This is a genomic window from Nocardia exalbida NBRC 100660 (genome assembly GCF_000308575.1).
GTDB classification, from domain to species: Bacteria; Actinomycetota; Actinomycetes; order Mycobacteriales; family Mycobacteriaceae; genus Nocardia; species Nocardia exalbida.
Genome location: NZ_BAFZ01000002.1, coordinates 230,685 through 279,551, shown reverse-complemented (window position 1 = coordinate 279,551; position 48,867 = coordinate 230,685). Strand labels below are relative to the sequence as shown.

At 68.1% G+C, this 48,867-nt stretch carries 47 protein-coding genes and 1 tRNA gene (1 of these 48 cut by a window edge); 27 read left to right on the top strand and 21 right to left on the bottom strand.

The genetic code is table 11. The annotated features are described in order from the left end of the window. Positions 1 to 1,039, bottom strand: a 1,039-nt coding sequence (locus ON29_RS01740) for an alpha/beta hydrolase (protein ID WP_040864287.1), incomplete at its 3' end; no start/stop codon positions are given. Between the two features lie 612 nt (positions 1,040 to 1,651). Here ON29_RS01740 and ON29_RS01735 point away from each other — a divergent pair. Then, complete coding sequence (locus tag ON29_RS01735; protein ID WP_083863180.1) at positions 1,652 to 2,725, top strand: nitric oxide synthase oxygenase; 1,074 nt, start codon at positions 1,652 to 1,654, stop codon at positions 2,723 to 2,725. A 41-nt stretch (positions 2,726 to 2,766) separates the two neighbouring features. On the opposite strand, the gene ON29_RS01730 is transcribed toward ON29_RS01735, so the two are convergent. From ON29_RS01730 to ON29_RS01720, 3 genes are all read right to left on the bottom strand, one after another. Further along, positions 2,767 to 2,851 (bottom strand) — tRNA-Ser (locus tag ON29_RS01730). 24 nt (positions 2,852 to 2,875) lie between these two features. Then, entirely contained in the window at positions 2,876 to 3,286 is a 411-nt protein-coding gene (locus tag ON29_RS01725; protein ID WP_174371775.1) for a MarR family winged helix-turn-helix transcriptional regulator, read from the bottom strand. Positions 3,287 to 3,417: 131 nt separating this feature from the next. Beyond that, entirely contained in the window at positions 3,418 to 4,596 is a 1,179-nt protein-coding gene (locus ON29_RS01720) for an alpha-hydroxy-acid oxidizing protein (protein ID WP_040864347.1), read from the bottom strand. A gap of 135 nt (positions 4,597 to 4,731) precedes the next feature. Here ON29_RS01720 and ON29_RS01715 point away from each other — a divergent pair, with 135 nt between their 5' ends. Then, positions 4,732 to 5,736 (top strand): NAD(P)H-quinone oxidoreductase, encoded by a 1,005-nt coding sequence (locus ON29_RS01715; RefSeq protein WP_040864346.1) that lies wholly within the window; start codon positions 4,732 to 4,734, stop codon positions 5,734 to 5,736. Positions 5,737 to 5,743: 7 nt separating this feature from the next. On the opposite strand, the gene ON29_RS01710 is transcribed toward ON29_RS01715, so the two are convergent. Further along, complete coding sequence (locus ON29_RS01710; RefSeq protein WP_040864285.1) at positions 5,744 to 6,946, bottom strand: cysteine desulfurase-like protein; 1,203 nt, start codon at positions 6,944 to 6,946, stop codon at positions 5,744 to 5,746. Positions 6,947 to 7,197: 251 nt separating this feature from the next. On the opposite strand from ON29_RS01710, the gene ON29_RS01705 reads away from it, so the two are divergent. From ON29_RS01705 to ON29_RS01675, 7 genes are all read left to right on the top strand, one after another. Beyond that, positions 7,198 to 7,803: a bacterial proteasome activator family protein gene (locus ON29_RS01705; RefSeq protein WP_040864284.1), complete on the top strand. Its 606-nt coding sequence runs from the start codon at positions 7,198 to 7,200 to the stop codon at positions 7,801 to 7,803. Positions 7,804 to 8,004: 201 nt separating this feature from the next. Then, positions 8,005 to 8,886 carry a galactan export ABC transporter permease subunit Wzm/RfbD gene (gene wzm, locus ON29_RS01700; RefSeq protein ID WP_040864283.1) on the top strand — a complete coding sequence of 294 codons (882 nt, stop codon included), beginning with the start codon at positions 8,005 to 8,007 and terminating at the stop codon, positions 8,884 to 8,886. Positions 8,887 to 8,897: 11 nt separating this feature from the next. Continuing rightward, positions 8,898 to 9,734, top strand: coding sequence for a galactan export ABC transporter ATP-binding subunit Wzt/RfbE (wzt, locus tag ON29_RS01695; protein ID WP_040864282.1), 837 nt, complete (start codon positions 8,898 to 8,900; stop codon positions 9,732 to 9,734). A 70-nt stretch (positions 9,735 to 9,804) separates the two neighbouring features. Beyond that, the gene (gene glfT1 / locus ON29_RS01690; protein WP_245548788.1) at positions 9,805 to 10,824 is read left to right on the top strand and encodes a galactofuranosyltransferase GlfT1; all 1,020 of its coding nucleotides are present in this window, start codon (positions 9,805 to 9,807) and stop codon (positions 10,822 to 10,824) included. Positions 10,825 to 11,076: 252 nt separating this feature from the next. Continuing rightward, positions 11,077 to 12,123, top strand: coding sequence for a ribosome small subunit-dependent GTPase A (gene rsgA / locus ON29_RS01685; protein ID WP_040864281.1), 1,047 nt, complete (start codon positions 11,077 to 11,079; stop codon positions 12,121 to 12,123). Positions 12,124 to 12,180: 57 nt separating this feature from the next. Next, positions 12,181 to 12,888, top strand: coding sequence for a hypothetical protein (locus ON29_RS36830; protein WP_245548787.1), 708 nt, complete (start codon positions 12,181 to 12,183; stop codon positions 12,886 to 12,888). Positions 12,889 to 13,034: 146 nt separating this feature from the next. After that, entirely contained in the window at positions 13,035 to 13,886 is an 852-nt protein-coding gene (locus tag ON29_RS01675) for an SDR family oxidoreductase (protein ID WP_040864280.1), read from the top strand. Between the two features lie 105 nt (positions 13,887 to 13,991). Here ON29_RS01675 and ON29_RS01670 read toward each other — a convergent pair whose 3' ends face one another. Then, the gene (locus ON29_RS01670) at positions 13,992 to 15,908 is read right to left on the bottom strand and encodes a glycosyltransferase (RefSeq protein WP_040864343.1); all 1,917 of its coding nucleotides are present in this window, start codon (positions 15,906 to 15,908) and stop codon (positions 13,992 to 13,994) included. Between the two features lie 134 nt (positions 15,909 to 16,042). Further along, entirely contained in the window at positions 16,043 to 16,579 is a 537-nt protein-coding gene (locus ON29_RS01665) for a GtrA family protein (protein ID WP_085994808.1), read from the bottom strand. 147 nt (positions 16,580 to 16,726) lie between these two features. Here ON29_RS01665 and ON29_RS01660 point away from each other — a divergent pair, with 147 nt between their 5' ends. After that, complete coding sequence (locus ON29_RS01660; protein WP_040864279.1) at positions 16,727 to 17,719, top strand: glycosyltransferase; 993 nt, start codon at positions 16,727 to 16,729, stop codon at positions 17,717 to 17,719. Next, a complete protein-coding gene (locus ON29_RS01655; RefSeq protein ID WP_245548782.1) occupies positions 17,716 to 19,311 on the top strand; it encodes a DUF2142 domain-containing protein in 1,596 nt (531 codons plus the stop codon). The genes ON29_RS01660 and ON29_RS01655 overlap by 4 nt, the downstream gene beginning before the upstream one ends. A 50-nt stretch (positions 19,312 to 19,361) precedes the next feature. On the opposite strand, the gene rfbB is transcribed toward ON29_RS01655, so the two are convergent. Continuing rightward, positions 19,362 to 20,378 (bottom strand): dTDP-glucose 4,6-dehydratase, encoded by a 1,017-nt coding sequence (gene rfbB / locus ON29_RS01650; protein ID WP_040864278.1) that lies wholly within the window; start codon positions 20,376 to 20,378, stop codon positions 19,362 to 19,364. A gap of 306 nt (positions 20,379 to 20,684) precedes the next feature. Here rfbB and ON29_RS01645 point away from each other — a divergent pair, with 306 nt between their 5' ends. Then, a complete protein-coding gene (locus tag ON29_RS01645; protein WP_040864277.1) occupies positions 20,685 to 21,392 on the top strand; it encodes a DUF8020 domain-containing protein in 708 nt (235 codons plus the stop codon). 150 nt (positions 21,393 to 21,542) lie between these two features. On the opposite strand, the gene ON29_RS01640 is transcribed toward ON29_RS01645, so the two are convergent. Further along, positions 21,543 to 22,532, bottom strand: a complete 990-nt coding sequence (locus ON29_RS01640) for an alpha/beta hydrolase (RefSeq protein WP_051174766.1) — start codon at positions 22,530 to 22,532, stop codon at positions 21,543 to 21,545. A gap of 228 nt (positions 22,533 to 22,760) precedes the next feature. Here ON29_RS01640 and rfbA point away from each other — a divergent pair, with 228 nt between their 5' ends. Together rfbA and ON29_RS01630 are read left to right on the top strand one after the other, a co-directional pair. Next, positions 22,761 to 23,633: a glucose-1-phosphate thymidylyltransferase RfbA gene (gene rfbA / locus ON29_RS01635; RefSeq protein ID WP_040864276.1), complete on the top strand. Its 873-nt coding sequence runs from the start codon at positions 22,761 to 22,763 to the stop codon at positions 23,631 to 23,633. A 2-nt stretch (positions 23,634 to 23,635) separates the two neighbouring features. Next, the gene (locus tag ON29_RS01630; RefSeq protein WP_040864275.1) at positions 23,636 to 24,184 is read left to right on the top strand and encodes a dTDP-4-dehydrorhamnose 3,5-epimerase family protein; all 549 of its coding nucleotides are present in this window, start codon (positions 23,636 to 23,638) and stop codon (positions 24,182 to 24,184) included. 71 nt (positions 24,185 to 24,255) lie between these two features. On the opposite strand, the gene ON29_RS01625 is transcribed toward ON29_RS01630, so the two are convergent. Next, positions 24,256 to 25,722 (bottom strand): MFS transporter, encoded by a 1,467-nt coding sequence (locus tag ON29_RS01625; RefSeq protein ID WP_040864274.1) that lies wholly within the window; start codon positions 25,720 to 25,722, stop codon positions 24,256 to 24,258. An 85-nt stretch (positions 25,723 to 25,807) separates the two neighbouring features. Here ON29_RS01625 and ON29_RS01620 point away from each other — a divergent pair, with 85 nt between their 5' ends. Then, positions 25,808 to 26,236, top strand: a complete 429-nt coding sequence (locus tag ON29_RS01620; RefSeq protein WP_040864273.1) for a MarR family winged helix-turn-helix transcriptional regulator — start codon at positions 25,808 to 25,810, stop codon at positions 26,234 to 26,236. A 20-nt stretch (positions 26,237 to 26,256) separates the two neighbouring features. Here the strand turns inward: ON29_RS01620 and ON29_RS01615 are convergent, their stop codons facing one another. Then, on the bottom strand, positions 26,257 to 27,099 hold the full coding sequence (locus ON29_RS01615) for a helix-turn-helix domain-containing protein (protein WP_245548780.1): 843 nt from the start codon (positions 27,097 to 27,099) through the stop codon (positions 26,257 to 26,259). 241 nt (positions 27,100 to 27,340) lie between these two features. After that, complete coding sequence (locus ON29_RS01610; RefSeq protein WP_040864271.1) at positions 27,341 to 27,919, bottom strand: DUF4282 domain-containing protein; 579 nt, start codon at positions 27,917 to 27,919, stop codon at positions 27,341 to 27,343. A gap of 292 nt (positions 27,920 to 28,211) precedes the next feature. Here ON29_RS01610 and ON29_RS01605 point away from each other — a divergent pair, with 292 nt between their 5' ends. The 3 genes from ON29_RS01605 (at position 28,212) to ON29_RS01595 (ending at position 31,984) form a co-directional block, all read left to right on the top strand. After that, a complete protein-coding gene (locus ON29_RS01605) occupies positions 28,212 to 28,730 on the top strand; it encodes a hypothetical protein (protein WP_245548778.1) in 519 nt (172 codons plus the stop codon). Positions 28,731 to 28,933: 203 nt separating this feature from the next. Continuing rightward, positions 28,934 to 31,120, top strand: a complete 2,187-nt coding sequence (locus ON29_RS01600) for a molybdopterin-dependent oxidoreductase (RefSeq protein WP_040864270.1) — start codon at positions 28,934 to 28,936, stop codon at positions 31,118 to 31,120. 231 nt (positions 31,121 to 31,351) lie between these two features. After that, positions 31,352 to 31,984: a pyridoxamine 5'-phosphate oxidase family protein gene (locus ON29_RS01595; RefSeq protein WP_040864269.1), complete on the top strand. Its 633-nt coding sequence runs from the start codon at positions 31,352 to 31,354 to the stop codon at positions 31,982 to 31,984. Here the strand turns inward: ON29_RS01595 and ON29_RS01590 are convergent. From ON29_RS01590 to ON29_RS01580, 3 genes are read right to left on the bottom strand one after another with little or no spacing between them, the layout of a single operon-like run. Beyond that, positions 31,971 to 32,819, bottom strand: a complete 849-nt coding sequence (locus tag ON29_RS01590; RefSeq protein WP_051174765.1) for an SAM-dependent methyltransferase — start codon at positions 32,817 to 32,819, stop codon at positions 31,971 to 31,973. The genes ON29_RS01595 and ON29_RS01590 overlap by 14 nt on opposite strands. An 8-nt stretch (positions 32,820 to 32,827) precedes the next feature. Then, entirely contained in the window at positions 32,828 to 33,034 is a 207-nt protein-coding gene (locus ON29_RS36320) for a hypothetical protein (protein ID WP_040864268.1), read from the bottom strand. Then, positions 33,034 to 33,414: a hypothetical protein gene (locus ON29_RS01580; protein ID WP_245548776.1), complete on the bottom strand. Its 381-nt coding sequence runs from the start codon at positions 33,412 to 33,414 to the stop codon at positions 33,034 to 33,036. Before ON29_RS01580 ends, ON29_RS36320 begins: the two co-directional genes overlap by 1 nt. 436 nt (positions 33,415 to 33,850) lie before the next feature. Between ON29_RS01580 and ON29_RS01575 the strand changes: the two genes are divergently transcribed. Together ON29_RS01575 and ON29_RS01570 are read left to right on the top strand one after the other, a co-directional pair. After that, a complete protein-coding gene (locus ON29_RS01575; protein ID WP_040864267.1) occupies positions 33,851 to 34,744 on the top strand; it encodes a helix-turn-helix domain-containing protein in 894 nt (297 codons plus the stop codon). After that, positions 34,741 to 34,947 (top strand): DUF397 domain-containing protein, encoded by a 207-nt coding sequence (locus ON29_RS01570; RefSeq protein WP_040864266.1) that lies wholly within the window; start codon positions 34,741 to 34,743, stop codon positions 34,945 to 34,947. Before ON29_RS01575 ends, ON29_RS01570 begins: the two co-directional genes overlap by 4 nt. Before the next feature lie 340 nt (positions 34,948 to 35,287). On the opposite strand, the gene ON29_RS37420 is transcribed toward ON29_RS01570, so the two are convergent. Further along, positions 35,288 to 35,416, bottom strand: a complete 129-nt coding sequence (locus ON29_RS37420) for a hypothetical protein (protein WP_281032485.1) — start codon at positions 35,414 to 35,416, stop codon at positions 35,288 to 35,290. 29 nt (positions 35,417 to 35,445) lie between these two features. After that, a complete protein-coding gene (locus tag ON29_RS01565; protein ID WP_083863175.1) occupies positions 35,446 to 36,525 on the bottom strand; it encodes a Gfo/Idh/MocA family protein in 1,080 nt (359 codons plus the stop codon). Between the two features lie 106 nt (positions 36,526 to 36,631). Between ON29_RS01565 and ON29_RS01560 the strand changes: the two genes are divergently transcribed. Then, positions 36,632 to 37,219 carry a TetR/AcrR family transcriptional regulator gene (locus ON29_RS01560; RefSeq protein ID WP_040864265.1) on the top strand — a complete coding sequence of 196 codons (588 nt, stop codon included), beginning with the start codon at positions 36,632 to 36,634 and terminating at the stop codon, positions 37,217 to 37,219. A 668-nt stretch (positions 37,220 to 37,887) separates the two neighbouring features. Here the strand turns inward: ON29_RS01560 and ON29_RS01555 are convergent. The 3 genes from ON29_RS01555 to ON29_RS01545 form a co-directional block, all read right to left on the bottom strand. Beyond that, on the bottom strand, positions 37,888 to 39,000 hold the full coding sequence (locus ON29_RS01555; RefSeq protein WP_040864264.1) for a hypothetical protein: 1,113 nt from the start codon (positions 38,998 to 39,000) through the stop codon (positions 37,888 to 37,890). 148 nt (positions 39,001 to 39,148) lie between these two features. Beyond that, positions 39,149 to 39,484, bottom strand: coding sequence for a hypothetical protein (locus ON29_RS33545; RefSeq protein WP_157172626.1), 336 nt, complete (start codon positions 39,482 to 39,484; stop codon positions 39,149 to 39,151). Positions 39,485 to 39,606: 122 nt separating this feature from the next. Continuing rightward, entirely contained in the window at positions 39,607 to 40,584 is a 978-nt protein-coding gene (locus tag ON29_RS01545) for an AraC family transcriptional regulator (protein WP_051174762.1), read from the bottom strand. Between the two features lie 175 nt (positions 40,585 to 40,759). Here ON29_RS01545 and ON29_RS01540 point away from each other — a divergent pair, with 175 nt between their 5' ends. Next, a complete protein-coding gene (locus tag ON29_RS01540) occupies positions 40,760 to 41,587 on the top strand; it encodes an alpha/beta fold hydrolase (RefSeq protein ID WP_040864263.1) in 828 nt (275 codons plus the stop codon). Here the strand turns inward: ON29_RS01540 and ON29_RS01535 are convergent, their stop codons facing one another. Further along, entirely contained in the window at positions 41,588 to 42,043 is a 456-nt protein-coding gene (locus tag ON29_RS01535) for a GtrA family protein (RefSeq protein WP_245548774.1), read from the bottom strand. It abuts the gene before it with no gap. A 118-nt stretch (positions 42,044 to 42,161) separates the two neighbouring features. Here ON29_RS01535 and dprE1 point away from each other — a divergent pair, with 118 nt between their 5' ends. The 5 genes from dprE1 to ON29_RS01510 all read left to right on the top strand — a co-directional run. After that, positions 42,162 to 43,649, top strand: coding sequence for a decaprenylphosphoryl-beta-D-ribose oxidase (gene dprE1 / locus ON29_RS01530; protein ID WP_040864262.1), 1,488 nt, complete (start codon positions 42,162 to 42,164; stop codon positions 43,647 to 43,649). Continuing rightward, positions 43,646 to 44,407, top strand: coding sequence for a decaprenylphospho-beta-D-erythro-pentofuranosid-2-ulose 2-reductase (gene dprE2, locus ON29_RS01525; protein WP_040864261.1), 762 nt, complete (start codon positions 43,646 to 43,648; stop codon positions 44,405 to 44,407). The genes dprE1 and dprE2 overlap by 4 nt, the downstream gene beginning before the upstream one ends. A gap of 211 nt (positions 44,408 to 44,618) precedes the next feature. Further along, positions 44,619 to 46,574 (top strand): galactan 5-O-arabinofuranosyltransferase, encoded by a 1,956-nt coding sequence (locus ON29_RS01520; protein ID WP_040864260.1) that lies wholly within the window; start codon positions 44,619 to 44,621, stop codon positions 46,572 to 46,574. A gap of 177 nt (positions 46,575 to 46,751) precedes the next feature. Then, complete coding sequence (locus ON29_RS01515; RefSeq protein ID WP_040864332.1) at positions 46,752 to 48,539, top strand: DUF6541 family protein; 1,788 nt, start codon at positions 46,752 to 46,754, stop codon at positions 48,537 to 48,539. A 44-nt stretch (positions 48,540 to 48,583) separates the two neighbouring features. Further along, positions 48,584 to 48,867, top strand: partial view of an arabinosyltransferase domain-containing protein gene (locus ON29_RS01510; RefSeq protein WP_040864259.1) — the 5' portion only. The gene runs 3,064 nt beyond the window's last position; 284 of the gene's 3,348 nt are visible here — the first part of the coding sequence; the start codon lies at positions 48,584 to 48,586; its stop codon lies beyond the right edge, outside the window.

Here is a 48,867-nt window from a genome sequence, read left to right as displayed (position 1 = left end):
AGGAGAGGGCGAGTTCGTCCTCCCAGTACGGCCAGGAGTGCGTGCCGGTGGCACGGAAGTGCGCGGTGATCGGGATGCCGAGCGACCGCAGCCGGTCGGTGAGCCGCCGGGTGCAGGCGTTGGTCGCGGCCTCCAGCGGGCCGCCGAACGTGATGGCGCTGGGCAGGTCGACGTTCGGGGTGCCGGGCACGTCGTGCACGCCGGGCAGGCCGCTGCCGACGGACAGATAGATCGTCTTGCCGCGCAACGCGTCCGCGTGCAGGGTGACGTCGTGCGCCAGCCAGGCCGGGTCGTCCTGCTTGCCGAACATGTTGTCCGGCTCGCCCATGTAGGTGGCCACCACGGCGCGCGCCTGCGCCTGGCCGATATCGGTGCCCATCGAGAAGCAGCCGCTGTGCGCCGCGATCGCCTTGTAGAGCGTCGGCTGGCGGAACGCGAGCATCATCGCGGCCTCCGCGCCCATCGAGACCCCCATGACCGCGTTGGTGCCGTTGCCGTCGAACTTCGCGTCGATCAGCGGGGGCAGTTCCTTGGCGAGGAACGTCTCCCACTTGTTGGTGCCGAGCACCGGGTCGGCCTGCTGCCAGTCGGTGTAGAAGCTGGCCGGACCGCCGACGGTGAGCACGACGTTGACGTCCTTGTCCGCGTAGAAGCGGTCGGCGTGCCCGAGTTCGGTCCAGTTGTTGCTGTCGGGGCTCGCACTGCGCCCGTCCAGCATGTACACGGTGGGGCGCGGACGCGACTGATCGCGCGGCAGAAGGACCTGCACCTCGACCACCCGGCTCATCGCGGGCGAGGCGACGAAGACCCGCAGCCAGCGATCGTTGATCGGTTCGACGCGCTCGATCCGCGGCGTCGAGGGCTGTTTACTGGTCGGTTCGGCCGGACCCGGCCCGTCCGCGGACCCGGTGTTGACCGGCGGCGTGTTACCGGGCGCCGCCGTGACCTGGGGAGCACCGAACGACACCGCACCGGAGACGAGTGCGGCACTGACCAGGGCGCTGGAAAGCCAACGCCGCACCCGGCGGCGACAGAGCATGCGAACCATCCTGCCAGAGACGTCGAGGGTGGGCCGAGGGCCATCACCATGTCGAGGAACACACACCGCACTCAGCATGCGGCAGTGGCCTTTTGCCTGTGCCGAAGCGAACCGCCCAGCCTCGGAAAGGCAGACCCGGTCAACGGTACTCGGCATGTCGGATCCGGGTCCCCGTCCAGGAGCTCCAGCAAATCCAGCAAATCACGGCACACCATCAGCACACCCGCCGTACGCTGAGCGCCGAGCCTTTTCGGAATTCGAACCAGGACGGGCATGATCGCGTATCCACACCGCTGGCGCCGAGGTCATCGCCCTGCGTTTCGGCGGCGTATGCGGACCGGCCGCCCGGTTCGCATTCGCGAAAGCCCGTCCGGAATCGAAATGATGTTCGGGCGAGAGCTATTTCACGGCATCCGTCCTGCGCGCCTTCGCGGGCCGCCACGCGACTCCAGCGGTACCGCTGCGCTCACGCGCGAATTCTCCTGCTCGACTCGCCTGTTTCATCGCAGCACCTATGCCCGACCGGAGAAAACCGTGAATCCAATGTCACCCGTCTCCTCGATCGAGAACGAATCGGACACAGCGACTTTCCGCGCCGATCTGGAACGCCGGATGAGGGAGTGTGACGAGTTCTTCCGGCTGCCCGAATTGGCGCACCTGAGCGCCCAGCGCCGGCGCAGCGCGCTGGAGCAGCTCGAACAGACCGGCTCCTATCTCCAGACCGCCGAGGAGATCCTGATCGGAGCCAAACTCGCCTGGCGTAATCACGCCCGCTGTGTGGGCCGCAAACACTGGCGCTCGCTGAAATTGCTCGACGCCCGGCGGGTGCGCTCGGCACGCGATCTGGCCGAGATCTGCTGGCAGCATCTGCACATGGCCACCAACAACGGCGCCATCCAGTCGATGATCACCGTCGGGCCGCCACGGGAAGCGGACGGGCGCGAGTTCCGCATCGTCAGCCCGCAGATCATCCGGTACGCGGGCTATCGCAACGGGGACGGCACGGTCACCGGCGACGCCGCGAATGTCGAATTGACCGAATTCGCCATGAAGCTCGGGTGGCGTGGCGCTGGAACGCCTTTCGACATCCTTCCGCTGCTGATCAGCACGCCGGACGAGCCGATTCGCTGGTTCGACATCCCGCCCGAGCTCACACGCGAGGTGGAACTCGAGCATCCCGAGTTCGAGTGGTTCGCCGGTCTCGGCCTGCGCTGGCACGCGCTGCCCGCCGTGTCGAACATGAATCTCGAGATCGGCGGCATGACGTATCCGTTCGCGCCGTTCAACGGCTGGTATATGGGCGCCGAGATCGGCGCGCGCAATCTCAGCGACGCCAACCGCTACAACATGCTCCCGCTGATCGCGGAGATGATGTGCCTGGACACCAGGGCCGAGCGCAACCTCTGGCGCGATCAGGCCCTGGTCGAACTGAATCGCGCGGTGCTGTACAGCTTCCGCAAGGCGGGCGTGTACATCGTCGATCATCACACCGTCGCCAAGCAGTTCTGCGATCACGTCGAACGCGAGGAAGCCGCGGGCCGCGCCTGCCCCACCGACTGGTCCTGGATCAACCCGCCGATCTCGTCCGGGCTGACGCCGACCTTCCACCGCTACTACGACCCGCCCGATCTCGACATCCGGCCGAACTTCGTCCGCCGGGATTTCAGCGCGGACACCGCGGGATAACCGCTCATGACTCCATGAGCATGGGTCGGCGACGAGTGGAGCGGAGACGGAGGGATTTGAACCCCCGGTCGCTCTCGCGACGCTCGCTTTCAAGGCGAGTGCATTCGGCCGCTCTGCCACGTCTCCAGGGAACCGATCGTAGCCGACGGCTCAGCCGGAGTGCTTACCGATTTCCTCGTCCACGCGTTCGAAGACGTCGCCGATCACCTCGAGCTGGGCCGGGGCGAGCAGGTCGATGAAGTGGCGGCGGACGGCTTCGACGTGGCCGGGCGCGGCGGCTTGCAGGCGGCGCAGGCCCTCGTCGGTGAGTTCGGCGAGCACGCCGCGACCGTCCTCCAGGCAGGTGTTGCGGCGGACCATCTGCTGCGCCTCCAGCCGCCGGATCTGATGGGTGAGCTTGCTGCGCGATGACAGCACGCCGTCGGCCAGCTCGCTCATCCGCAGCGAGCGGTCGGGGGCCTCCGAGAGCAGGACCAGAATCCGGTATTCGGCGACGGACAGGTCGCTGTCGCGCTGCAACTGACGATTCAACGCCGTCATCAGGCGCTGGTGGCCGTCCATGTAGGCGCGCCAGGCGCGCTGCTGCGCCGGGGTGAGCCAGCGTGGCTCGGCCACGACGCGACCGCTCGGTTCGGGATGCACGGTGGCCATTCTATGCTCGGCTAACTGCGGAAATGGGCAACTATCGCAGGTCAGCGCACCGTGGACAGCAGGGCGCGGTTCACCGCGGCCGGGCTCGTGCACCCGGAGAGGCCCAGCGCGGAGTCGAAATCGGCGAGCAGAGCCCGCAACGCGTGCCGGGCCCCCGCCGCGCCCGCGAGACCGAGTCCGTAGGCCCACGGCCGTCCGTACAGCACCGCCTTCGCGCCCAAGGCCAAGGCGATGAGCACGTCGGAACCGGTGCGCGGACCGGAATCGAACAGCACGTCGGCGCGGTCGCCGATGGTGGCCACTACCGCGGGCAATGCGTCCAGTGCCGCGATCGAGCCGTCCACCTGGCGGCCGCCGTGATTGCTCACCACCACCGCGTCGGCGCCCGCGTCCACCACCTGGCGCGCGTCGTCGGGATGCAGGATGCCCTTCACCGCGATCGGGAGGTCGGTCCACTCGCGCAGACGTGCGAGGTCGGCGGGCCGCAGCGTGTGGTTGCCGAAGAGTCCGACCCAGGTGAGGATGGCCGTTCGCATCGCATCCTCGCTCTCCTCCGGCGGGGCGGGCAGCTTGGCCCGGAACACCGGGTCGGACAGGTAGTTGGCGATGCCCTTGCCGTGCAGGAACGGCAGGTGCGCCTGCTCCAGGTCGCGCGGCCGCCAGCCCAGCGTCGGGGTGTCCACGGTGACCACGATCGCCGAGGCCCCGGCACGCTCGGCGCGCCGGACGAACGAGCAGGCCAGTTCGTCGTCGGCGGGCCAGTACAGCTGATACCACCACGCTCCGGCCGCGGCGCCGACGTCCTCGATGGTCGAGGAGGCGGCGGTGGACAGCACCGTGCCGATGCCGAGTTCCTTGGTGACCTCGGCGACGATCACCTCGCCGCCCTCGTGCAGCAGTTCGAGGACGCCGATCGGCGCGGTGAGCACGGGCGCGGCCAGCTTCGTGCCGAGCACCTCGACGGACAGATCGCGGACGCCGGGCCCGGTGGAGCCGCGCAGCATTCGCGGCAGGATGCGATAGCGGTCGAAGGCCGACCGGTTGGCCGCGGCGGTGCGCTCCGCGGACGCGCTGCCCGCCACGTAGGCGAAGGCGGCCGGATCGAGCCGCTCCCGCGCGAGCGTCTCCAAACCCGCTGCGGTCATGGGCAGTTCGGGTGTCGAGCCACCCAGACCGCCCAGGTAGATCTCGTTCTGGAAATCGATGAAGCCGCCACTCACCACCGGAACGGTAGTCCGTGACGCCGGTCACCGCAGGCCGCTCGCGGGATTGCGTTTCCGCAGCACGTTTCCCTCCCGACTCCCCGCGCAGGGGGCAGCGTGCAACCGCCGCCGCGGGCGGAGCACTATGGCACGGTGCGCGCGATAGTTCTGAAAGGTTCCGGCGGTCCCGAGGTCATGTCCTTGTCGGAGGTGCCGGATCCGGAGCCCGGACACGGCGAAGTGCTGATCGAGGTGGACGCGGCGGGCGTCAACCGGGCCGATCTGTTGCAGCGTCAGGGCCACTACCCGCCCCCGCCGGGAGCCAGCCCGCTGCTCGGCCTCGAATGCTCCGGTGTGATCGCCGCACTCGGCGACGGAGTGCGGGAGTGGGTGGTCGGCGATCGAGTCTGCGCGCTGCTGTCCGGCGGCGGTTACGCCGAGCGGGTCGTGGTGCCCGCGACCCAGGTGCTTCCGGTTCCCGACGCCCTGGACCTGGGTGCGGCGGCCGGGCTGCCCGAAGTGGCGGCGACCGTGTGGTCGAACCTGGTGATGACCGCGCGGCTGCGGGCCGATCAGCTGGTGCTGGTGCACGGTGGCGGCAGCGGGATCGGCACGCATGCCATTCAGGTCGCCAAAGCTCTCGGCGCGCGTGTGGCGGTGACCGCGGGCTCGGCGGACAAGCTGGCGCGCTGCGCGGAGCTGGGGGCGGACGTACTGATCAATTACAAGGAGGACGATTTCGTCGCCGTCGTGCGCGCCCAGCGATCGAGCGCCGGCGGCATCGGCGCGGACGTCATCCTGGACAACATGGGCGCGGCCTACCTGGGACGGAACGTCGACGCGCTGGCCGAGCACGGCCGCCTCGTGGTCATCGGCATGCAGGGCGGCGTGTCCGCCGAGCTGAACCTGGGTGTCCTGTTGCGCAAGTGGGGCACCGTACACGCCAACAACGTGCGCGCGCGGCCCGCGACCGGCGTCGGCAGCAAAGCCGAGATCGTGGGCGAGGTACGCAGGCAGCTGTGGCCGCTGGTCGCCGACGGCACGGTGGCGCCGGTCATCGCCGCCGAACTGCCGCTCGAGGAGGCCGCCGAAGCGCACCGACTGCTGGACTCCGGCGAGGTGTTCGGCAAGGTGGTGCTGCGGGTACGGGAGCTGTGAGCGCCGCTCACTCCAGCGCCAGCAGGGCCCTGCCGAGCTGGTCGATCTCGAACTTGGTGGTGTAGGGCGCGAGGCCGATGGTCACCGCGCCGCCTTCGTCGTTGACGCCGAGCGCGTCCAGCAGCCTGCTGCCGCCGTGCACCCCGCTCACCGTGCCGATCCGGTTGTCGGCGAGCTTCGCCGCGACCTTCTCCGCCTGCATGCCGCCGAGCGTGAAGCTGACCGTGGGGATGCGGGTGGACGCGCGGCCGATCACGGTAAGACCGGGGATCGAGTCGAGCACGCTCATCAAGTGCTCGAACAGCTGGTCGTGGTAGTCCTGCAACGAGGTGATCGACATCTCCAGGCGCTCGCGCCGGGTGCCGCGCGCCCGCTCGTCCAGCCCGGCCAGGAAGTCGATGGAGGTGGTCAGGCCCGCCAGCAGCGCGTACTGGTGGCCGCCGACCTCGAGCCGCTCGGCGCCCTTGGCGTAGGGGTTCAAGGACATGGACGGAATCCGGTCCAGGAAGGCCGGGTCGCGGAAGACCAGCGCGCCGATCTGCGGACCGCCCCATGCCGGTGCGCTCAGCGCGACGACGTCGGCGTTCAGTTCGTCGATATCGATCAGCGCGTACGGCGCGGCGCCGAACGCGTCGGCCACCAGCAGGCCGCCCACTTCGTGCACCCGGTCCGCGGCCACCCGCACGGCGGGCGCGGAGCCGACGATCGGCGAGGCGGCGGTGAGCGCGACCAGCCGCGCTGTGGGCCCGATCAGTTCCTCGAACTGCCAGGACGGCATCTCGCAGGTCTCGATCTCCACCTCGGCCCAGCGCACGTGCGCGCCGTACCGGTTGGCGATGCGCAGCCACGGCGCGACGTTGGCCTCGTCGTCCAGCCGGGAGAGCACGATGCCGGTGCCGAGGCCGAGGCGAGAGCTCAGCGATTCGGCGAGCCAGGCCAGCAGGACCGCGCGGTCGGGGCCGAGTACGACACCCGCCGGGTCGCCGCCGACGAGGTCCGCCACGGCCTCGCGGGCCGCGTCCAGAATCGCCGCACTGCGCACCGCGGCGCCGTTGCGGCCGATATGTGAGAAGGAGGAGGTTCGGAAACCCGTTGACACGGCGCGGGATACCGCGTCCGGAACCAGCATGCCCGCTTGCGGGTCGAGGTGGATCCAGCCGTCGCCCAGGGACGGTATCAGGCCCCGAACCCTCGCGACGTCGTAAGTCATGCTGGCCACTCTAAGGGCAGCGGACGAGCCTGTGTAACCGCGTTCCCCTCCACATCGTGGCGGGAGCACAGCAACCTGGGACTCAGCATGGCGACCGACTTTCGACAAATCCGAACCACACGACCCGAACAGAATAGAACGCCGACCTCGCGCGGCGGCGTGGACCGGCGGCGCGCGCCGAACCATGCCGCGAGCGCGGCCCGGGAGCACCGGCTTAGCGCGTTCGGACCGAACACGACATGATAGGGACCATGACGTACTCGGACGAGGCACCGGACCACATCGTCGTTGTCGGACCCGACGGCAGGCCCCTGGCCATTCCGGCGGTAGCCGGATCGGAAGCGCCCTTCACCGCTCAGGTCGTGACCGACGACGATAATAAGGACAAGTCGGACGACCGGGACGACTCCGGCGAATCGCTCGCCGACATGGTCGAGCAGCCCGCGAAGGTCATGCGGATCGGCACCATGATCAAGCAACTGCTCGAGGAGGTGCGCGCGGCTCCGCTGGACGACGCCAGCCGCAATCGACTCAAGCAGATCCACAAGTCCTCGGTGCGGGAGCTGGAGCAGGGGCTCGCCCCCGAGCTGCGGGAGGAACTCGAGCGGCTCACACTGCCGTTCACCGAGGACGCCGTGCCGTCCGACGCCGAGCTGCGGATCGCGCAGGCTCAGCTTGTCGGCTGGCTGGAGGGCCTGTTCCACGGCATCCAGACCGCGCTGTTCGCCCAGCAGATGGCCGCGCGCGCCCAGCTCGAACAGATGCGGCAGGGCGCGTTGCCGCCCGGCATCCAGACCGTCGACCCGCGCGGCGGCCAGGCGAGTCACGTCACCGGCGGGTCCGGCCAGTACCTGTGAGCGTGTGCCACTCGGTGGCGCGAGGCCGCAAGGGTAGTCTCGTGCACCGTGCCCGCCGCTGCCGCTCGCTCCGACTCGGTCTCCGACCCGAGTGCGGTGCGTCCTGAAGAGAGCTCAGTTGGTTCCGATGACCAAGCGCGTTCAGATGACACCTCGCCCGAGCACACGGCGCCGTCCGGCGACGACTCGCAGGAGCGTCCGGTGAGCGCGGCCACCCCGGAGACGGAGACGTTGCACGCGGGAGCCACCGAGGCGAAGATCGTGCCGGACTCTCAGACGTTCCGGCGCGCGTTCCAGGATTTCGCGGGCGGGTTCGCGCAGCGCGAGCTGTGGCTGTCGCTGGGCTGGCAGGACATCAAGCAGCGCTACCGCCGCTCGGTGCTCGGCCCGTTCTGGATCACCATCGCCACCGGCTTGCAGGCCGTGGCGATGGGTGTGCTGTACGCGGCGCTGCTCGGCCAGCCGCTGCGCGAGTACCTGCCGTACGTGACGGTCGGGCTGATCATCTGGAACGTGATCAGCGCGAGCATCCTGGAGGGCTCGGAGGTCTTCATCGCCAACGAGGGCCTGATCAAGCAGCTTCCTTCCGCGCTCAGCGTGCACGTCTACCGGATGGTCTGGCGGCAGCTGCTGTTCTTCGCCCACAACATGGTCATCTACCTGGTGATGCTCGCCGCGTTCGGCGTCTGGCGACACCTCGGGGTGGCCAGCCTGATGGCGATCCCGGCGATCGCGCTGATCTTCCTGAATTCCATGTGGGTGTCGATCGTGTTCGGCATCTTCAGCACCCGCTACCGCGATATCGCGCCGATTCTCGGCAGCACCACGCTGATGCTGTTCGTGCTGACGCCGGTCATGTGGACGACCAAGACCCTGCAATCGCAGATCGGCACCGGCGACCGCGCGAAACTGGCCGAACTCGTGCCGACGTTCCACTATCTCGAAATCGTCCGGGCGCCGTTGCTCGGCGAGCCGCAGGAGCTGCGGCACTGGGTGATCGTCGGCACGATCACCCTGGTCGGCTGGATCGTGGCGATCTTCGCCATGAAGCAGTACCGTTCGCGCGTACCGTACTGGGTATAGGAGCGCCCCCGATGAGTCGTGTGAGTATCGAGACCCAGGAGGCGTGGGTCGAATTCCCGATCTTCGACGCCAAATCGCGGTCGTTGAAAAAAGCGTTCCTCGGTAAAGCGGGCGGCGCGATCGGGCGCAATCAGTCCGATGTCGTCGTGGTCGAAGCCCTCCGGGAGATCAATCTCTCGTTGAAGGAAGGCGACCGGGTCGGCCTGGTCGGGCACAACGGCGCGGGTAAGTCGACGCTGCTGCGCCTGCTTTCCGGTATCTACGAACCGTCGCGCGGCAGTGCGCGCATCCGCGGGCGGGTGGCGCCGGTGTTCGACCTCGGCGTCGGCATGGATCCGGAGATCTCCGGCTACGAGAACATCATCATCCGCGGCCTGTTCCTCGGGCAGACGCGTAAGCAGATGCTGGCGAAGATCGATGAGATCGCGGATTTCACCGAGCTCGGCGAATACCTGTCCATGCCGCTGCGCACCTATTCCACCGGTATGCGGGTGCGCCTGGCGATGGGCGTGGTCACCTCGATCGATCCGGAGATCCTGCTGCTGGACGAGGGTATCGGCGCCGTCGACGCGGAATTCATGAAGAAGGCCCGGCTGCGGTTGCAGTCCTTGGTAGCTCGTTCCGGCATCCTGGTTTTCGCCAGCCATTCCAACGAATTCCTCGCGCAGCTGTGCGATACGGCGCTGTGGATCGACCACGGCCAGATCCGCTTGCGCGGCGGCATCGAAGAAGTGGTGCGAGCCTATGAGGGCCCGGACGCGGGGAATCACGTCGCGACCGTGCTGCGCGAAATGGAAGCCGAACGGGCCGTGACTAACGAACGAGAATTGGAGCGGAACAAGGCATGAGCGGTCAGGCCCGGAGGCGGCAGCGAAGCGTAACCACGCAGGGCCCCGCTCCTGCCGGAAAGGCCGCAGCATGAGTGAGCCGACCGGGCAGGACACCCCGATCGACGAAGGGGCGCAGGCCCGGATCGGCTCCGCGCCGGAGGAGGCCGACGCCCCCGACGCCCCGCTCCCGGCGAAATCCGCTGCGGCGGGCTCGGATTCGCCGCAGCGCATCGTGGCGGTCGTGGTCACGCACAAGCGCCGTGAACTGCTCGCCGAGTCGCTGAAAGTCGTCGCGTCCCAGTCCCGGCCGGTGGATCACCTGATCGTGATCGACAACGGCAACGAGGCGGAGGTCGCCGATCTGGTGCGCGACCAGCCGGTGGAATCCACCTACCTGGGCTCGGCGCACAACCTCGGCGGCGCGGGCGGGTTCGCGCTCGGCATGCTGCACGCGCTGAGCATGGGCGCGGACTGGGTGTGGCTCGCCGACGACGACGGCAGGCCCGAAGGCCCGGATGTGCTGTCCACTCTGCTGGACTGCGCGAAGCGGCACGGCCTGGTCGAGGTCTCGCCCGTGGTCTGCGACATCGATGAGCCCGACCGTCTCGCCTTCCCGCTGCGCCGCGGCGTGGTCTGGCGCAGGCTGCGCTCGGAACTCGGCGACGAGGATTTCCTGCCCGGCATCGCCTCGCTGTTCAACGGCGCGCTGATCTCCGCGCAGGCGGTCGACGTGATCGGCGTGCCGGACCTGCGCCTGTTCGTGCGCGGCGACGAGGTCGAGGTGCATCGCAGGCTGGTGCGCTCCGGACTGCCGTTCGGCACCTGCCTGCAGACGGCGTATCTGCATCCCAACGGCGCGTCCGAGTTCAAGCCGATCCTCGGCGGCCGGATGCACACGCAGTACCCGGACGATCCGGTGAAGCGTTACTTCACCTACCGCAACCGCGGCTATCTGATGTCCCAGCCGGGTATGCGGAAACTGCTTCCCCAGGAATGGGTTCGCTTCTCCTGGTTCTTCCTGGTCACCCGCCGTGACCCCGCCGGCCTGCGCGAATGGTTCCACCTTCGCTCCCTCGGCCGCCACGAGCAGTTCGGCAAACCCGACTGATCCGCCGCGGGTCGCGCCGTCGGCGGTGCGTGACCCGGGGACGTCGGAAATTCGGTTGTGCCGGGCGGGGGCCGGGTGCGAGAGTGGGTCGACTGCGAGAGCGGAAGGAGGTGTGGACCGTGACGAGGAACGTGCGGATTGTCGTGTCCGGGCGAGCTGATCTCAGTCGCGCCGCCACACGAGACTCCACCTCATTCTCCGCTCGCTGAACCCTGGTCGGGTTCGGCGCCCGACGAAGGATTCCTTTCCATCATGGTCGACCACGACCTTCTCGTCCCTTACGGCTGGACCGAAGCCGTTTCCGCCCGATACTCCTCGATGATCGAGGACGATTGTGTGCCCGCGCGGGTGATCCGCATGGATCGCAGTGAATGCGATGTGGCCACACCGAACGGGCTCGCCCGCGCCCGCTGCCCGCGCTCGGATTCCGAGGTCAGCGGGCTGTGCACCGGTGATTGGGTGACCGTCGACGCCACGTCGGCCGTGCGGCGGTTGCTGCCGCGCCGATCGGCGATCGTGCGGTCGTCGGTTTCCGGCCGGTCGCAGGGCCAGGTGCTCGCCGCCAATGTCGACACCGTCCTGATCTGCACCGCCGCCGACGGCGATGTGGACCTCGGTCGCATCGAACGCATGCTCGCGCTGGCCTGGGAGAGCAACGCCCAGCCCATCGTGCTGCTCACCAAGGCCGACGCGGCCGACGACCTCCCGCTCGGCGAGGTGCGCGCCGTCGCGCCGGGCGCCGCTGTGCTCGAGGTGAGCGCGAACACGGGCTCGGGGCTCGATGTGCTCACCGCGATGCTCGACGGCACCGTCGCACTGCTCGGACCCTCCGGCGCTGGGAAGTCGACCCTCGCCAACGCGCTGCTCGGCGCGGAGATCTTCGCCACCAACACGGTCCGCGACGCGGACAAGAAAGGCAGGCACACCACGGTGCACCGGGAACTGCGCCCGCTGCCCGGCGGCGGCACCCTGATCGATACGCCGGGGCTGCGCGGCATCGGGCTGTGGGACGCCACCGAAGGCATCGAGAAGACCTTCAGTGACATCGAATCCTTCGCCGTCCGCTGCCGTTTCGGCGATTGCGCGCACCGCGGCGAACCGGGGTGCGCGGTGCGGGAGGCGATCGACAGCGGCGAGCTCACCCAGCGCAGGCTCGACAGCTACAACAAGCTGGCGCGAGAGAACGAGTGGATGCGGGCGCGCACCGACAAACGGCTGCAAGCCGAGCGCGAGCGGGCCTGGCGAGACATCACCAAGCAGCACCGCAAGATGTTCCGGGAGCGGAACTCGCGACGCTGACCGAGCGGGGGGCACGGTAGGGTGCCCCTCGCATCGTTCGCTATCTGGGAGGGATAGATGAGTCATCCCGGCGGGTATCCGCCACACGGCCAGCAGCCCGGTTCATGGCCTGGGCAGCCGGCGTTCGGTCAGCAACCGCCCGTCGGGCAGTACCCGCCGCAGGCGCCCGCGCAGTACGCGCCGCCTCCGGGGCAGCATCCGAGCCAACCGCATCTCGCCCAGCCGCAGGCCGGGCAGCCGCCGTACGGGCAACCGCAATTCGGCCAGCCCGCACCGCAATACGGTCAGCCACAGCCGTATGGGCAGCCGCAGCAGTTCGGGCAGCCGCAACCGTACGGGCAGCCGCAGCAGTTCGCACCGCAGCAGGGTTACGGCCAACCCGCCGACCCGCCGGGCATCACCATCGATGCCTCGTACTCGATCTGGACGTTCCTGCTCGCGCTGACCAAGCCGAAGATCCTGGTCAACGGCCAGCGGGTGCCCAACACCCGATGGGGCGCGAACCACATCCCGGTCGGGCCGGGCCAGTACCACGTCCGGGTCGCCACTCCGTGGTTGTTCGACATGGGTCCGGCGAATGTCACCGTGCCGATCGCGGAGGGACAGGCCGCGCGGTTCTACTACAAGCCGCCGGTTGTGATCTTCCTCAACGGCGCGATCGGACCGGTTCCGCAGAAGGCGCCGGGCATGCTGTTCCTCTACATCGTCTGGGCCCTGGTCGGACTGATGTTCCTGCTGAACATCGTGCTCATCGCCACGATCTGAGCCGTGGCCGGAGGGCGCCGGCACGCCGGCGCCCTCTCTTCGCACACCCTATGCAACTGGTTGCATAAGGACGAGGTTTACGCTTAGTCTGCAAGCGCGTACAGCCTCGGGCCGGTGCTCGCGGCGGAAACGAAGGAGCAGGTCAGATGACGGAATCGGGATCAAAGCCGCTGGCGGGCCGCACGATGATCATGTCCGGCGGCAGCCGCGGCATCGGGCTGGAGATCGCCAAGCGGGCCGCGGCGGACGGCGCCAACATCACCCTGATCGCGAAGACCGATCAGCCGCATCCGAAACTGCCCGGCACGATCCACACCGCCGCCGCGGAACTCGAGGCGGCGGGCGGCCAGGTGCTGCCGTTCGTGGGCGACGTCCGCATCGACGAGTCGGTGGCCGAGGCGGTGCGCCGGACGGTCGAGCGCTTCGGCGGCATCGACATCGTGGTGAACAACGCCTCGGCGATCGACCTGTCCCCCACGGACGCGCTGCCGATGAAGAAGTACGACCTGATGCAGGACATCAACTGCCGGGGCAGTTTCCTGCTGTCCAAGCTGAGCATCCCGCATCTGCGCGAATCGGCGAAGGCCGGGCGCAACCCGCACATCCTCACCCTGTCGCCGCCGCTGAACCTCGACCCCAAATGGGCGGGCGCGTCGCTGGGCTACACCATCGCCAAGTACGGCATGTCGCTGACCACGCTGGGCCTGGCCGAGGAACTCAAGGGCGACGGCATCGGCGTCAACTCGCTGTGGCCGCGCACCACCATCGCGACGGCCGCGGTGAAGAACCTGCTCGGCGGCGAGGAGATGGTCTCCACTTCGCGCACCCCCGACATCTACGCCGACGCCGCCTACCTGGTGCTCACCTCGCCCGGCAAGGAGACCAGCGGCAACTTCTTCATCGATGACGAGGTTCTGGCCGCGCACGGCATCACCGATCTGGACAAGTACCGCGTCACCCCGGGCGACGGCGAACTCACCACAGATCTCTTTCTCTGACTCGGCGGCTGCCGCGACGAGAACGCTCGCGCGGCAACCGGTTTCGTGAATAGTGCCGGGTGCCCCCGAGGCCGTTCGCGGCTTCGGGGGCGCCCGGTCTCCGGCCTACTTGCGAGGAGTGGCGGGCCCCTCGATCCCGTACAGCCGCTCCCAGTTCTCCCGGCTGGTCAGTTCCGGCATGGCGGCGCGGTACTGCGCCTGCAAGGCGGGCAGCTCCCGGCGCAGACGACGCAGCACACGCACCATGCGGCGCAGCAGCTGAAGCGCGCGGGCCTTGTCGCGCCTGCGCACCCGGACGCCGGACTGCGAGGCGTCGGTGACCACTACGTGGTCGAACAGCGAGACATGCCACCAGTAGGCGTCTTCCCTGGTGACGCCGATGATGCCGTGCTGGGTACGGCCGAGCCACTGATTGATCGCGCGCTTGATCAGCACCAGCAGCACGCGACTGGGTTCGCCACCGGCACGGCGCAATTGGATGTCGGCCGAGCGCACCGGCGGCGTCGCGGCCGGGTGCTTGATCGTCTCGGCGTAATCCGCCCGGCTCGTGCGCGCGGCGGCCAGCGCTTCGATACCGCCGTCCCGCAGCACCTTCGGGCCCTTCAGGAAGTCCTCGATGCCCTGCAACGTGGTGTGCACCAGGCCGTACTGCATCGCGACCAGCTGCTCGGACATCTCCCGGAACAGCTTGCGGCTTATCTCCTTACCGTCCAGCTCCGTGTGCATCGAGCCGACGATCAGCGAGTTGCGGGTGCTGAAGTAGCGCGCCCAGTCGTCGTAGTCCTTCCAGTAGAAGTCCGCGTGCCAGACCGCGGCGTTGGGCAGCGTGACGGTGACGAAACCGTGCTCGCGCGCCCGGACGCCGTATTCCACGTCGTCCCACTGGAAGAAGATCGGGATCGGCAGCCCGATCTTCGCGACCACCTCGGCCGGGATCAGGCAGGTCCACCAGGCGTTGTAGCCCGCGTCGACGCGGCGCTCCTGGTTCTTCTTCAGCATGCTGGTGTTGCGCAGCGCCTTCGGCACCTTCTGGCCGTGCCGCAGCCGGTTCAGGTGCACCTCCTCCGCGCCGACGTTGAGGTAGTCGGGGTTGAGCAGGAACAGCATCTGCGCGCCGACCAGGGTCGGCTCGACCGTCAGGTTGGCGAACGCGTTCAGCCGCAGCACCGTCTCCGGCTCGCACAGGATGTCGTCGTCCATCAGGATGACATCGGCGTGCTCGTTGACCGCCGACACCTCGTAGAGCCCGCGGGTGAAGCCGCCGGCGCCGCCGAGGTTCGGCTGGCGCAGGTAGCGCAGCTTCTCGCCGAGGACCGGTGCGACCTCCTGGTAGCGCGGCCGGTTCTCGACCAGATCGGTGCCCTGGTCGACCACGTACACCGCGTCGATCGCGGCGATCACGGTCGGGTCGGAGGCGAGCGCCGCGACCGTCTCGGCGCAGTCGGCCGCGCGGTTGAAGGTGCAGATCGCGATGGCGACCGGGCGAACACGCTCCGGCGCCACGGCGGTCCAGCTCAGCTCCGCGATGCCGAGCGCGCCGCCGATGGCGTCGAACTCCAGCCACAGCGCGCCGCCGTCGACGTACTGGTCGAGCGGGGCGGTCAGCGTGACCGAACCGCTCGCGTCGACCCGCGCGGTGTCGATGATCCGGCGATGCCCCGCGATGTCGGAGGCCACCAGCCGGATTCTCGCCTTCGCGACCACTTCGAGCACCATGGTCGCCCGCACTTCGGTGACCGTGGTCCAGCGCTGCCAGTAGCTGGCGGCGAACCGGCCGAAATAGGTGTTCGTGTGCGCGGTCGCGCCCTTGTCCAACCGCAGGGTCTGGCGTTCCCGGTGCGCGCCGCCTTTCACGACGGCATACAGCTCGTCGCTCACCTTCGCCGACGGACCGGTGAAGATGCCGCGCTGGAGCACGAGCCGGTCCGGCGCCCGATGGTCGGCGCGCAGCGCGGCAGGCGCCTCAGCGGCCGTCGAGCGATCGTTTGTTTCGGTAACGGCCTCGATAGCCGACTGATCCATGAAATCCTCGAAATTTCTCATTGTGCCGGACGGGACAGACACGCCCCTCGATGCCTCACGGCGGGGGTGAGGATATCAACCGCCCTGTGCGCTTGCCCGCCGTACAGCCATGCCGACGTGTGCTCGAACCATTGCTAAACGTTCGCCGATTCGTTGTCGGTAGCGCCGCTCGTGCCCGCCCGCGCCCCGGTGAAGACGAATTTGTCGTAAGCCCAGAACCGGAACACCACGGCCACGATCTGCCCGATCAACGTACCGGAGATGTTGTCCGACAGCGGGCTGGACAGGTCGAGCACGTAGCGGGAGAAGCCGAGACAGCCCAGTTGCAGGCCGATCGCGACGACGTTGAACACGGCGTACAGGAGGTACTCGCGTCCGGGATTGTCGGTTTGCTTGTGCGCGAAAGTCCACCATTTGTTGCCGAAATAGGTCACCACCGTCGCCACCGCGATCGCGATGATCTTGGCCGGAAGCGGGTAGTGATACAGCACGCCCTCGCCGCCCCAGAAGACCAGGAGGTTGTACGTGCCCGCGTCCACCAGGAAGCCGATCGCGCCGACCACCAGGAACGCCCCGCCTCTGCGCAGCGCGGTGAGCACCTTCCGCACGACCGTCGCGGTCTCCGGCGTCACTGGCTGGCCCGCGGGTGCGGTGGACTCACTGGATGGCACGGCCCGACGGTACCGCAGCCTCGGGCAACCGCCCGCGAGGGGAAAATCGGCTCCCGCGCACGGTGAGGTCGGCCACGCACGAGCTGTGAGTTCCCTGTACCCTCCCCGTGTTCCCACATTCACCACCGATCGCGAGGATTGACCCGGGTGGACTCCACCGAGCTCCGTATTGCCGCCGTGGTTCCGTGTCACAACGAAGAGGCCTCGGTCGCCAAGGTCGTGGCCGATCTGCAGGCCGCCGTGCCGGGGATCGTCGTCTACGTCTACGACAATCTGAGTACGGACGCCACCGCCGAACGCGCCCGGGAGGCCGGAGCGATCGTGCGGCACGAGCACACCAAGGGCAAGGGCAATGTGGTGCGCCGCGCCTTCGCCGACATCGAGGCCGACGTGTACCTGATGGTCGACGGCGACGACACCTACGAGGCGTCGGCCGCGCCGCTGATGATCAAGACGCTGCTGGACGGCCCCTACGATCACGTGCTCGGCGTGCGTAAGCAGGACGAGGGCGCCTCGGCCTACCGCGCGGGCCACGAGACCGGCAACAGGGTGCTCAACGGCGTGGTCGGGAAGGTGTTCGGGGAGAACGTCGAGGACATGCTCTCCGGCTTCCGGGTGTTCTCCCGCCGTTTCGTGAAGAGCTTCCCCGCGGTGTCCCGGGAGTTCGAGATCGAGACCGAACTCACCGTGCATTCGCTGCACCTGCGGGTGCCGCAGACAGCGGTGCCGGTCGGCTTCCGCGATCGTCCGGCGGGCAGCGAGAGCAAGCTGCGCACCTATCACGACGGGTTCAAGATCCTCGCCCTGATCATCGGGCTGGCCCGGCACGAGCGGCCGGTGGCGTTCTACGGCCTGTTCGGCACGTTGAGCTGGCTGGTCTCGATCGTGCTGACCATTCCGATAATCGTCGAGTTCTACAACACCCACACGGTGCCCCGGTTCCCGACGCTGTTCCTCGCCTTCACCCTGCTGCTGCTGGGCAGCCTCGCCTGGACGGCGGGCCTCATCCTCGACGGCATCCGCCGCTCCCGTCACGAGGCCGCGCGCCTGGTCTACCTGCGCTACACCGCGGTGGGCGCGGACGACCCGCGGATCACCGGCGCAGGCGCCGCCGCCCGTGACGCCGGAGCCGGGCGTTGACGACCAAGGCGGATCCCACCTCGACGCCGGACAAGGATCTGGACGAGTCGACGGACACCGCACCACTACCCGCGACCGACACCGCGCCGCTACCCGCCGTCGACGCCGAGGCGGAGGCCGCTCCCGGCACGGACCGGGGCCCGCAAGGCTTCGCGGGCCGCATGGTGACCCGGCTGGGCGGAGCGACGATCGCCTTCACCCTGCTGGCGACGATCTTCGGCGCGCTGTTCACCGTCCTCACCCCGCCGTTCTGGGGTCATGACGAGATCACCCAGTTCGGCCGCGCCTACCAGGTCGCGCACGGCGGTTTCCTGCCTCAGCAGATCCACGACGATCGCGGCATCGCCTACGGCGGCGACATCCCGTCCAGCATCACCGCGCTGATGGGCTACGCGTTGCAGGACTACACCACCAACCCGGACGAGCCGGACCCGATGGTGGGCGATCCGGCCCGCTACGACCGGTTGACGAGCGCCGCGGTGTCGGACGCCACCGAACCGGTCTGGTTCACCAACACCGCCGCTTACTCGCCGGTCCCCTACATTCCCGCCGCCATCGGCATCCGCCTCGGCGAACTCTTCGGGCTCGACGTGGGCGGCCTGCTGCTGCTCACCCGCCTGGCCGGACTGGTGGCCTACCTCGCGGTGGTCGGGTTCGGCCTCTACGCCTTGCGCGCGCACCGGGTGCAGTGGCTGGCGTTCACCGTCGCCGTGCTGCCGATCGCGGTGTTCCAGGCGGGCACGGTCACCGCCGACACCATGACCAACGCGCTGGCCATCCTGGTCTCCGCGCTGCTGGTGAAGGCCCTGTTCCTCGGCGAGCGACTGGGCCGGGTGGAGATCGGCGCGCTGCTGGCCGCGACGATCCTGCTGCCGGTGAGCAAGCCCACCTATGTGCTGCTGGCATTGCTGGTGGCCTTGGTGCCCGCCGAGCGGTTCGGTTTCAGCGGCCCGCGGCGCGGGATCCCGTGGATCTTCGCCGCGCTCGGCGCGCTCGCCTTCGCGGTGTGGATGAAGATCGCGGCGCCGACCGGGGACGGGATGGGCCTGATGCGGCCGCCGCACCAGTGGCATTCGGTGCGTCCCGGCGATCAGCTCAGCGGCATCCTGCGCGACCCACCGGAATTCGTGCACGTGTTCGGCGAGAGCATCGCGCTGCGCGACCAGCGCTGGTTCAGCCAGTTCTTCGGCGAACTCGGCTTCGCCTACGTCGACGTGCCCGCCCTGTCGATGCTGGCCTGTCTGCTGGCGTTCGCGGTGAGTCTCGGCATCGCCGAACGGATGACCGCACCGGCCTTCCGCCGCACCATGATCGTCGCGCTCACCATGGCCGCCAGCGTCGCGATGATCTACGTGACGCTGTACATGTCGTTCACGCCGGTCGGCTACTACATCATCGATGGCGTGCAGGGCCGCTACTTCGTGCCGCTGGCGATCGTGACGCTCGCGGTGCTGCTGCGCTGGATGCCGCTGCGGCTCACCGATTCGACGGGCAAGACGCCGTCGGTGGGCCCGGCCGTCACCGTGCTGGTGGCGTCCAGTGTCGCGCTGATCGCCGCGGCGGCGAAGTACTACACCATCGTCTGGGGCTGAGCGTCGATCACGGCGCCTCGGGGCTGATCCCCGGGGCGGCCGTTGTCGTTTCAGTCGCCCGTCGCGCTGAGTGTCCGCTCCCCCGCCGCGGTGTAGGCCTGCTCGGTGGCCGCCTTGTATGGGCGCCACCAGGATTCGTTGTCCCGATACCACCGGATGGTCGCCGCGAGGCCGGCGCGGAAGTCCGCGTAGCGGGGCCGCCAACCGAGTTCGGAACGCAGCAACGTCGCGTCGATCGCGTAGCGCTGGTCGTGGCCGGGCCGGTCGGTGACGTGATCGAAATCGTCGGGATCGCGGTCGAACTCGGCGAGGATCATCCGCACCACGGATTTGTTGTCGAGTTGGCCGTCGGCGCCGATCAGGTAGGTCTGCCCGATCCGGCCGTGGCGCAGGATCTCCCACACGGCGCGGTTGTGGTCCTCGACGTGAATCCAGTCGCGCACCTGGTGTCCCGCTCCGTAGAGCCGGGGACGCACCCCATCGATCAAGTTGGTGATCTGGCGCGGGATGAATTTCTCCACGTGCTGGTAGGGCCCGTAGTTGTTACTGCAGTTGGAGATGGTGGCGCGCACGCCGAACGAACGGGTCCACGCGCGCACCAGCAGATCGCTGGAGGCCTTGGTGGCCGAGTAGGGGCTGGACGGGTTGTACGGCGTGGTCTCGGTGAAGGCCGGATCGTCGGGGGCCAGGTCGCCGTAGACCTCGTCGGTCGACACGTGGTGGTAGCGCACGTCGTGCCTGCGCACGGCTTGCAGCAGGGCATAGGTGCCGACGATATTCGTCTGCACGAACGGCCACGGCTCGGCGAGGGAGTTGTCGTTGTGTGATTCCGCGGCGAAGTGCACCACCGCGTCGACACCACCGACCAGTTCGTCGACCAGATCGAGGTCGGCGATGTCACCGTGCACGAAGCGGATGCGGTCGGCCACCGGATCGAGCGAGGCCCGGTTCCCGGCGTAGGTCAAGGCGTCGAGGACGACGACGGTCGCATCCGGGTGGTCGGACACGGTCTGCTGGACGAAGTTCGCGCCGATGAACCCGGCGCCGCCGGTGACGAGCAATCGCACCCCATGACTGTACGTGGGGCCGCGCCGAACCGGCGAAGGACTCGAAACCCGGTGCGGCCGAGGGCCACTCCAGTATTTCGAACTGTGACGTTCGTCTCATTGACTTCCCAGCGAATGGAACTATTGGGTTGTTTTGTTACGGAAAACCCCGGTCAGCGCCCACATTTCCGGGACCCCACCGAGCCATGGGTCTCGATGGTGAACAAAATTTGAATAAACAGTCACAAGCGGTTCACCACGCGTTAGCTGGTCTAGATTTTGCTCGTCTAGTCCCCTCCGAACGTTCCAATCGAGGTTCGAAACAAAATGCTGATGAGGAAATTCGCCGCGACGTCGGCACTGCTGATCGCCGCTCTCGGCGTCACCGCCGGCACCGTGAACGCGGCTCCGGCCCCCGAGGCCGATGGCGCGGTGAACTTCACCGCCCACGCGACCGACACCCAGTCCATCATCACGACCGATGCCGGTTCCATGGTCGTCGAGGATGGCACCTTCAAGGTCAAGGCCGCCAACGGCGACGTGCTGACCGGCATGCCGCTGACCTTCCGGGTCGACGACTTCGAGTTCCCGATCGCTGCCGAGATCGCGGACCGCACCGCCACCCTTACCCCCCAGTTCGACATGGCGCACGCGACCTACAAGCCGGTCGCCCTCCCCTTCGAGGACAAGGCGCCGTGGAAGACCGAGTACGACCGTGAGACGGCCGCCTTCAACCGCATGAAGGACACCATCTCGACCGGCGCCACCATCGGCACCCTGGTCGGCGGCCTCAGCGGCGCCGCAGTGGGCTGCGTGCTCGGCGGCATCGCCGGCGCCACCGTCGCCTCGGCGGCCATCATCGGCCTGTTCGGCGCGTTCATCCCGGCCGCCGCCATCGGCTGCCTCGGCGGCATCATCGCCGTCGGCGCCCTCGGCACCCTCGCGGGCCAGCTGCTGGTCACCGCTCCGGTCGCGATCGGTGCTGCGATCCAGTACTTCAGCACCATCAACCAGCCGTTCAACGCGCCGAAGTAATTCGCGAACGAACGCCAACTGAAAATCAGCGAAGCCCCGTCCGCGTGATCGCGTGGACGGGGCTTCGCTTTTCCGAGGGCGGTCGGAAAAGGACGCGAGCCCCGTCCCGCCTGAAATGCGGGGCGAGGCTCGCCTCGAAAGGCCGGACGGTCAAGCCGTCCGTGCCTGCTGGTCGTCCTCGATGCGGGCGCGCACGAACCGCGAGACCCGCGCCAGCGCCGCCCTGCTCTCCGGCAGGCTCGGCGCGATGCTCATGAAGGCGTGGACCTGGCCGCGCCACAGTTCCAGCGCGTTCGGCACACCCGCCGCGGTGAGCCGCTGTGCCATCAATTCGGAGTCGAAGCGCAGCACCTCGTCCTCGGCGGCGATCAGCAGCACGGGGGGCAGCGCGGACAGCACCGCGTTGACCGGCGACAGACTCGGATCGAGCGCCCCGTCGATCTCGGCGCCGATGCGCACCACCGCTTCCAGCGCCGACAGCGGGATATACGGATCCCGCGTCACATTCACATAGTCCCGCTTCGCCCCGTAGTCCAGGTCGAGCAGCGGGCTCAAGCCGACCAACCCGGCGGGCGCGGGCAGACCCGATTCCAGGGCGAGCAGCGCGGTCGCGAAGGTGAGGTATCCGCCCGCCGAGTCGCCCGCGAAGATGATCCGCCCCGGATCGGCGCCGTGCCGCAGCAGCCAGCGATACGCGGCCAGGCAGTCGCGCACCGAGTCGGTGATCCGCGTGCCGGGCAGTTGGCGGTACTCGACGTTGATCACGGGCAGACCGGTACGGCGGGCCAGGCTGCCCGCGATCGGGCGATGGCTGCGGGTACTGCAGATCGCGAAGCCGCCGCCGTGCATATAGAGCACCGCGCCGTGGCGCAGCGCACGCGACGCACCGGCCGGGCGGATGATCTCCAGGCGGATACCGTGCAGCGACACCTGCTCCCGATCGATGCCGTGCGGCCGAGGACGCAACCGCGCCAGCCCGTCCACGGTGGCGGCGCCGAGAGGAATGGTCGTCCTGGTGACGGGGAAGGTTCGCAGCACCGGCCGGACCACGCCCATACAGGTGGCCAGCAGCAGCCGCGATTGCGCGCTGGGGCCCTTCGGATTCATCACCACGCCGGGCTCGCCGTCTCTGGTCGCCATCGCGCACCTACCTCACAACTGGTGCGCCGAATCACGACCGGACCGAGGTCGCCCAGGCGAGCTGTCGGCGCTGACATCTCACGCGGTGTCTTTTCAGAACACCATGCGCATCGTGACCTACGCAACAGAATCGCTCGATCCGCGCCGCGGCGAAACAACCGTGACCGAATCGAGGACTACTCGGAACCTCACCGAATCCCGGCATCGTGAAACTGGCAGACTCCTTGCATGCGCGGAATCATCTTGGCGGGCGGCACCGGCTCCCGGTTGCACCCGATCACGCGCGGGGTGAGCAAGCAGCTGGTCCCGGTCTACGACAAACCCATGGTCTACTACCCCCTTTCCACGCTCATGCTCGCGGGGATCAGGGACATCCTGGTGATCACGACACCCGAAGACGCCGCGGCGTTCCGGCGGCTGCTCGGCGACGGCACGCAGTTCGGCCTGTCGCTCGGCTACGTGGTCCAGCCCGAGCCGGATGGCCTGGCCAGGGCCTTCGTCCTCGGCGCCGACCATATCGGCGCGGATTGCGCCGCACTGGTGCTCGGCGACAACATCTTTCACGGCCCCGGCCTCGGCACCAGCCTGAATCGCTTCCACGGGATCGACGGCGGCGCGGTGTTCGCCTACTGGGTCTCCGATCCCACCGCCTACGGCGTGGTGGAATTCACCGAGGGGCGGGCGGTGTCCATCGAGGAGAAGCCCAAGACGCCGCGGTCGAACTACGCCATTCCGGGCCTGTACTTCTACGACAACGACGTGGTGGAGATCGCCCGGTCGCTGCGACCCTCCGCGCGCGGCGAATACGAGATCACCGACATCAATCGCGCCTACCTGGAACAGGATCGCCTGAGCGTGGACGTACTCGCCCGCGGCACCGCGTGGCTGGACACCGGCACCTTCGATTCCCTGCTGGACGCGGCCAATTACGTGCGCACCATCGAAGAGCGGCAGGGCCTCAAGATCGGCGTCCCCGAAGAGGTGGCCTGGCGGATGGGCTTCATCGACGACGAGCAGCTGTGCCGACTGGCCGAACCGATGATCCGCTCCGGTTACGGCCGCTACCTGCTCGATCTGCTCGAACGCGGACGGGACTGGTGAGCATGGAGTTCCGGGAGCTCGCGGTGCCGGGCGCGTGGGTGGTCACGCCTCGCCAGCACGGCGACGATCGCGGCATGTTCCTCGAGGGCTTCAAGGCCTCGGAGTTCGAGAAGGCGACCGGGCGACCGTTCGACCTGCGGCAGGTGAACTGCTCGGTGTCGGCGGCCGGGGTGCTGCGCGGCATCCACTACACCGAGGACCCGCCGGGCCAGGCCAAGTACGTGACCTGCGTGCGCGGCGCGTTCCTCGACGTGGTGGTCGACCTGCGCCCTGGCTCGCCGACCTACGGCCGCTGGGACAGCGTGCTGCTCGACGACGTCGACCGGCGCTCGGTGTTCCTGTCCGAAGGACTCGGCCACGCGATCCTGTCGCTGGAGGACGGATCGACCGTCACCTACCTGTGCTCACTGGAGTACCAGCCGGAGTTCGACCACGACATGGACGCGTTCGATCCGACGCTGGGCATCGAATGGCCGCGCGTGGGGCGCGACGGCAGCGAACTCACCTTCGTCCGTTCGGCGAAAGATACCGCGGCCCCGCCGTTCTCCTGATCCGCACGAAGGAGCAAGGCCGAGCGCCGCCACCCGGTGCGGGTGACGGCGCGATGCGGCCGGTACAGCGGTCAGGCCACGAGCTCCAGTTCCTTCGACTCGTCCACCACCCGCTCCCGGCCCCGGAACCGCGGCGCGAAGGCGAGCAGGGCGACGAGCGCGCCGACGATGGACACGCCCGCGGCGAACTCCAGACCGGGACGGTAGGTGTCGAGCATCCCGGCGGCCGAGATGTCGGCGTGTGCGCCGGAGGAGATGATCGCGGTGGTCACCGCGAGCACGATGGCCGCGCCGACCTGCATGGAGGTCTGCAGCACGCCGGCCGCGAGACCCTGCTCCTCGTCCTCGATGCCGTTGGTGGCCTGGATGTTGATGGCGGGGAAGCCCACCCAGCCGATGCCGATGAGCAGCACCGCGGGCAGCAGCATCGTCAGGTAGGAGGGGGCGGTGTCCAGCCGCAGGAACAGCAGGTAACCGACGGCCATCACGACCATGGTCACCGCGATCACCGGCCCGGTGCCGAATCGATCCACGAGCTTGTCGGAGAAGAACGCCGACAGCACCACCAGCAGACCGACCGGCAGCAGCGCCATCGCCAGCTTCAACGGGGACCAGTCGAGGGTGTCCTGCATGTACAGGGTCACGATGAACTGCCAGCTGAAGTAGGAGCCCGCCACCGCGACGATCGCGAGACTGGCGCGGACCAGCGAGGACTTGCGCAGGATGCCGAGGCGCACCAGCGGGTAGCGCACTCGCTTCTCCACCGCGACGAACCCGGCGAACAGCGCGACGACCGCGAGGAACGAGCCGATGGTGCGCGCCGACGCCCAGCCGGCTTCCGGCGCGGCCACCACGGTGTAGACCAGCAGCAGCATGGCGGTGGTGGACAGCAGCGCACCCAGCAGGTCGTGTCCGCCTTCCTCGGCGGGCTTGTCCTTGGGCACCAGCACGTACGCCGAGACCAGCGCGGCGAGCGCGATCGGCACCGGCAGCAGGAAGGTCCAGCGCCAGCCGACGCCGGTCATCAGGCCGCCGAACAGCAGGCCCATGGAGTAGCCGCCCGCGCCGAACACCGTGTAGATGGACAGCGCCTTGTTCCTGGCGGGGCCCTCGGCGAAGTTCGTGGTGATGATGGACAAGCCGGTCGGCGCGGTGAACGCGGCGGCGAGGCCCTTGACGAAGCGAGTGAGGATCAGCAGCGGACCGGAGCTGACCAGACCGCCGGCCAGCGACGCGACCGCGAAGACCGCCAGGGCGATCAGGAAGACCTTGCGGCGCCCGAGCAGGTCGGCGGTGCGGCCGCCGAGCAGCAGCAACCCGCCGTAGCCGAGCACGTAGCCGCTGACCAGCCATTGCAGGGTCGAGGTGGACAGATCGAGTTCCGCGCCGATGGACGGCAGGGCGACACCGATCATCGAAACGTCGAGACCGTCGAGGAACAACACGATGCACAGCGTGATCAGCATGCCCCAGAGCCGGGCTGACCATCTGGCCGGATCGGTCGCCTGAGCGGCCGAGAGCGTCGCTGGTGAAGTCATGCGGGGAACATTACATGCGCGTGCATTAAATGCCAACACATTTAATGCGGTTGCATACACTTGCCGTGCCCACTAAGATGGGGCCATGTCGAAGCCGACCACCGTGAGCACAGTCCGGCGCGCTCTCGCGCCGGCCGGGTTGGTTGCCGAGTGGCGCGAGCTGCTCGACCGGCACGCGGCGGTGAGTTGCGCACTCGAGAAGGCGCTGCAGAACGGGCATCACATCGGGCTCAGCGAATTCGAGACGCTGGACCGGCTGGTGGACGCGAACTGCGGCGACTACCGCATGAGCGACCTGGCCAACGACATCTACCTCAGTCAGAGCGCGCTCTCGCGGGCCGTGGCCCGGCTGGAGCGCGACGGTCTCGTCCAGCGCACCATGTGCGCCCAAGACCGCCGCGCCGTGTTCGTGTGCCTCACCGAGAAGGGCCGCGAGGTCTACGAGCAGGCCCTGCCCACCCACCGGGAGGTCTTGAGCGACACCTGGGACCTGCCGGGGCCGCCGAAGTGCTGATCAGCGCCGGATAGTCCTGGTCAGAGCGATTTCCGGGCGTCTTCGATGCGTGCTCGCGCGTCGACCGCCGCCGCCTCGATGCTCGCGAAGGCCGCGCGGAAGCGCGCGATCTCGTGCTCCTTGTCCACGTAGACCGGCCCGGTGAACGCCTCCAGGTAGACCACCGGCGGTTCGGACGGCTCGCCGGAGCTCACGTCGAGGAACTCCAGCAGCACGAACCGGCCCGAGGTCATGCCGTCGTGGTAACCGCACTCGGTGGGCACCACCCGGAACCGGACGTTCGGCAGTTCGGTCATGCGCAGCAGGTGGTCGAGCTGCCCTGCGGTGACCTCCGGGTCGCCGATGCGCCGTCGCAAGACGGCCTCGTCGATCAGCGCGTCCAGCCGCAGCGGCGCGTCGGCGCGGGTGACCAGCGCCTGCCTGGCCTGGCGCAACCGCACCCTGCGGTCGATCTCGCCGGCGGACAACTCCGGGTGCGCCGCGGTGAACACCGCGCGGGCGTAGCCCTCGGTCTGTAGCAGTCCGGGGACGAGCTCGTTCTCGTAGGTGAACAGCCGGGTGGCCGCCTCTTCCAGCCCGATGTAGACGTCGAAGCCCTCCGGGATCACGTCGCCGTAGGCGGTCCACCAGCCTTTGGCCTTCGTGTCGCGCGCCAGCGCGCGCAGCGGTTCGAGCAGGTCGGGCGGCGCGCCGTAGACCTTGCACATCGCCTCGACATCGAGACCACGCAGGGAGGTCTGGCCGGTCTCGATCCGCCAGATCTTCGCCTCCGACCACTCCAGCTGCTGCGCGGCCACCCGCGTGGTCATCCCGGCACGGGTGCGCAGATCGCGCAAGTGCCTGCCGAGCTGCCGTCGCGGCATCGTCGATCCGGTCGTTCCCTGTGGTAAAGCCATGCTTCCCCCCTGTCCAGCCGCACACCGCCCGCACCGTGCGTTCGCGCGGTCTGCGGCGCGGCGCGCCCTCTCCGGAGACCCGTGGTGGATGTGCCGGGTATCCGAACAGCATTGTTCACAGTGAAACTCACAGTGGTCACGGCGCGCGTCTCAGCCAGGCCGATGGCTTCCGCGAGTCAAACCACTTCCGCACGCCACGTTTTCATCCCTACCTGCGCGGGTTGCGCTTGCGGAAGCGCCAGAACTGCACTGCTCGAACGTCTTCGGACAACTGGTTGACCGGCTCTGCCACGTCCGACAACGCCTGGAACAGGTCGTCGGCCAGCTCGCTGATGTGCTCCACCCTCGTCGCCAGGCGCGCGGCGTTCACCAGGAACTCGAGCATCAGGCGGACGGCGGCCGCGATGGTCAGGCCGAGCGGGACGCCCAGCAGCGCGGCGAGCACGCCGAGCGCCGCGGACACCCGCCACGCCGCCACCGTCAGCGTGATCGGCACGGCGAACGCGAACACCAGCCCCAAGATGTAGGCCAGCGGCAAGAGCGTGCGGGTGGCCGGGCGGTGGAACTGCACATCGAGCAGGGCGCGCGCGGCGGCGGCGCTCCACTGCGCGAACGCGCGGGGGCTGCGGAACGGCTCGGCGGGTTCCTCTTCGTCGGAGGCGGCCCCGGCGAGCCGCTTGGCCGCCGACTCCTTCCACGTGAGCCAGCGCGACTCGGCCTCGTACTCCTCGACGTCCGCGGTTTCGCGGTCCGCGGGCGCTCCGGCGCCGTGGGGTTCGTCACTCATGCCGAGAATCCTCCTTGCCCGGGGCGCTTCGATCCAGCCGGAAACGCACGCCACCGGTATGTTTTCGCACCCGCGACTCCCGGGGGGCCATCCACAGCGACCTCACAGCTCCGGCGCAGCGAGTGACCAGGTCCGGGGTCGAAAGTAGCTGCGTGGCAACCATGGCGAGCCACCTCGGGATGCCCGGCGAGACCCGTACGAACCTCTCGGAAATGAGACGTAGGCGACACTCCGGAAATTTTCTCGAGGAACGCGTAACGCCCGTGGCGGCCCCAGCCGATACGACCCATGAATGCAGGACCCAAAGATCTACCGGGGAATGGAGAAGACAGTGCGCACCACGTTTCCGACTTCCGTCACGGCGGCCGAACTGACCGCCGCTGCGCAGGACTACAACCAGCGCGGGTGGACGGTCGCCGAAACGGCCAACGGTCTGAGCCTGATCACCGACGACGACCTGTCCGGCATCGAGGTCACCGGCGAACTGGCCGGCGAGGTCCGCCGCTTCCTGCGCGCGAACAACCTGTCCGGCGCGGTGATCGAGATCCCCGGCCCGGAGCGTCGCGAGATCCACCTGGTCACCGGCGTCCGCAAGGCCGCGATGGCGTTGCAGGCGCTGCGCGAGGCCGGGGCCACCGTGTACACCGACGGCGCGGGCATCCCGCTGCCGCCCACCCAGCTCTCGGCCGGCTCGGCCTGCTGGGGCGTCGCGCCCGCCGAGGCCCGTTGGGTGCCGCCGGTCGTCGCCCTCGCCGCAGCCGTGCGCGCCGCCACCTCCGCGCGCCGCACCAAGCTGACCATCGCCTGCTGACCATCGCCTACTGAGCAACGCCTCCCTGATCGGATGAACCTGCTGATCGCGGGCCGGGGCCGCGCTACCCGGCCTGTTTGCGACCGGTATCCGTCCTGACGCTCCGGATCCCCACCCCGGAGCGCCGCCGGGTACCGGTCGTTTGGCGTTGCCGATATCGAGCGTTCTCTTTTCAGTTCCACCGCCGGACGACAAGATGGGGTATGGCCCCGATCACGCAAGCGCGCAATCTGCTGCGGACCTGCCCACTCTGTGAGGCGGTCTGCGGCTTGGACATCACCCTGGACGCCGACGACCACGTGACCTCGGTCCGTGGCGACCGCAGCGATCCCTTCAGCAAGGGCTTCATCTGTCCCAAGGGGGCCAGCTTCGGCCACCTCGACGAGGACCCGGACCGGGTGACCGAACCGCTGATCCGCGACCGCGCGACCAGCGCCTGGCGCACCGCGACCTGGGACGAAGCTTTCGATTACATCGCCGCGCGGTTCCCCGCCGTCGTGGCCGAGCACGGGAACCAGTCGGCCGCGGCCTACTTGGGCAATCCCAACGCGCACACCGTGGCCGGCGCGCTGTACGTGCCGATGCTGCTGCGCGCGCTGGGCACCAAGAACATCTACTCGGCCAGCACCGCCGACCAGATGCCCAAGCAGGTGGCCAGTGGGCTGATGTTCGGCGACCCGCTGACCGTGCCGGTGCCCGACCTGGACCGCACCGATTATCTGCTGATGCTCGGCGCCAATCCGCTGGAATCGAACGGTTCGCTGTGCACCGCACCGGATTTCCCGGGCAGGTTGAAGGCGCTGCGCGGTAGGGGCGGCCGCTTCGTGGTGGTCGACCCTCGGGTGACCCGCACCGCGAAACTCGCCGACGAGCACCTGTTCATCCGGCCGGGCAGCGATGCCTACCTGCTGTTCGGCATCGTGCACACGCTCTTCGCCGAGCAATTGACCGATCTGCGCGTCGACGTCACCGGGCTGGACGAATTGCGCGCGACCGCCGCGCCGTTCGACCCGGACACCGTCGCGGCCCGCACCGGCGTGCCCGCGTCCACGATCGTGCGGCTCGCCCGCGAGCTCGCGGCGGCGCCGACCGCCGCGGTGTACGCCCGCATCGGCACCTGCACCGCCGAATTCGGCACGATCACGCAATGGCTGGTCGACGCGATCAACGCGCTGACCGGCAACCTCGACTCCCCCGGCGGAGCGATGTTCGCCACCGCTGCCGCCGGCGGCATCCCCCGGACCAAGCCGTTCCGTGCCGGGCGCTGGACCAGCCGGGTCCGCGAGCTACCCGAGGCGATGGGCGAGCTGCCCGTCGCGACGCTCGCCGACGAGATCACCACGCCCGGCGAGGGGCAGATCCGCGCCCTGGTGACGGTCGCGGGCAATCCCGTGCTGTCCGCACCGAGCGGCGCCCGCCTGGACGAGGCATTCGCCCAGCTCGACTTCATGGTGAGCGTGGACCGCTACGTGAACGAGACCACCAGGCACGCCGATGTGATCCTGCCTCCCCCGCGTCCCACCCAATCCCCGCACTACGATTTCGCGCTGCTGCAATTCGCCGTGCGCAATTACACCCGCTACTCGCGCCCGCTGGTGCCGCTGGGTGACCGGCCCTCCGAGCCCGGCGTCCTGGCACGTCTGGCCGCCGCGCTCACCGGCAGGCCGCACAACGGCTCCGACGGGATGGATCCACTCACCGCCATGGACGAACTCGTCATCGCGGGCCTGCTGCACAAGGCCGGGCTTACCGAGCGGCGCGGCGACCTGATCGGCGAGAACAGCACCGAGCAGCGTATCGACCTGATGCTGCGCCTCGGGCCGTACGGCGAATGGAACGGCAACACGCTCAATCTGCAAGTGCTGCTGGACAACCCGCACGGCATCGACCTCGGCCCGTTGCGGCCGCGCCTGCCGGGCGTCCTGCGCACGGCGAGCGGCCGCGTGGACCTGGCCCCGCAGCCCCTGCTCGACGACGTGGCGCGGATGCGGGCCCGGCTGGCCGACGAGGCGCCGGAGATCGTGCTGATCGGGCGGCGGCAGCTGCGGTCCAACAACAGTTGGATGCACAACATCGCGCCGCTGGTGAGCGGGTCGAATCGCTGCACACTGCACATCAATCCGGCCGACGTGGCACGGCTGGGGCTCGGCGATCAAGCGGTGGTCAAGTCGGCCGCCGGGACCCTGACGGTTCCGCTGGAGCCGACCGAGGCCATCATGCCCGGCGTGGTGAGCCTGCCGCACGGGTGGGGCCACGCCGACAGCGGCCAGACCGTGGCCCGCGCGCACGCGGGTGTCAACGCCAATGTGCTCACCGATGATTCGGTGGTCGACGCGCCCTCCGGCAACGCCGTGTTCAACGGGGTTCCGGTCACGCTGACCCCGGCCTGACACACCGCGAACCACTCCCGCAAATGCCGACCGGTCGGAAACAGTTCCGGCCGGTCGGCTTTTAGCTAATCGTCCGAAATGCTTGGTACGTACACGAATCGGCTGGATTTTCGATGCCGATTTCCACGTTTTACCTGGCGATCCTCATCTAAAATCGACACGATCTCGGTACGACCGCGGTTCAATGTCGAGCCTGGTGGACCCCGGATTCCGGCGACCAGAGGGGCGGCGATGCCCGGCATGCACAGTGGCAGCAGCGGCGAGCGTGAGCTGCAAGAACAGTACGGAACGCAGGATCGAGCACAGCGGTTCTACGACGATCAGATGCTCGATCGACTCAACCCGGCGATGATCGATTTCATCGGCCGGATGGATATGGCGTTCATCGCCACGGCGGACAAAAACGGCGAATGCGACTCGAGTTTCCGTGCCGGACCGCCCGGTTTTCTGCACGTGATCGATGAACAGACGATCGCCTACCCGGAATACCGTGGCAACGGCGTCATGGCCAGCCTCGGCAATATCCTGGAGAACGCGCACGTCGGGATACTGCTTCTCGATTTCGTGCGCGACCTCATCGGACTGCACATCAACGGTGCGGCACACATCGTCTCCGACCACGCCCTGCGCAACGTCGTTTCCGACCTGCCGGTCAACCACAAGGGCCGCGTGGCCGAACACTGGGTCGTGGTCCGCGTGGAAGAGGCCTATATCCACTGCCGCAAGCACATCCCGCACCTGGTCCCCGCCCCACGCGAACAGCGGGAGTGGGGCACAGACAACGTGCGAGCCAAGGGCGGCGACTACTTCGGAGCGAAGGCGGAGAAGAACGAACTGGCCGAGTCGCTGGTCAGCGGGTCCTGAGGGGAGGTACACGGCCCAACGCGCCCAGCATCAGTCGTTCCTCTACTGATCGCCGGCGCGGTGCGGGACCGTAAGGCCACCAGTCGCCGAGTTCGACCAGACCGGGGTCGACAAGCTCCAGCCCGCCGAAGTAGGTGGCGATCTGTTCGCGGGTGCGAAACCAGCCTGAACCCAAGCCGTGGACGAAGCGGTGCTCGAGTTCGCGGGCGAGCCGGTGGGCAGCGGGATTGTCCGTGGGGTCGAGGTAGTGACTGATCGCGAGGTACGAACCCGGCGACAGGAACTCGGTGTACGCGCGGGCGATCGCCGCGGGGTCGAGTTCATCGGGCACGTGATGCAGGACGCCGGACAGAATGACTGTGAGCGGGCGACCGGGCACGATGTGGCCGGCGATTTCCGGCAGCAGGGTTCGCGGTTCCGTCAGATCACCTTGCACGTAACGGACGCCCGCATGCCGCTCGAGCAGGGCGCGGCCGTGAGTGCAGCAGAGCGGATCGTTGTCCACGTAGACCACCCGCGCTCCCCTGTCGTACTGGTGCGCGATCTCGTGAATGTTCGTAGCGGCGGGCAGCCCGGCCCCGAGGTCGACGATCTGGTCGATACCGACCTCGCCTACGAGGTGGCGGACGAGGCGATCCAGCCAAAGTCGCGACATCGAAGGCACTTTTCGCATGTTCGGGGCGAGTTGGAGGATGTCATGGAAGAAGCGCCGGTCGACTTCGTAGTTGTCTTTGCCTCCGAGGCTGTAATCGTGTACCCGAGCGATGCTGGGGCGCGTCGGGTCCGGCCCGACCGGTGCACGCACACCGGTTCCGTGCGGGAGTTCCCCCGGCATAAGGGCGTTCACGCCGATGCCCGGTTCGCGGCGACCAGCGGGCGGGTGGTCGGCAGTGTCTGTGCCCGCATCCATGCCACGGCGCCTGTGACCGTCGCCGGAAGAGGTTCGTAGCGCGGAACTTCGCGCCCGACGCGGCGTTCCAGAACCGCCATCGCGACCAGGAAGTTCGCCACGAACCACAGCACGACTCCAGCGATGACAATCGCGACCATCACCCGTGTACCTCGGTGATGTCGAATGGCCGGTCACCATCGCGCGTCCGACGGCGGGGAATTTGATCGGCCCAAGCGCGGATCGCCTCTACCACGGCGAGGCCGGACGGCCGAAACGCATTGGCAGGCGGTTCAATCCACAGACGAATCGCACCCGCCGAGGCGGTGGGCGACGGCAGCGCGATCGCCGCCCCCGCACGAGCGACGGACACATCCAGCCGAAACAGCTCTGCGAACAGCCGCATGTCATCGACCTCCCCGAGATCCGGCCGAATCAAGAACGTCCACCTGCCGGAGCGTGGATGGCCGATGATCGGCCCGACCGAATTCCCCTGTCCGTGCAGATGCGCCCGCACCGCCTGCCCCAACCGCGCGGGCATCGTGATCCCCCACACGCTGCCCGCATGCACGACGATCCGCCCCAATCCGGGCGGGTCGATGACAGCGGGTAGACCGCATGCGCGGCGGTAGAACTGGCACCGCGAGACCGGTGTGTCCTCGAACGGCTCATGGTCCATCTCGAAAGCCCCCTACTCGGATCGAAGGTCGTGCGAAGGGCGCCCGGCCCCGGCCGGTTGGCGTCGGGAGCGACCGGGCGTGCGAACGAGAACGGAATATTGGCTGGATCAACAGCTCTCGTTGCCGGGCGCCTACTCAGTACACAACAAAAGGGCTCAACTGGACTGTCCAACAAGGACATTCCATCAATTACACTGGATGGCCAGTATGGGGCGGTCCAGCCGAAGGCGGGCCTCCACAGACCGGTCCAGCACGTTTCGGTCCAGTACGGGTCACATCAGATAGCGAGGCTAAGCAATGGCAGGAGGGTCCACCCTTCCCCGGCGTGCGCTCGGACGCCGACTCCGCGAACTGCGCTCCAAAGCCAAGAAGAGCCAACTTGCGGCAGGGCTGGCGATCGAGGTGTCCAAGCAGGGCATCGGAAGGTTAGAAGACGGGCAGGTAGTCAGGATCAGCACGGCGCAGCTTCGTGACTTGCTGGACTTCTACGAGGCGGATGGAGATGCCAAAGCCGAAGTGCTGGGCCTGCTCCAAGAAGTCAAAGCAGCCAAGGGCGACCCTTCCAATGGCTGGTGGCGCGCCTACGCCGATGTGGTCAACCCACACTTCGATCACTTCATGAGCTTGGAGCAAGCGTGCTCCCGCATGACCGCCTTCCAACTCACGCTGCTGCCTGGCCTGCTGCAAACCGCCGGGTATCGCAGATGGATTGCACGGACGACCGATCCGGCCATGTCAGCTGTGGACGTGGAGCGACGACTCGAGTTGACCGCGCGGCGGCAGCGTCGGCTTGCTGAAGACCCGAGCTTCTCGCTGGAAGTGCTGTTGTCCGAGTCCGTACTGCGGCACCAGGTCGGTGGGCGAGATGTGATGGCACAGCAGTTGCCCTACCTCCTCGATGTTGGAAGTCTTCCGAACGTCTCCATCCGCGTAATCCCCTTCGATACCGGTGGACACCCGGGCTTGGTAGTTCAGTCGTTCACCCTGTTCGAATTTCCCGCCCTCCATCTGAGCCGAGTGCCGGAGCCGCCGGTTGTCTTCGTGGAAGGCTTCACAGGTGCGTTGTTCCTGGAAGACGATTGGGTGATCGAGCGCCACAGGGCGACAGCGGCAAGCCTTCGCCAGGTAGCGTTGAGCGAAAGTGACACCAGAATCTTGGTGCAGCAGATCGCAGAGGAGTACGGCGCGTGACCAGGGAATTATCCAACGCGAGCTGGTTCAAGAGTAGTTATAGCCAGGCGGGCGGGGACTGCGTGGAGGTCGCTTATCTCGACGGGGGCTCGGTCGGCGTACGCGACTCGAAGAACCCGACCGGCCCCGCGCTGGTATTCACCCCCGGCGAATGGGACGCCTTCACCGCAGGCGTGACGGATGGCGCATTCCACCGCCACTGACCACATCGACCGACACGGCCCGGCCCACTGACTCGAAACGTCAGGAGCCGGGCCGATTCCGTATCAGCTGCCTCTGCGATCGGGTTGTTATCCCGATATGACGTCGACCCACGGTCTCCCCAGCGCAGAGGCCGCACCCCTCCCGCCCGGACCTGCGACTTCATCATGGTCGACCCGCGAGTGGCACACCCTGGAGACCTCTTCTCGGAAAATGCCGCGACCATGTGCCACCCTCGCCGGAAAGGACGCCCACCGGCGATCACGCGGTGCAGGGCGCGGGCGAACAGGCGGGTGCCCGGTCACAGCGAACGCTGCTAGCAGGTGGGTGCGCCGGACAAGGTCAGAACAGGGTGTCGCGGACCCGTAGAGTGCGGTATCCGGTGGGTCCGAGCTGGGCGAGTTCGGCCTCGATGTCGACCTCGATCGCGGTCCTGAAATAACCCGATGAGAGAGCGTTCGGAACGGCCACCGCTGGATGTTGCCGGGGCTCCGCGCCGGTTACGAGATGTCCTGCGTAATTCCTTCTGCTGCGGATTGTTCGATGGCGGCGAGCAGGCGGTGATGGCGCAGGGCGGTCTCGAAGCTGGGGTGCGGTTGCCGCGCTTCGGTGATGGCTTGGGCGACCTCCTGGTAGAGGGCTGCGATGTTGGCAGGTGGGCCGGACTGGACGCTGGCGGGAACGGTGCGATAGTTGGCGGGCACGGTCAGGACCTCGTTGCCGATCCGGATGTCCCAGTCGCCCCAGTGGATGAATGTCCCGGGCTGGGCTGGGATGGCGGTCAACGTTGCGTCACTGCCGACTAGTTCGAGCCGGAATCCGTACCGGGCGGGCCCGTTGCCGCCATGTACGGCGACCGAGGCGGTTGCACCGCCGGCCAGAATTCCGTGCAGCAGCACATGGCTGGGCGTGGCGTTGGTCGCAGTCCGCTCTGTCCCGGTGACGAGAACGCGGTCGTGGGTGCGGGGCAGCCGTGCGGAGACTTCGGTCAGTGAGCCCGCAACCCCTTCGAGTGTCGCCAGGAAGTGACCGGCCATGATGGTCAGGATATTGGTTCCCTCCGCGGGGTCGAGTCCGAACACCAGGTCGGGCCATATCCGACTACCTCCCCAGGGGGCACCCTCCGCCACCAGCGAGACCGATTCGAGCGTGCCGATCCGGCCGTCGGCCAGGAGGTCCGTGACGAAGCGGGCGCTCGGGGAGTGATGCCCCTGCAGGACGACCGCGTGAACGACACCGGCGGCGGTGGCGGCCTCGGTCAGCTCGCCCGCTTCGTCGGCGTCGATGCCTAGCGGCCACTCGGACACGACGTGCTTGCCTGCGTCGAGCGCTGCACTGATCACGGCGGCATGCCCGGAAGCCTTCACCGAGACGACGACCAGGTCGACCTCGGGGTGCGCGGTGAGTTCGCGTGCGTCGGCGAAGGCGTACCGTACGCCGTGGGCGGCGGCCACTCGGTCCGCGCTGGCCTGGTTGGTGGTCGCGACCGCGGTCACGTCGAACTCCTCGAGCGCTGTGAGCGCGGGCAGGTGTGAGCTGTCCGCCCAACCGCTGGCCCCGACAACTCCGACTCGGATCATGCACCACTCCTTAGTTATTTACCATTCGGTATAAAACTAGAAGGTTCCACCTCGGTCACGCAAGGGTAATGTACCGATAGGTAAAAAACATGAAACGGAGGACGGCATGCCCGGCGGACGCCCACGCTCGTTCGACACCGCCACCGCGCTCGACTCCGCATTGGAGGTGTTCTGGCGCAATGGCTACGAGGGCACCTCGATCGCCGACCTGACCGCCGCGATGGGTATCAACAAGCCCAGCCTCTATGCCGCCTTCGGCAAGAAGGAGGAACTGTTCGGCAAGGTCCTGGCCCGCTACCTCGACGGCCCCGGCGCCTACGCCACCGCCGCGCTGGACGCCTCCACCGGCCGGGAGGTCATCGAGCGGCTGATCCACGGTGCCATCGACCTGACCGCAGGGGAAAACACGCCCCACGGTTGCCTGTGCGTCAAAACCGTTCAAGCCTGTGGACCCGGCGCGGACGCTGTACGCCAGGACGCCGTCGCGGTACGCAAGGCCGGCGAAGCGGCGCTGCGCCGGCGGCTCGAGCAAGCCACCGACCTGCCGTCCCACCACGAGCCGGCCACCCTGGCCGCACTCGTCCACACGATCTCTGACGGCATCGCCGTCCAAGCCGCAGCCGGGCGCAGTCGTGACGAGCTGCACCAGATCGGCGCCTCGGCCCTGCATGCTCTCCTGGACGAAGGCATGTAGCCACGCCCCGAAAGAGCAACGTGCAGAGCGCCGTCGGGCGCAGTGAGTTCGCGACAAAGCCGCTGGTCGCGCGTTTCAGCGGCTTCGACCAAGCCCGCGATCCCCTCGACGCCCGCATCCGAACCCTACCGGCGGTCGACCCTCGGTACCGGCGGGCCGGACGTGAGCGGCCATAGCTCGGCGGCGACCGTCGTGGTCATCGGGTCGGAGACACGCGTTCAGTCGGCCGCATGGCGTCCGCCGGCCGAGGGATCGCTCTGCTGTTCCTGGAAGGTGAATCGTGGCGCTGTGTGCACGCGCGACACGTACGCGTAGCGCATGTCTCGACCACCGGGGCGGGAGACGACACCGTACTTCGATGGATCCCCGGCGAACCACACCTCTCGGGTGTTGTGGTTGACCAGCTTGCCCCGATCCCATGCCCAGGTGCTCAGGATGAGAGTCGAGACGATCTCTCCGCTCGGGCCGAGCAGGTCGATCCATTCATACTTCCCCGCGGAGATATAGCGGATCGGCCAGATCGTCCAAGGATGCCTGAAGAGGGCAAGACAGGCTCCGCAGCCCGAACAACGCTGGCGATATCGGTCAGTGGAAGTTCGTGATAGCCGGGCGGTATCTCAACCGAAATGGCTTGTGCCGGAATGCGCTGCTGTTTATCCATGCTGCTTTCACCCCCCGAAAATGTTTCCCAGCGCCGTACCGGCAAGGGTACTGAGGGCACCTTCACCACGTTTGAGCACGGTCAGCGCAACGGCTGGATCGGCCACGCTGTGCGCTCCTTCGACGCCGGTGAATTGCAGCAACCGGTTGACTCCGTTCGTGGCTCCGGTCCTCGACAAGATGTCCGTCACGTTTCGGACGTTGTGGTCGGTCATGAGCTTGTTGACGAGCCCCGGGTTGTGTGCCGCCTCCGACCACGCGCGGGCCATGCCCTCGAAGCGGCCGACATCACCGACCGCGTCTCCGAGCAACGCGACCTTACTGACCTTCCCGAGAGCACCGACTCCGGGAACCAGGCCGAGCGCATCGCCGGAGATCGTCAAACCGGCGTTGAGACGCTCGCTCAGACTGCCGTGCAACAGGTCCTCACGCATCTCAGCGTCGGTGACATCCAGCGCCAAGGCACCCGCGCCCGCGACCAGTGCGACCCCCAGAGCGATGGCATCGATCGGCGGCGGCGTGATCACGGCAAGCAAACCGGCGATTGCCGCCGTGCAGGACAGGGCTTCGTGCAGGCCTTCGCGGTGGTCATCGATCCATTCGCCGACCGCTTTTATAGCATCGGCGATACGATCCCAAATGCTCTTGTCCGGCGGGCTCGGCGCGAAATCCTTCGCCGCGGCGTCCAATGCCGCGGCGATGCGGCCCGCGAGGGCGCTGTGGGTGCTTTCGAGATCGCGTGCGCGGCCGATGATCGCGTCGATTTTCCCTTGCCAGTCGTCGACGGCGGCCACCGCCGCGTTGACCTTGGCAGTGGCATTGTTCAACCGCGTTTGGGCGGCACGCAACTCGTCCGGATCGGTGAACTGCACGTTCGCCAAGCCCAGGTCGGGATCGGACCGAGCTTGTTGCAGCGCGCTCACCGCCTGCGTGTGTCCAGCGCGCGCATCGGCCGCTTCCTGTTCCAGCCCCTTCGCCGTGTCGTGGTAGCCGACCAGGTTGGTGTGCCACTCGCCCAGCAGGTCGACGGCTCGCTCCAGCGATTGCTGGGCGTATCCCAAATCGGTCGCCAAGGTGGCGTCGAAGTTCGTTCGGAATGCGTTGCCCGCGTCGCCTTCCACACGTCATCGCTGTCCACCAGGCGATTCAGCAGGCTCCTGGTTTCCGTCACGCCTTGCCGGGCGGTGTCGATCTGGCCCCGCAGGCTCGCCACCTCATCCGGCGTCCCAGGGACCGGATCGAAGCCGAGGTTCGGATAGGGGTTGACGCTCATCGGACGATGCCCGGCTGGTCGCCGTTGTCGGGCGCTTGCCCATTTACCGGATTCTGCCCTTGCCCGAGTGCCTTCGCGAAGGAGTTGTCGAGGGAGACGTAGGCATCATGACATTTCGACACACCCTCGGCGGTCGTGGTGGCGGCCGCACAGATGCGCTCGATCCCGAAACGCCACCGCCGCTGGAAGCTGTCGGCCGCATCGTTGAGGGCCGCCGTGCCGATGTCGCCGTGCCCGCCCTTCGCGAGCGCTTTCATCGCATCGTCCAAAACCTGTTCGGCCTCACGGAGCGACTGCACCGTCTTGGCCAGAACGTCGATATCGACCTGCAAGTACCCTGCCATCGCGCCCCCTTCTCCGCCGAAGAATCGTGTGGCCGTTGGGGTTCGGGTGAACGGCGGCGTGCTCGATCCCGCCCCGCGTGCCGACGAACACCGTATCCGATGATGTTCGCTCAGCGCGGTCGTATTTCCTGCGGAGTCACCCCGAACCGCGCTTTGAAGGCGGCTCCGAAGGCGCTGAGCGAGCGGAAACCGCTGGCGTACGCGATGTCGGCGACGGTGCGGTCGCGTGGGGCTTCGCGGAGGCGGCGGTGCGCGCGGTCGAGGCGTTCGGCGCGGATCAGGTCGCTCGGTGTCGTACCGGTGTGGTGCAAGGCCAGTTGGATCTGGCGCAGTGACCAGCCGAGGCTTCGCGCGATCGCGGTGGGCGACAGGGTCGGGTCGTCGGCGTGGCGGCGGACGTGATCGCGGACCGCGGTGTCCACCGTGGCCAGCACGGTGGGCATCGCGTCGCGGCGGCGCAGGCAGAGGCCGAGTAGATCGACGATCGTGTCACAGGCGGAGGCGAACTCGGGACCGTCGACGGCCGCGCGCTGCTTGCCGAGTTCGGTGATCATGCCTGTGACAACCGATCCCAGTCCTTCCCGCAGGTCGATCAGTGCGGGTCCGGCGCCGAGTTCGAGGGGCACCGCGCCAGCGGGGACGTTCAACACCCAGCCGCGCGCGGCCATGGGCTGGCGGAATTCCACGGGACGCGTCTTGGTGACCACCGCGCCGTGCCCCGGGACCACCTGGGCGGTGATGTCATCCTGCCGAAGACGCAGTGCGCCCGCGACCGGGATCATCACCCGCAGGCTCTCATCGCCGTCGTGCCGGATGTCCGCGCGGGTTCTGGCGTAGACGATGCTGTCGGACCAGAAATCGATCAGCTGATAGCCCGCGTATCGCTGCACGGCCGTAGCGCCACGGAACGACGCCGGACTGGCGAAGCGGCACTGCAACGTGCCCTGGTTACGACAGACGTGCTCGGCCCAGAAGTCGGCCGATTCGCGGGGCGGGACTGCGCCGGTATCGACTCGTTCCACGCGATATGGCTCGGCGATCGACACGAGCATCCTCCAGACCGGCGTGCGCGCTTCCGTGAGACCCATGCACGGATCAGGTCGAGCGCGCATGGGTCCACGCCTAACGTGAGAGTCCGATCGTACAGATCACTGCCCAGAAACATCGGCGCGTCGCGGCCGGCGGCGGGACCCGTTCGATGGAGCGGGAAGACGCCCCAGCCGGGCACCGGCCCGCCGCTCACCGCGAGGAATGAGCACTGTCATGGACCGCAGGCATATCCACATCCAGACTCGGCTCGGGTTGCTGCACGTCGTGCTGACCGGCAGCGGCCATCCGATCGTGCTGTGGCCGAGCCTTCTGATGGACGCCGCCCTCTGGGATGCACAGGTCGCGCACTTCGCACGGGATTTCCTGACCATCGCGGTGGACCCGCCCGGCCACGGGAGGTCCAGTCGTCTCGAGCGGCCCTTCACCTTCGACGAGTGCGCGGGCTGTGTGGTCGACATCCTCGATCAGCTCGGCTTACCTCGGACGCATTTCATCGGGAACTCCTGGGGCGCGATGATCGGCGGCACCCTCGCCGCCGAATTCCCTGATCGCGTCGAGTCCGCCGTTCTGATGAACGGCACGGCGTCATCGGCACCGCTCGGTCAACGGCTGCAGTACCGGACGCTGCTGATGATGATCCGGATCCTCGGCGGGATTCGCCCACCGCTCACCAGATCGGTGGTTCGCGCGTTCCTCGGCCCGACAACCGAACGCACCCGCCCGCAGGTGGTTCGGCAGGTCGTCGACGTGGCGCGTCGCAATGATCCGGCATCGGTCGCTCACGCCGTGCGATCGGTGGTGATCGACCGCCCGGACCAACGAGGCCGCTTCGCCTCGATCACCTGTCCCACACTGATCGTCGGAGGCCGCGAGGATCGCACGTTCCCCATGCCCGAACTCGAGATCATGGCGGAGTCCATCCCGGGCGCGGAACTCGTGGTGGTCGACGGAGCCGCACACCTCGCGGCAGCGGAGATCCCCGACGAAGTCAACCGCTTGGTCGAGACCTTTCTGACCCGCCGCGGCGCGACGAGCGAATAGTCAGCGGATCTTGAAGATCACCAAACGCTGGACGACGAAGTTGATGACGGTCGCGGTGCCCTGGGCGATGACGAAGGCCAGCGGCTGGCGCCACCACTCGCCCGGGAGGGTGAAGTAGAACAGGTTGTTGATGCCGACCTGCACCGCGAAGGTCACCGCGTAGAGCGCGACGACCGCGAGGAAGCGGACGCGGCTGGGTGGGGCCTGGAAGGTCCAGCGGCGATTGATCAGGTAGGCGGTTGTGGTGCCCGCCACGAAACTGATCGACTTGGCGACGATGACCGGCAGGCCCACCAGGTTGAGCAGCAGGCTGTAGAGCCCGTAATCGACGACGGCCGAGAACCCGCCGGTGAGGGTGAACCGGATGATCTGCGTCTTGAGGTCGACATCACTGCCGCCGGGCTCGTCGACCAGCGGCAACTCCGCCGGAAGCGGCAGGTGGGGTTCGGCTTGCACGCCGACGAGCGTAGCGTCGAACCGGCGATGACCGGGATTCGGCGTTGATCCGACGTGTGCGCAACTACCCGTGGGTAGAGCGACCCCGTTCCCATCCGGCGTCATACCTGTAGCCTCTATGCCGATGTCCACGAAAGCTCCGACCGCCACCAAGACAACCGGGAACGACAAGGGCGCCGGCGTCACGAACGACGGCCCGGCCGCGGGGAACGCGTTCGACCTTCCGACGCGCACCCGTACGTTGACCGGGTGGGGTCGCACCGCACCCACCTCTTCCGAAGTGCTCTCGACCAGCGATCCCGAACTGATCGCCAAGGCAGTCGCCATGGTCGCCGAGGACAACGACGGCAAGCCCGCCCACCTGCGGCGCGGCGTGATCGCCCGCGGCCTCGGCCGCTCCTACGGCGACCACGCGCAGAACGCGGGCGGCCTGGTCGTCGATATGACCGCGCTGAACAACATCCATCGGATCGACCGCGACACCCGCATCGTGGACGTGGACGGCGGCGTCAGCCTGGACCAGCTCATGAAGGCCGCGCTGCCGTTCGGCCTCTGGGTGCCGGTGCTGCCCGGCACCCGCCAGGTGACGATCGGGGGCGCGATCGCCTCCGACATCCACGGCAAGAACCACCACAGCGAGGGCAGCTTCGGCAATCACGTGCGCTCGATCGATCTGCTCACCGCCGACGGGCAGGTGCAGCACATCACGCCGAAGCGCAACGCCAAGCTGTTCTGGGCGACCGTCGGCGGCAACGGGCTCACCGGCATCATCCTGCGCGCGACCATCGAGATGGTGCCCACGGAAACCGCCTACTTCCTCAACGACGGCGTGAAGACCACGACCCTCGACGAGACCATCGCCGCGCACAGCGACGGCAGCGAGGCGAACTACACCTACTCGAGCGCCTGGTTCGACGTGATCAGCCCGCTGCCCAAGCTGGGCCGCGCCACGATCACCCGGGGCAGGCTGGCCAAGCTCGACGAGCTGCCCAAGCGGCTGCGCAGCAAGCCGCTGAAGTTCGACGCGCCGCAGCTGATGACCGTCCCGGACATTTTCCCGAACTGGACGATGAACAAGGTCACGCTGATGTCCATCGGCGAGGCGTACTACCGGATGGGCGGCAACTACACCGGCAAGGTGCAGAACCTGACGCAGTTCTATCACCCGCTGGACATGATCGCGGAGTGGAACCGCGGCTACGGCTCCAACGGCTTCCTCCAGTACCAGTTCGTGGTGCCCACCGAGGCGGTCGAGGAATTCAAGCGGATCATCATGGACATCCAGGCGTCCGGGCACTACTCGGCGCTGAACGTGTTCAAGCTGTTCGGCCCGGCCAACCAGGCCCCGCTGAGCTTCCCTATGCCGGGCTGGAACATCTGCGTCGACTTCCCGATCAAGCCGGGCCTCAACGAGCTGGTCGGCGAGCTGGACCGGCGGGTGCTCGAGTTCGGCGGGCGGCTGTACACCGCGAAGGACTCGCGGACCACCGCCGAGACCTTCCACAAGATGTATCCCCGGATCGACGAGTGGATCAAGGTCCGCCGCAGCGTCGACCCCACAGGCGTGTTCATGTCCGATATGGCGAGAAGGCTGGAGCTGCAGTGATCAATGCCGTTGGCAACCCGCAGTCGATTCTGCTGCTGGGTGGCACCTCGGAGATCGGCTTGGCAATCTGCGCGGAGTACCTGAAGAAGGGGCCCGCGCGCATCACCCTCGCGGCGCTGCCCGGTGATCCGCTGCGGGAGGGCGCGGTCGCCCAGATGAAGGCCGCGGGCGCGAGCCAGGTCGACGTCATCGACTTCGACGCGCTCGACACCGAGAGCCACCCCAAGGTGATCGACGCCGCGTGGGACGCGGGTGACGTGGACGTCGCGATCGTCGCCTTCGCCCTCGACGGCGATCCCGAGGAGCTGTGGCAGAACCAGAGCAAGGCCGTGCGGGTCGCCCAGATCAACTACACCGCCTCGGTCTCCGTCGGCGTGCTGGTGGGCGAGAAGATGAAGGCGCAGGGCTTCGGCCGGATCATCGCGATGTCGTCGGTGGCCGGTGAGCGGGTGCGGCGCTCGAACTTCGTCTACGGGTCGACCAAAGCCGGCCTGGACGGCTTCTACCTCGGGCTCGGCGAAGCGCTGCGGCCGCACGGCCCGCGCGTGCTGGTGATCCGGCCCGGCATGGTGCGCACCAAGTTCTCGGCGCACGTCAAAGAGGCTCCGCTCACCGTCGACAAGGAAGATGTCGCGGCGCTGGCGGTCGCGGCCTCGCAGCGGGGGAAGGAACTGGTCTGGGCGCCGGGCGGCTTCCGCTACGTGATGATGGTGCTGCGGCACGTCCCGCGCGCGATCTTCCGCAGACTGCCGATCTGACCCTCGGCGAACGAACTCGGTGCCCGCGTGATCGGTGATCGCGCGGGCACCTATCGTCTGACGGAGTGGACCCTGTGAACCCGGAGGCGCCCATGCGAGTAATCCAGTGCGACGAGTGCGGAGCGGTCCGTTGAGCACGGTGACCGCAACGGACGAAGCGCCGCCGCGGCCCGCCGATCCGGCCCCGGCGCCGGGGCGGAGGTCGCTCGCGATGCGGCAGATCGCCTCGGGCGTCGGTGAAGCCGCGCTCGCGGCGATCGTCGCCGCTGTGGTGGCCGCCGTCGGGCTCGTCGCGTTCTCGCTGGTGCAGTGGCCCGCCTTCAACGCCTCGAACGTGACGCGGGCGCTGACCACGGTCGGGCAGGTCGCCGCCGCGGTCATGCTCGCGGTCGCGATCGCGCTGCTGCGGCTGCGCAAGTGGCCCTTGCTCGCGAAACCGCTGTCCTGGATCGGTCTTTCGACGTTCGTCACGTTCACGCTCGGCATGCCGCTGGCGGCGACGAAGCTGTATCTGTTCGGCGTCTCGGTGGATCAGGAGTTCCGCACCGAGTTCCTCACGCGGCTCACCGATTCCGCCGCGCTACGCGATATGACGTACGCGGATCTGCCGTCCTTCTACCCCGCGGGCTGGTTCTGGATCGGCGGGCGGGTCGCGAATCTGCTCGGGATGGACGGCTGGGAGGTGTTCAAGCCGTACGCGATCGGCTTCCTCGCGGTGGCCGCCGTCGTCGCGCTGGTGCTGTGGTCGAAGCTGATCCGCGCGGATTGGGCGGTGGGCGTCGCCGCGGCGAGCACGGCGGTCACGCTTGCCTACGCCGCGCCCGAGGCGTACAGCGCCGTCATCGTGCTGCTGCTTCCGCCCGCCCTCGTGCTCGCTTGGGGGGCGCTGTATCGGCCCCTGGAGGACGTGCGGGCGGAGGACACCGAGCATCGCACCGCCGGTGGGTGGGGCGCGGTCGTCGGTACCGGATTGTTCCTGGGCTGGGCGGCCACGTTCTACACCCTCTACTTCCTCGTGGCCGCCTTCGCGGTCGCTCTGATGGGGCTGCTGGCGGCCTTCCTGGCGGTGCGCGCGCGGCGGGCCGCCGACCAGCCGGGTCGCGCTCGCGTGGCGACGGCCTCGGCGCGCCGCCCTTGGCGCGCGGCGGTGCCGCCGCTGACGCGGCTGCTGGTGATCGCGGCGATCGCCGGACTGGTCGCGCTCGTCGTGTGGGCCCCGTACCTGGCGAAGGCGCTGCGCGGCACGACCGCGAGCTCCGGAACCGCCCTGCACTACCTGCCGGAAGCCGGAGCCGAGCTGCCCCTGCCGATGTTCCAGTTCTCGCTGCTCGGAGCGCTGTGCCTGATCGGCACCATATGGCTGGTGCTGCGCGGGGCGTCGTCGCGCAGGGCGCAGGCGCTGGGTATCGGGGTGGCGGCGATCTACCTGTGGACGCTGCTGTCCATGGTGGCGACGGCCGCGGGCACCACGCTGCTGTCGTTCCGGCTGGAGCCGGTGCTGCTGGTGTTGCTGTCGGTCGCGGGCGCGTTCGGGTTCGTGGAGGGCGCGCGGGCGATCTACCAGGCGTTGAACGAGCCCGCCCGGTTCCGGCTGGTGGCGATCGTCGTCGCGACGATCGGCGCGCTGGCCTTCGCTCAGGACATCCCGCATGTGCTGACCGCCGAGATCACCACCGCCTACACCGACACCGACGGCGACGGAAACCGGGCCGACCAGCGAGCCGCCTCAGCGGTTGCGCACTACCGCGAGGTGGATCGGGCGCTCACCGCGCAGACCGGGCGATCCCGCTCGGACACGGTGGTGCTCACCGCCGACACCAGCTTCCTTTCCTTCTACCCCTACTTCGGCTTCCAGGCGCTCACCTCGCACTACGCCAATCCGCTCGCCGATTTCGCCGAGCGCGGGGCCACCATCAAGCGCTGGAGCCAACTGAAGACGTCGCAGGAGTTGCTCGACGCGATGGCGGCGAGCCCGTGGCGTGCGCCGGACGCGTTCCTGTTCCGGCGCAGCGGCGACAGCTACACCTTGCGGCTGGCCGAGGACGTCTACCCGAACGACCCGAACGTGGCGCGCTACTCGGTGAGCTTCCCCAAGGAACTGTTCGCCGACTCGCGTTTCACCAGCACAGACATCGGGCCGTTCACGCTGGTCACCGTCCGCCGCTGACCGATGCGGCGAATTCGCCACGGTTGAACTCGCGCGAAGTGGATACCCCTCCCGTTTGTCGGTCCACGCACAGCGTGGTTGGTATGGAGGGCGCTGTCGAGGAGTGATGCGCAGGTGACACGTGCACAAGACGTCGAAACCGGCGCAGAGACGGAATCGGCGGAGGTCGCGGTCGCGATGGAAGCGACAGCGACCGGAGTGCTCACCAGTCCCGCGCGAACCCGGCTCCCCCGCCTCCGGGCCGGTGGGGCCGATCTGCTCGTCGTTCTCGGCTACCTGGCACTGGCCGCGGCGGTGCTGTCGGGTCAGTGGCGCGACACCGACAGCGGATACCTGATCAAGAGCGGTCAGGACCAGACGATGTGGGAGTGGTTCTTCGCCGTCACCGCGCACGCGGTCGCCAACTTGCAGAACCCGCTCGGCACCGACCTGCAAAATTTTCCGGCCGGGGTGAACATGATGGCCAATACGGCCATGTTCGGCGTCGGTGTGCCGCTGACGCCGGTCACCTTGCTCTTCGGGCCCACCGTCACGTTCGTGCTCGTGCTCACCATCGGCCTGGCCGGTACGGCGTTCGCCTGGTATCGCCTGTTCTCCCGCGAACTCGTCCGATCCCGGGCCGCCGCGGTGATCGGCGGCCTGTTCTGCGGTTTCGCGCCCGGGATGATCTCGCACGCCAACGCGCACCCGAATTTCGTCGTGCTGCTGCTGCTTCCGATCATCGCGGGGCGGTTGATCCGGATGACGCGGCGAGCAGCGCAGCCGCGTCGGCGGGTGCGCGATGCCGTCATCCTGGGCCTTATGGTCGCGATGCAGATCGCGCTCGGCGAGGAACCGCTGCTGATCTTCGCACTCGCGTTCGGCGTGTTCGCGCTCGTCTACTACCTGCATGCGCCAGGCGCCGGGCTGCGCGTGGGGCGGACGATCGCCCCCACCCTCGTGCTGGGCGCGGTGATCACCCTGGCGCTCGCCGAGATCCCGCTGTGGTGGCAGTTCTTCGGCCCGCAGAGCTATCGCTCGATCGACCACGGACCGATGGGCAACGATCTCGAAGCGCTGGTGCAGTTCCCGTCCGAGTCGCTGGGTGGCGTGTTCGCTCCCGGCCAGAACGTGGCGATCAACCCGACCGAACAGAACGCGTACTTCGGCTGGCCGCTGCTGCTCCTCGTGGTGTTCACCGTGGGGCTGCTGTGGCGCGACCGGGTGGTGCGGGCCGCGGCCGTGGTGATCGCGGTCTTCGGAGTGCTGTCGCTGGGCGCGGTCGCCACGATCGGCAAGCGGCCGACCGGCATCGCGCTGCCGTGGCGCTGGGCCGAACAGGTCCCGCTGCTGAACACGGTGCTGGAGAGCAGGCTCAGCATGGCCGCGATCCCGGCCATCGCGGTCGTGCTCGCGCTCGCCAGCGAGCGGGCGGTGCGGACCTGGACGCTATCGGCGGTGGACTGGAGGCCGCTCGCGTGGTTCGGCGCTCTCGCCTGCGCGCTGCTGCCGTTGATCCCGACAGTCCTGCCGGTGGTCGAACGGACGCCGACGCCGGATTTCTTCGCCGACGGCGCCGTACGCCGCTACGTCGGCGACGGATCGGTGGCTCTGGTACCCCCGCCCCGGCCGCCCGACGCGCGGGCGCTGCGCTGGCAGGCCGACGCCGAGTTCGGCTTTCCGCTCGCGGGGGGTTACTTCGTCGGCCCGACCGGTACGACCAGGAAAGGGATCTACGGCCCCGAGGCCCGTCCGACCACCGCCCTGCTGGTGCAGGCGCAGGACACCGGGGTGGTGCCGCGGATCGACGCCGACGTGCGCGCCCGCGCGCTGGATGATGTGCGGTTCTGGCGCGCCGACGTCCTGGTGCTGCCCGCGACGAGGAACGGCGAGGTACTGCGCGAGACGGTCACGCAGCTGCTCGGATTCACGCCGACGCGCGTCGAGGACGTCTGGCTGTGGGACGTTCATACGCTGCGTGTGTAAGGGGCAGTCGGAATCACACCGGACGGTAGCTAGCATCAACCACCGTGCGACCGGACCGATCTTCTCGAGCGTTCACCCGTATCCGCTTGATCGCCCTCCTCTCCGGGCTTCTCGGATTCCTGCTGGCGTTGCTGACCCCGATCCTGCCGGTGCGGCAGGATCGGGCGAGCGTGGACTGGCCCGAGCCGGGCGCCGCGAGCGTGGCGGCGCCGCTGGTGTCCTACGAACCGCTGCGGTTGCGCGCGACGCTGCCCTGCTCGCTGGTGAGCGAGCTCGCAGCGGGCGGCACCGTGCTGTCCACCGTCCCGGTGGCCTCCGGCCAGGCGGC

What these genes read in the sequence shown, in the direction of transcription:
- ON29_RS01735 (WP_083863180.1), top strand. Translation starts at nt 1,652, where the DNA reads ATGAGGGAGTGTGACGAGTTCTTCCGGCTGCCCGAATTGGCGCACCTG.
- ON29_RS01725 (WP_174371775.1), bottom strand. Translation starts at nt 3,286, where the DNA reads ATGGACGGCCACCAGCGCCTGATGACGGCGTTGAATCGTCAGTTGCAG.
- ON29_RS01710 (WP_040864285.1), bottom strand. Translation starts at nt 6,946, where the DNA reads ATGACTTACGACGTCGCGAGGGTTCGGGGCCTGATACCGTCCCTGGGC.
- ON29_RS01705 (WP_040864284.1), top strand. Translation starts at nt 7,198, where the DNA reads ATGACGTACTCGGACGAGGCACCGGACCACATCGTCGTTGTCGGACCC.
- wzt (WP_040864282.1), top strand. Translation starts at nt 8,898, where the DNA reads ATGAGTCGTGTGAGTATCGAGACCCAGGAGGCGTGGGTCGAATTCCCG.
- glfT1 (WP_245548788.1), top strand. Translation starts at nt 9,805, where the DNA reads ATGAGTGAGCCGACCGGGCAGGACACCCCGATCGACGAAGGGGCGCAG.
- rsgA (WP_040864281.1), top strand. Translation starts at nt 11,077, where the DNA reads ATGGTCGACCACGACCTTCTCGTCCCTTACGGCTGGACCGAAGCCGTT.
- ON29_RS36830 (WP_245548787.1), top strand. Translation starts at nt 12,181, where the DNA reads ATGAGTCATCCCGGCGGGTATCCGCCACACGGCCAGCAGCCCGGTTCA.
- ON29_RS01675 (WP_040864280.1), top strand. Translation starts at nt 13,035, where the DNA reads ATGACGGAATCGGGATCAAAGCCGCTGGCGGGCCGCACGATGATCATG.
- ON29_RS01670 (WP_040864343.1), bottom strand. Translation starts at nt 15,908, where the DNA reads ATGGATCAGTCGGCTATCGAGGCCGTTACCGAAACAAACGATCGCTCG.
- ON29_RS01645 (WP_040864277.1), top strand. Translation starts at nt 20,685, where the DNA reads ATGCTGATGAGGAAATTCGCCGCGACGTCGGCACTGCTGATCGCCGCT.
- ON29_RS01640 (WP_051174766.1), bottom strand. Translation starts at nt 22,532, where the DNA reads ATGGCGACCAGAGACGGCGAGCCCGGCGTGGTGATGAATCCGAAGGGC.
- rfbA (WP_040864276.1), top strand. Translation starts at nt 22,761, where the DNA reads ATGCGCGGAATCATCTTGGCGGGCGGCACCGGCTCCCGGTTGCACCCG.
- ON29_RS01630 (WP_040864275.1), top strand. Translation starts at nt 23,636, where the DNA reads ATGGAGTTCCGGGAGCTCGCGGTGCCGGGCGCGTGGGTGGTCACGCCT.
- ON29_RS01625 (WP_040864274.1), bottom strand. Translation starts at nt 25,722, where the DNA reads ATGACTTCACCAGCGACGCTCTCGGCCGCTCAGGCGACCGATCCGGCC.
- ON29_RS01620 (WP_040864273.1), top strand. Translation starts at nt 25,808, where the DNA reads ATGTCGAAGCCGACCACCGTGAGCACAGTCCGGCGCGCTCTCGCGCCG.
- ON29_RS01615 (WP_245548780.1), bottom strand. Translation starts at nt 27,099, where the DNA reads ATGCCGCGACGGCAGCTCGGCAGGCACTTGCGCGATCTGCGCACCCGT.
- ON29_RS01610 (WP_040864271.1), bottom strand. Translation starts at nt 27,919, where the DNA reads ATGAGTGACGAACCCCACGGCGCCGGAGCGCCCGCGGACCGCGAAACC.
- ON29_RS01605 (WP_245548778.1), top strand. Translation starts at nt 28,212, where the DNA reads ATGCAGGACCCAAAGATCTACCGGGGAATGGAGAAGACAGTGCGCACC.
- ON29_RS01600 (WP_040864270.1), top strand. Translation starts at nt 28,934, where the DNA reads ATGGCCCCGATCACGCAAGCGCGCAATCTGCTGCGGACCTGCCCACTC.
- ON29_RS01595 (WP_040864269.1), top strand. Translation starts at nt 31,352, where the DNA reads ATGCCCGGCATGCACAGTGGCAGCAGCGGCGAGCGTGAGCTGCAAGAA.
- ON29_RS01590 (WP_051174765.1), bottom strand. Translation starts at nt 32,819, where the DNA reads ATGCCGGGGGAACTCCCGCACGGAACCGGTGTGCGTGCACCGGTCGGG.
- ON29_RS36320 (WP_040864268.1), bottom strand. Translation starts at nt 33,034, where the DNA reads ATGGTCGCGATTGTCATCGCTGGAGTCGTGCTGTGGTTCGTGGCGAAC.
- ON29_RS01580 (WP_245548776.1), bottom strand. Translation starts at nt 33,414, where the DNA reads ATGCCCGCGCGGTTGGGGCAGGCGGTGCGGGCGCATCTGCACGGACAG.
- ON29_RS01575 (WP_040864267.1), top strand. Translation starts at nt 33,851, where the DNA reads ATGGCAGGAGGGTCCACCCTTCCCCGGCGTGCGCTCGGACGCCGACTC.
- ON29_RS01565 (WP_083863175.1), bottom strand. Translation starts at nt 36,525, where the DNA reads ATGATCCGAGTCGGAGTTGTCGGGGCCAGCGGTTGGGCGGACAGCTCA.
- ON29_RS01560 (WP_040864265.1), top strand. Translation starts at nt 36,632, where the DNA reads ATGCCCGGCGGACGCCCACGCTCGTTCGACACCGCCACCGCGCTCGAC.
- ON29_RS01545 (WP_051174762.1), bottom strand. Translation starts at nt 40,584, where the DNA reads ATGGGTCTCACGGAAGCGCGCACGCCGGTCTGGAGGATGCTCGTGTCG.
- ON29_RS01540 (WP_040864263.1), top strand. Translation starts at nt 40,760, where the DNA reads ATGGACCGCAGGCATATCCACATCCAGACTCGGCTCGGGTTGCTGCAC.
- dprE1 (WP_040864262.1), top strand. Translation starts at nt 42,162, where the DNA reads ATGCCGATGTCCACGAAAGCTCCGACCGCCACCAAGACAACCGGGAAC.
- ON29_RS01520 (WP_040864260.1), top strand. Translation starts at nt 44,619, where the DNA reads ATGCGGCAGATCGCCTCGGGCGTCGGTGAAGCCGCGCTCGCGGCGATC.
- ON29_RS01515 (WP_040864332.1), top strand. Translation starts at nt 46,752, where the DNA reads ATGGAAGCGACAGCGACCGGAGTGCTCACCAGTCCCGCGCGAACCCGG.